This window comes from Pseudokineococcus sp. 5B2Z-1, assembly GCF_037482305.1.
Lineage (GTDB): Bacteria > Actinomycetota > Actinomycetes > Actinomycetales > Quadrisphaeraceae > Pseudokineococcus.
Genome location: NZ_JBBHZG010000008.1, coordinates 25,814 through 71,842 on the forward strand (window position 1 = coordinate 25,814; position 46,029 = coordinate 71,842).

At 76.3% G+C, this 46,029-nt stretch carries 36 protein-coding genes, 1 tRNA gene and 2 pseudogenes; 5 read left to right on the top strand and 34 right to left on the bottom strand.

All coding sequences use genetic code 11. From position 1 onward, the window contains the following. Positions 1–63 precede the first annotated feature (63 nt). From WDV85_RS15840 to WDV85_RS15880, 9 genes are all read right to left on the bottom strand, one after another. Positions 64–136 (bottom strand) — tRNA-Ala (locus WDV85_RS15840). A gap of 94 nt (positions 137–230) precedes the next feature. Continuing rightward, positions 231–884: a histidine phosphatase family protein gene (locus WDV85_RS15845; RefSeq protein ID WP_339571548.1), complete on the bottom strand. Its 654-nt coding sequence runs from the start codon at positions 882–884 to the stop codon at positions 231–233. Next, entirely contained in the window at positions 881–1,261 is a 381-nt protein-coding gene (rsfS, locus tag WDV85_RS15850) for a ribosome silencing factor (protein WP_339571549.1), read from the bottom strand. Before rsfS ends, WDV85_RS15845 begins: the two co-directional genes overlap by 4 nt. A 129-nt stretch (positions 1,262–1,390) precedes the next feature. Beyond that, complete coding sequence (locus WDV85_RS15855) at positions 1,391–1,606, bottom strand: hypothetical protein (RefSeq protein WP_339571550.1); 216 nt, start codon at positions 1,604–1,606, stop codon at positions 1,391–1,393. Continuing rightward, on the bottom strand, positions 1,603–2,214 hold the full coding sequence (gene nadD / locus WDV85_RS15860) for a nicotinate-nucleotide adenylyltransferase (RefSeq protein WP_445263364.1): 612 nt from the start codon (positions 2,212–2,214) through the stop codon (positions 1,603–1,605). Before nadD ends, WDV85_RS15855 begins: the two co-directional genes overlap by 4 nt. A gap of 185 nt (positions 2,215–2,399) precedes the next feature. Then, positions 2,400–2,648, bottom strand: a complete 249-nt coding sequence (locus tag WDV85_RS15865) for a hypothetical protein (protein WP_339571552.1) — start codon at positions 2,646–2,648, stop codon at positions 2,400–2,402. A gap of 100 nt (positions 2,649–2,748) precedes the next feature. Beyond that, complete coding sequence (locus WDV85_RS15870; protein ID WP_339571553.1) at positions 2,749–4,089, bottom strand: glutamate-5-semialdehyde dehydrogenase; 1,341 nt, start codon at positions 4,087–4,089, stop codon at positions 2,749–2,751. A 104-nt stretch (positions 4,090–4,193) separates the two neighbouring features. Continuing rightward, positions 4,194–5,435, bottom strand: a complete 1,242-nt coding sequence (locus WDV85_RS15875; RefSeq protein WP_339571554.1) for an SPFH domain-containing protein — start codon at positions 5,433–5,435, stop codon at positions 4,194–4,196. Continuing rightward, positions 5,432–5,956 (bottom strand): NfeD family protein, encoded by a 525-nt coding sequence (locus tag WDV85_RS15880; protein ID WP_212770948.1) that lies wholly within the window; start codon positions 5,954–5,956, stop codon positions 5,432–5,434. The genes WDV85_RS15875 and WDV85_RS15880 overlap by 4 nt, the downstream gene beginning before the upstream one ends. Positions 5,957–6,144: 188 nt before the next feature. Here WDV85_RS15880 and WDV85_RS15885 point away from each other — a divergent pair, with 188 nt between their 5' ends. Beyond that, a complete protein-coding gene (locus WDV85_RS15885; protein WP_339571555.1) occupies positions 6,145–6,558 on the top strand; it encodes a pilus assembly protein CpaE in 414 nt (137 codons plus the stop codon). 86 nt (positions 6,559–6,644) lie between these two features. Here WDV85_RS15885 and proB read toward each other — a convergent pair whose 3' ends face one another. Together proB and obgE are read right to left on the bottom strand one after the other, a co-directional pair. Further along, positions 6,645–7,775: a glutamate 5-kinase gene (gene proB, locus WDV85_RS15890; RefSeq protein WP_445263365.1), complete on the bottom strand. Its 1,131-nt coding sequence runs from the start codon at positions 7,773–7,775 to the stop codon at positions 6,645–6,647. Positions 7,776–7,846: 71 nt separating this feature from the next. Further along, positions 7,847–9,400: a GTPase ObgE gene (gene obgE, locus WDV85_RS15895; RefSeq protein ID WP_445263363.1), complete on the bottom strand. Its 1,554-nt coding sequence runs from the start codon at positions 9,398–9,400 to the stop codon at positions 7,847–7,849. A 206-nt stretch (positions 9,401–9,606) separates the two neighbouring features. Here obgE and WDV85_RS17195 point away from each other — a divergent pair. Continuing rightward, positions 9,607–9,741, top strand: a pseudogene (locus tag WDV85_RS17195) (hypothetical protein); the annotation flags it as partial. On the opposite strand, the pseudogene rpmA reads toward WDV85_RS17195, so the two are convergent. The 10 genes and pseudogenes from rpmA to ileS form a co-directional block, all read right to left on the bottom strand. Continuing rightward, positions 9,724–9,972: pseudogene (gene rpmA / locus WDV85_RS15905) on the bottom strand (50S ribosomal protein L27); the annotation flags it as partial. The pseudogenes WDV85_RS17195 and rpmA overlap by 18 nt on opposite strands. A gap of 114 nt (positions 9,973–10,086) precedes the next feature. Beyond that, on the bottom strand, positions 10,087–10,404 hold the full coding sequence (gene rplU / locus WDV85_RS15910) for a 50S ribosomal protein L21 (RefSeq protein WP_298804662.1): 318 nt from the start codon (positions 10,402–10,404) through the stop codon (positions 10,087–10,089). Between the two features lie 276 nt (positions 10,405–10,680). After that, entirely contained in the window at positions 10,681–14,748 is a 4,068-nt protein-coding gene (locus tag WDV85_RS15915) for an Rne/Rng family ribonuclease (protein WP_339571557.1), read from the bottom strand. 136 nt (positions 14,749–14,884) lie between these two features. Further along, a complete protein-coding gene (locus tag WDV85_RS15920; RefSeq protein ID WP_339571558.1) occupies positions 14,885–15,694 on the bottom strand; it encodes a TIGR03936 family radical SAM-associated protein in 810 nt (269 codons plus the stop codon). A 93-nt stretch (positions 15,695–15,787) separates the two neighbouring features. Then, entirely contained in the window at positions 15,788–16,351 is a 564-nt protein-coding gene (locus WDV85_RS15925; protein WP_339571559.1) for a GNAT family N-acetyltransferase, read from the bottom strand. Positions 16,352–16,356: 5 nt separating this feature from the next. Continuing rightward, complete coding sequence (locus tag WDV85_RS15930) at positions 16,357–18,447, bottom strand: TIGR03960 family B12-binding radical SAM protein (protein ID WP_339571560.1); 2,091 nt, start codon at positions 18,445–18,447, stop codon at positions 16,357–16,359. Between the two features lie 113 nt (positions 18,448–18,560). After that, a complete protein-coding gene (gene ndk / locus WDV85_RS15935; RefSeq protein ID WP_298804612.1) occupies positions 18,561–19,010 on the bottom strand; it encodes a nucleoside-diphosphate kinase in 450 nt (149 codons plus the stop codon). A gap of 463 nt (positions 19,011–19,473) precedes the next feature. Next, positions 19,474–19,866, bottom strand: a complete 393-nt coding sequence (locus tag WDV85_RS15940; protein WP_339571561.1) for a DUF4233 domain-containing protein — start codon at positions 19,864–19,866, stop codon at positions 19,474–19,476. Continuing rightward, a complete protein-coding gene (locus WDV85_RS15945) occupies positions 19,863–21,434 on the bottom strand; it encodes a bifunctional folylpolyglutamate synthase/dihydrofolate synthase (protein WP_339571562.1) in 1,572 nt (523 codons plus the stop codon). Before WDV85_RS15945 ends, WDV85_RS15940 begins: the two co-directional genes overlap by 4 nt. Next, positions 21,431–24,805, bottom strand: coding sequence for an isoleucine--tRNA ligase (gene ileS, locus WDV85_RS15950; RefSeq protein WP_339571563.1), 3,375 nt, complete (start codon positions 24,803–24,805; stop codon positions 21,431–21,433). The genes WDV85_RS15945 and ileS overlap by 4 nt, the downstream gene beginning before the upstream one ends. A 487-nt stretch (positions 24,806–25,292) precedes the next feature. Here ileS and WDV85_RS15955 point away from each other — a divergent pair, with 487 nt between their 5' ends. Continuing rightward, entirely contained in the window at positions 25,293–26,519 is a 1,227-nt protein-coding gene (locus WDV85_RS15955; RefSeq protein WP_339571564.1) for a S1 family peptidase, read from the top strand. A gap of 93 nt (positions 26,520–26,612) precedes the next feature. Here the strand turns inward: WDV85_RS15955 and WDV85_RS15960 are convergent, their stop codons facing one another. The 9 genes from WDV85_RS15960 to WDV85_RS16000 all read right to left on the bottom strand — a co-directional run bounded on the left by WDV85_RS15960 (position 26,613) and on the right by WDV85_RS16000 (position 37,670). Next, complete coding sequence (locus tag WDV85_RS15960) at positions 26,613–27,125, bottom strand: ribose-5-phosphate isomerase (RefSeq protein ID WP_339571565.1); 513 nt, start codon at positions 27,123–27,125, stop codon at positions 26,613–26,615. 150 nt (positions 27,126–27,275) lie between these two features. Continuing rightward, positions 27,276–29,012 (bottom strand): dihydroxyacetone kinase family protein, encoded by a 1,737-nt coding sequence (locus tag WDV85_RS15965; protein ID WP_339571566.1) that lies wholly within the window; start codon positions 29,010–29,012, stop codon positions 27,276–27,278. Between the two features lie 109 nt (positions 29,013–29,121). After that, positions 29,122–30,669 carry an FGGY-family carbohydrate kinase gene (locus tag WDV85_RS15970; protein WP_339571567.1) on the bottom strand — a complete coding sequence of 516 codons (1,548 nt, stop codon included), beginning with the start codon at positions 30,667–30,669 and terminating at the stop codon, positions 29,122–29,124. A gap of 97 nt (positions 30,670–30,766) precedes the next feature. After that, complete coding sequence (locus WDV85_RS15975; RefSeq protein ID WP_339571568.1) at positions 30,767–31,933, bottom strand: ABC transporter ATP-binding protein; 1,167 nt, start codon at positions 31,931–31,933, stop codon at positions 30,767–30,769. After that, on the bottom strand, positions 31,930–33,159 hold the full coding sequence (locus WDV85_RS15980; protein WP_339571569.1) for an ABC transporter ATP-binding protein: 1,230 nt from the start codon (positions 33,157–33,159) through the stop codon (positions 31,930–31,932). Before WDV85_RS15980 ends, WDV85_RS15975 begins: the two co-directional genes overlap by 4 nt. After that, positions 33,159–34,028: a carbohydrate ABC transporter permease gene (locus tag WDV85_RS15985; RefSeq protein ID WP_298804598.1), complete on the bottom strand. Its 870-nt coding sequence runs from the start codon at positions 34,026–34,028 to the stop codon at positions 33,159–33,161. Before WDV85_RS15985 ends, WDV85_RS15980 begins: the two co-directional genes overlap by 1 nt. Further along, complete coding sequence (locus WDV85_RS15990; RefSeq protein WP_339571570.1) at positions 34,028–34,978, bottom strand: carbohydrate ABC transporter permease; 951 nt, start codon at positions 34,976–34,978, stop codon at positions 34,028–34,030. Before WDV85_RS15990 ends, WDV85_RS15985 begins: the two co-directional genes overlap by 1 nt. Positions 34,979–34,982: 4 nt before the next feature. Beyond that, positions 34,983–36,425, bottom strand: coding sequence for an ABC transporter substrate-binding protein (locus WDV85_RS15995; RefSeq protein WP_339571571.1), 1,443 nt, complete (start codon positions 36,423–36,425; stop codon positions 34,983–34,985). A 165-nt stretch (positions 36,426–36,590) separates the two neighbouring features. Next, the gene (locus WDV85_RS16000) at positions 36,591–37,670 is read right to left on the bottom strand and encodes an alcohol dehydrogenase catalytic domain-containing protein (RefSeq protein WP_339571612.1); all 1,080 of its coding nucleotides are present in this window, start codon (positions 37,668–37,670) and stop codon (positions 36,591–36,593) included. Between the two features lie 295 nt (positions 37,671–37,965). Between WDV85_RS16000 and WDV85_RS16005 the strand changes: the two genes are divergently transcribed. Beyond that, positions 37,966–38,982 (top strand): sugar-binding transcriptional regulator, encoded by a 1,017-nt coding sequence (locus WDV85_RS16005; protein ID WP_339571572.1) that lies wholly within the window; start codon positions 37,966–37,968, stop codon positions 38,980–38,982. A gap of 69 nt (positions 38,983–39,051) precedes the next feature. Next, entirely contained in the window at positions 39,052–41,661 is a 2,610-nt protein-coding gene (gene valS / locus WDV85_RS16010) for a valine--tRNA ligase (RefSeq protein WP_339571573.1), read from the top strand. Between the two features lie 67 nt (positions 41,662–41,728). Here the strand turns inward: valS and WDV85_RS16015 are convergent, their stop codons facing one another. The 4 genes from WDV85_RS16015 to WDV85_RS16030 all read right to left on the bottom strand — a co-directional run bounded on the left by WDV85_RS16015 (position 41,729) and on the right by WDV85_RS16030 (position 45,636). Further along, positions 41,729–42,652: a DUF559 domain-containing protein gene (locus WDV85_RS16015; RefSeq protein ID WP_339571574.1), complete on the bottom strand. Its 924-nt coding sequence runs from the start codon at positions 42,650–42,652 to the stop codon at positions 41,729–41,731. Positions 42,653–42,879: 227 nt separating this feature from the next. Further along, the gene (clpX, locus tag WDV85_RS16020; protein WP_339571575.1) at positions 42,880–44,169 is read right to left on the bottom strand and encodes an ATP-dependent Clp protease ATP-binding subunit ClpX; all 1,290 of its coding nucleotides are present in this window, start codon (positions 44,167–44,169) and stop codon (positions 42,880–42,882) included. Between the two features lie 148 nt (positions 44,170–44,317). Beyond that, positions 44,318–44,992, bottom strand: a complete 675-nt coding sequence (locus tag WDV85_RS16025) for an ATP-dependent Clp protease proteolytic subunit (RefSeq protein WP_339571576.1) — start codon at positions 44,990–44,992, stop codon at positions 44,318–44,320. Positions 44,993–45,003: 11 nt separating this feature from the next. Next, positions 45,004–45,636 (bottom strand): ATP-dependent Clp protease proteolytic subunit, encoded by a 633-nt coding sequence (locus tag WDV85_RS16030; RefSeq protein ID WP_339571577.1) that lies wholly within the window; start codon positions 45,634–45,636, stop codon positions 45,004–45,006. Between the last annotated feature and the right edge of the window lie 393 nt (positions 45,637–46,029).

A 46,029-nucleotide genomic window follows, 5' to 3' on the forward strand; every position in this document is an offset into this window, starting at 1 on the left:
TCCCGCCCCGGGACGACGTCGGGCCCGCCCCCCCACGAGGGGGACGGGCCCGACGGTGTCCGGTGGAGCTGAGGGGATTCGAACCCCTGACCCCCTCCATGCCATGGAGGTGCGCTACCAGCTGCGCCACAGCCCCGGACCGACCTGCGGGACCCGGAGGGCCCTGCGAGGACGGAGGAGAGACTAGCCCGGCCGCTCGACGGCGTCCAAATCGCCCCGCGGCGCCGGCCTCAGGCGTGCGACCAGGCCCCGGCGTTGTGCTCGAGCAGCCGCCACGGCGCCGCTCCCGGCGCCCCGCGCAGCAGCGTGCTCCAGCGCGCGTTGCGCAGGCCCGTGAGGACCGGGGCGGCGGTGCGGGGCAGGCCCAGCAGCTGGAGGAGGGCCGCCCCCAGGGCGCCGCCGTGGCCGACGACGACGAGGACCTCGCCGTCGCCCAGCGGCGCGGCGTGCTCCTCGACGGCGGCGAGGACGCGGGCACCGGCCTCGGTGCGCCGCTCCCCGCCCCCCAGCGGGACGTCGTCGCCCGCGAGCCAGGCGGCGTGGAGCTCCGGCCAGCCGGCGGCGATCTCCGCCCGCCGCAGCCCCTGCCAGTCGCCGCCGAAGACCTCGCGGAGCCGCGGGTCGAGGGCCACGGGCAGGTCGGCGGCCAGCGCGAGGGCGCCCGCCGTCGCGCTGGCACGTGACAGGTCCGAGCTGACGACCCGCACCGGCCCCCGGGCCGCGAGGACGGCGGCGGCCGCGGCCACCTGCTCGGAGCCCCGCTCGTCGAGGGGGACGTCGGTGTGGCCCTGCCAGCGCCCGTCGGCGTTCCAGGCGGTGCGGCCGTGGCGCCACAGCACCACCTGCGCCGGCCCGGCGCCCCCGCCCCCGGAGGCGTCGCTCACGCGGAGCGGCCGGCGCGCACCGACTCGGGCAGCTCGACGACGGGGCAGTCCTTCCAGAGCCGCTCGAGGGCGTAGAAGCGGCGGTCCTCCGTCTGCTGCACGTGGACGACGATGTCGGCGTAGTCGAGCAGGACCCACCGCGCCTCGGTGAGGCCCTCCCGGCGCACCGGGCGGGCGCCGAGCTCGCGCATGCGCTCCTCGACGGCGTCGACGATGGCGCGCACCTGCCGGTCGGAGTCGCCGGAGGCGAGGACGAAGACGTCGGTGATGACGAGCTGCTCGCTGACGTCGAGGGCCAGCACCTCGTCCGCCAGCTTGTCGGCGGCGGCCTCGGCGGCGGCGCGGGCGAGCTCCAGGGAGCGGTCGGTGGCGGTCACGGGTCCTCCAGACGCGCCGCGGCGGGTCGCCGCGGCCGAGGTCCCAGGGTCTCACGCGGGCGCGCTCCCCCGAGGCCGTCGCCCCGGGCGGCGATCCGGCCCGGGCGGCCCCCGGGCGCCCGGGCGGTCTCAGCGCTCCGAGGGCCTCTCGGGGTCGGGGCCCGGCGAGACGTCGTCGGGGTCCACGCCCGCGGCGTCGGGGCCGTCGGGGCCCTCGTCGGCGCCCGCGCGGCGACCGGGGCCCCCGGTCGGGCGCTCGACGTCGGCCTGCCCCTGCGCGGAGGTGGCCGCGAGCTCGTCGGCGGCCCGTCGCAGCAGGTCCTCGCCGTCCTCGCGCGCGCTCACCGCAGCAGCCCGTCGGCCGCGGGGCGCACGCCGCCGGCCCCGCCGTCCGCCGCGTAGAGGCGGTGCTTGCCGATGTACTGCACGACGCCGTCGGGCACGAGGTACCAGACCGGCTCGCCCCGCGAGACCCGCTCGCGGCAGTCCGTCGAGGAGATCGCCAGCGCGGGGATCTCCAGGAGGCTCACGCGGTCGGCCGGCAGGCCCGTGGCGGCCAGCTCGTGGCCGGGGCGGGTGACGCCGACGAAGTGCGCCAGCTCCCACACCTCGTCGGCGTCCTTCCAGCCGAGGATCTGCTGGAGGGCGTCGGCGCCCGTGATGAAGAAGAGCTGGGCGTCCCCCGTCGTCGCGCGCAGGTCGCGGAGGGTGTCGACGGTGTACGTCGGGCCGGGGCGGTCGACGTCGACGCGGCTGACCGTGAAGGAGGGGTTGGAGGCGGTGGCGACGACCGTCATGAGGTAGCGGTGCTCGGCGTCGGTGACCTCGCGGTGGTCCTTCTGCCACGGCCGCCCGGTCGGCACGAAGACGACCTCCTCGAGGTCGAAGACGCTCGCGACCTCGCTGGCCGCCACGAGGTGCCCGTGGTGGACGGGGTCGAAGGTGCCGCCCATGACCCCGATGCGTCGGCGCCCCGGCGAGGGCACGGGCGGCTCGGGGCGGCGGGCCGCCCGTGGCTCGACGGGGCCGGCGGGCTCGCCCGCGGCGCGGACGTCCGCCCGCGTCCCCCGGTCCCCCCGCATCCCCGGGTCGACCGCGACGTCGGGGTCGCCGTCCGCCACCGGGGCCGGCTCGGGGCTCAGTGGCCGGAGCCGGCGCGGGCGTCGTGGGGCGCGTCGTGCGGCCCCTCGTGCATCCCGTCGCGGTCGGGGTGGCGCGTGCTGACGCTCTTGAAGGCGTAGGTCAGCAGGAGCAGCGCGATGAGCGCGCCGAAGGCGATGAGCCCGAAGTAGAACGAGGGGAAGGGCAGCTCGTTGACGATCTCGTGGTGCTCGCCCTCGGCCTCGGAGGCGAGGACGAGAGCGGCCCCCACGACGGAGCTCAGCATGGTCGGGTCTCCTCCCGGGGGGCGGGCGACGGTCCGGGCGGGCCGCCGCACGCGCATCCTGCCACGGCGGCCGCGGCCGGCCGCCCGGCGCCCGGGCGCCTCACGCGCGCACGTGCCCGTCCCCGGTGACGACCCAGCGCGTCGTCGTCAGCTCGGCGAGGCCCATGGGACCGCGCGCGTGGAGCTTCTGCGTCGAGATGCCGACCTCGGCGCCGAGGCCGAGCTGGGCGCCGTCGGTGAAGCGCGTCGAGGCGTTGACCATGACGGCGGCCGAGTCGACCTCCGCGGCGAAGCGCTCCGCGACGGCGAGGTCGCGCGTGACCACGGCCTCGGTGTGCTGGGTCGACCACCGGTCGATGTGCGCGAGCGCCGCGTCGAGGTCGGGGACCACCGCGACGGCCAGCTCCAGCGCCAGGTACTCGGTGGCCCAGTCCTCGTCGGTGGCGGGCTCCACCTCGACGCCGTCGAGGCCCTCCGCAGCCGCGCGCACGGCGTCGTCGCCGTGGAGGCGGACGCCCTCGGCGCTCATGGCGGTGAGCAGGGCCGGGAGGAAGGCGCCCGCGACGGCGGCGTGGACGAGCACCGTCTCGGCGGTGTTGCAGGTGCTCGTGCGCTGCGTCTTGCTGTTGAGGGCCACCGCGAGGGCGACGTCGAGGTCGGCGGCGGCGTCGACGTAGACGTGGCAGTTGCCCGTGCCGGTCTCGATGACGGGGACCGTGGAGGAGCGCACCACCTCGGCGATGAGGCCCGCTCCCCCGCGCGGCACAAGGACGTCGACGAGCCCCCGGGCGCGCATCAGGTGGCGCACGCCCTCGCGGCCGTGCTCGTCGACGGTGCTCACGAGGTCGGCGGGCAGGCCGGACGCGACCAGCGTCTCGCGGACGACCTCGACGACGACGGCGTTGGTCTCGCGGGCCGCCGAGCCGCCCCGCAGCACCACGGCGTTCCCGCTCTTGAGCGCCAGCGAGGCGGCGTCGACCGTGACGTTGGGGCGGGCCTCGTAGACGACGGCGACGACGCCCATCGGCACGCGCAGCTGCCGCAGGCGCAGCCCGTTCGGCAGGGTCTGCCCGCGCACGACCTCGCCCACCGGGTCCGGCAGCGCGGCGACGTCGCGGACGGCGCCGGCGATGGCGGCGAGTCGGTCTGCGTCCAGGCGCAGGCGGTCCAGGAGGTTGGCGGGCAGCCCCTCCGCGGCGCCGCGCTCCAGGTCGCGGGCGTTGGCCGCCTCGACCCGGGGGGCCTGGGCGACGAGCGCGTCGGCGACGGCCAGCAGGGCGGCGTCCTTGGTGGCCCGCGTCGCCGTGGCGAGCGCCTTGCTGGCGACCCGGGCGGCGCGGCACACGTCGAGGACGGCCTCCCGGACGGCGTCCTGCCCGGCGGGCGGCTCCTCGACCTCGCCGGCGCGGGCGGAGGTCGGAGCGTCCACGGTCGCGGTCATGCGCCGAGGGTAGGCGCCCGCGGGCCGGGGCTCACGGGGCTCTCGCAGGGCGGGCGGTCCCGGCGGTCCTGCCTGCGCGCGGCCCCGGCCGCCGCGGCGGGTGCTCAGCCGGTCGGCCCCCGGTCCGTGCCCGCCCCGCCGTCGTCCGGGCCCTGCACCGGCGGTGCGCCCGCCTCCCGCTGCGCCCGCTCGGCCGCCCGGGTGGCCTCGCCGGCCTGCTGGGCCGGGTCCGGCGCGGCGCCCGGGTCGGGCGCGCCCGCCGCCGGCGGCACGTCGCCGCCGCTGTCGGGGGCGCGCCGCCCCCGGCGCGTGGCCGACTCGCTGTCCGCCGCCTCGCGGGTGGCCCCCTGCGCCTCCTCCCGGGCGCGGCGCAGCGCCTCGCCCGGGTCCTCCAGCGTCGGCGCGTCGAGGTCGCCGCCCACGCCCTCGACGTCGACCTCGTGCGGCTCGTCGTCGTGGCCGCCGCCGTCGCGCCGTCCCAGGACGTCGCCGACGCCCTTGAGCGCGTCGTTGAGCTCGCTCGGCACGATCCAGACCTTGTTGGCGTCGCCCTGGGCGATCTGCGGCAGCGTCTGCAGGTACTGGTAGGCCAGCAGGCTCGGCGTCGGGTTGCCCCGGTGGATGGCCGCGAACACCTCGACGATGGCGCGGGAGCGGCCCTGGGCCTCGAGGATGGCGGCCTGCGCCTGCCCCTCCGCCCGCAGGACGGACGACTGCTTGTCGCCCTCGGCCGTGAGGATCTGGCTCTGCTTGACGCCCTCGGCGTTGAGGATGGCGGCGCGGCGGTCGCGCTCGGCGCGCATCTGCTTCTCCATCGAGTCCTGCACGCTGGCGGGCGGGTCGATGGCCTTGAGCTCGACGCGGTTCACGCGCACGCCCCAGCGCCCGGTCGCCTCGTCGAGGACGCCGCGGAGCTGGCCGTTGATCTGGTCGCGGCTCGTCAGCGTCTGCTCGAGGTCGAGCGAGCCGACGACGTTGCGCAGGGTCGTGACGGTGAGCTGCTCGATGCCCTGGATGTAGTTGGCGATCTCGTAGGTCGCCGCCTTCGGGTCCGTGGGCTGGAAGTAGATGACCGAGTCGATGCTGACGACGAGGTTGTCCGAGGTGATGACCGGCTGCGGCGGGAAGGACACGACCTGCTCGCGCAGGTCGACCGTCGCCCGCGGCTTGTCGATGAAGGGGACGAGGAAGTGCAGCCCCGCGTCCAGCGTCCGCGAGTAGCGGCCGAGCCGCTCGATGATGACGGCGCTCGCCTGCGGCACGATCCGCACCGACTTGACCACCGTCGCGACGACGAAGACGACGAGGAGGAGCAGGACGACGTACAGGGCGACGGTGCCGATCACGAGGGGCTCCAGGGGCTCGGTGCGCTCGGGCTGGTCGGGCCGCTCGGGCCCGCGGCGGCGGGCCCGGGGTCGGTGGTGGGCAGGGCGCGCACGACGGCGGTGGCGCCCTCGATGCGGACGACCTCGACGTCGACGCCCACGGGCAGCGGGGCGCCGCCGTCGGTGCGGGCGGACCACACCTCGCCGCGGAGCTTCACGCGGCCGTCGCGCGCCGTGACCTGCTCGAGGACCTCCGCGCGGCGTCCCACGTTGGCGTCCGTCCCCGTCGAGGTGGCGGGCAGCCGCGGCCGGACCCAGCGGACGACCGCGGGGCGGGCGACGGCGAGCAGCAGCGCGGCGGCGACGGCGAAGCTGATGACCTGGAGGGGCAGGTCTGCCCCGAGGGCGGCCACCAGGGCGGCCACGAGCGCCGCGGCGGCGATCATGCCGAAGACGAAGTCCAGCGAGGAGACCTCGATGGCGCCCAGCAGCAGCGCCAGGCCCACCCAGAGCAGCCACTGCAGGTCGCCCCAGCCGTCCACCGCGCACCCCCGTCGCCGCTCCGTCGTGGCCCTCCGCGCGCCGGCGCCCGCCGCGGCGGCACCGGCTCGCGTCCGACCCTAGCCGGGGGCGCCCCGACGGGAGGGCCCCGGGCCCCGACCCGCCGCGCGGTGGCGCCCCGGGGGCGCCGGGGCGCAGCATCGGAGGACACCGACCTCGGGAGGCACCCGTGATCTCCGTCCCCACCGCCCGCGCGCTGGCGACGTCCGGCGTGGCGTGGGAGCCCGCGTCCGGCGACCGCTTCGTCATCACCGACCGCGGCATGGACGACGACGTCTTCGTCCTGTCCGAGATGGTCGTGGAGGCGCAGGACCACGCGACCGGCCGGGTGCTCGGCTTCAACGGCACGACCGAGTGGGCCCTGGACTCCGTCGCGGCCGAGCAGGCCGTCTGGCTGCCGCGCGAGGGCCAGCTGCGGGAGATGCTCGGCGAGGCCTTCGCGGGCCTGGCGCCGGAGGACGGCGCCTTCGTCGTGCGCACCCGCGACGCGGACGGGGAGCGCTCCTCCTGCGCGGACGACGTGGAGGAGGCCTACGCCCTCGCCGTCCTCGCCGTCCGGGCCCGCGCCGCCCGCGGCGCCTGACCCCGGGGTCGCCCGGCGCCTCCCGGGGCGCAGGTGACGCCTCCTTCACGGTCCAGAGGGCGCCCCGGGCGGAGGTGGAGCCTCCGTCACCCGGGTGCCGGCGGGACGAGCACGAGGTCGTCGCGGTGCACGAGCACGCGGTCCCAGCCCGGCCCGAGGTCGCGGGCCAGGTCGCTGGTCGAGCGGCCGAGCAGGGCGGGCACCTCCGCCGCGGCGTAGCCGACGAGGCCCCGCGCGAGCACGGCGCCGGTCCCGTCGAGGAGGTCGACGGCGTCGCCGGCCTCGAACTCGCCGCGCACCTCCCGCACGCCCGCGGGCAGCAGGGAGGCGCCGCGGTCGCGCACGGCCCGCACCGCGCCGTCGTCGAGGACGAGCGCGCCGCGCGACCGGGCGGCGTGGGCCAGCCACAGCAGCCGGGTGCGGCGACGGCGCCCCGTGGCCGCGAACCACGTGCCGACGTCCGCGCCGGCGAGGCCCTCGCCCGCGAGCGCCGCGCTCGTCAGGAGCACGGGCACCCCGGAGGAGGTGGCGATGCCCGCGGCGGCGAGCTTGGTCGCCATCCCGCCGGTGCCGACGCCCGCGCCACCGGTGCCGCCGACGACGACGTCGGCCAGGTCGGCGGCGGACGCGACGAGCGGCACCCGCCGGCTGCCGGGGCGCCCGGGCGGGCCGTCGTGGAGCGCGTCGACGTCGGAGAGCAGCACGAGCGCCTCGGCGCGCACGAGGTGCGCGACGAGGGCGGCGAGCCGGTCGTTGTCGCCGAAGCGGATCTCGTCGGTCGCCACGGTGTCGTTCTCGTTGACGACGGGCAGCACGCCGAGCCCGAGCAGCCGCTCGAGGGTGCGCTGCGCGTTGCGGTAGTGGCCGCGCCGCACGACGTCCTCCGCGGTGAGCAGGACCTGCCCGACGGGCGTGCCGGAGGCCCCGAGCGCGCGGTCGTAGGCGGCGACGAGCAGCCCCTGCCCGACGCTCGCCGCGGCCTGCTGGGTGGCGAGGTCCCGCGGCCGACGGGCCAGGCCGAGCGGGGCGAGCCCGGCGGCGATCGCCCCCGAGGACACGAGCACCACCTCCGCGCCGCGCCCGCGCAGGTCCTGGACCGCGGTGACGAGCGCGCCCAGCCGGCCCTCGTCGAGCCCGCCCGCGGCCGTCGTGAGGGACGACGAGCCGACCTTGACGACGACGCGGCGCGCCGACGCGAGGTCGGCGCGCGACCGCACGGGCGAGGCGCCCTCCGGCGCCGTCGCGCCGGCCGGCCCGCCGGAGGGCGACGGCGCGCTCGCGGCCACGCTCAGCCGTCGCCGCGCTCGGCGCGCTCGGCCCGGCGGTCGGCGAGCCGCTCGGCCTCGAGCTCGGCCTGCGTGGCGGCGCGGGCCGCCTTGCGCTCCTCCTGCAGGCGTCGCCGCTCCCCGCGGGTGGGGCGGTCGTCGTCCTGCAGGCGCGGGTCCTCGCCCCGGCGCCCGCCGAGCAGCTCCGCGCCGCCGACGAGGGTCGGGTCCCAGTCGAAGACGACGGCACCGCGCGCCGAGCGGTCGTCACCGATGACCACCTCGGAGCCGGCGACCGCCCCCTTCGCGAAGAGCTCCTCCTCCACCCCGAGCTTCGCGAGGCGGTCGGCGAGGTAGCCGACGGCCTCGTCGTTGCTGAAGTCGGTCTGGCGGACCCACCGCTCCGGCTTGGACCCGAGCACGCGGAAGCGGACGCCGCCGGTGGCGTCCTCGGCCTCCTCGCGGGTGACCGTGAAGCCGGTCTCGTCGACGGCCCGCGGGCGCAGGACGACGCGGGGCGCCTCCGGCTCGGGGACGGCGGCCCGCGCCCGGCGCACGAGGGCGGCCATGGCGAAGGACAGCTCGCGCAGCCCCTCGCGGGAGGCCGCCGAGACCTCGAGCACCTCGTGGCCGCGCGCCTCGAGCTCGGGGCGCACGAAGTCGGCGAGCTCGCGCGCCTCGGGGACGTCGACCTTGTTGAGCACGACGAGCACCGGCCGCTCCTCGAGCGGGAGCCCCGGCTCGCCCGTGGCCGTGAGGTCCACGGCGTAGCGGGCCAGCTCGGCCTCGATGGTCTCGAGGTCGCTCAGGGGGTCGCGGCCCGGCTCGAGCGTGGCGCAGTCGAGGACGTGGACGATCGCGGCCGTGCGCTCGACGTGCCGCAGGAACTGCAGGCCGAGGCCCTTGCCCTCGCTGGCGCCCTCGACGAGGCCGGGCACGTCGGCGACGACGAAGCGCTCGTCCCCGGCCACGACGACGCCGAGGTTGGGCACCAGGGTCGTGAAGGGGTAGTCGGCGATCTTCGGCTTGGCCGCGGACAGGGCTCCGACGAGGCTGGACTTGCCCGCGCTGGGGAAGCCCACGAGGGCGACGTCGGCGAGGGACTTGAGCTCGAGGACCACGTCGCCCGACCAGCCGGGCTCGCCGAGCAGGGCGAAGCCGGGCGCCTTGCGGCGGGTGGTCGCCAGGGCGGCGTTGCCGAGGCCGCCGGCGCCGCCGGGGGCCAGCTCGACGTCGGTGCCGACGTGCACGAGGTCGGCCAGCAGGGAGCCGTCGGCCGCGTCCTTGACGACCGTGCCGGGCGGCACGCGCAGGACGAGGTCCTCCCCCGCCGCGCCGTGGCGGTGGGACCCCATGCCGGGGCGGCCGTTCGCGGCGACGCGGTGCGGGGCGTGGTGGTACTCGAGCAGCGTCGTCGTCGACGCGTCCACGACGAGGCGGACGCTGCCCCCGCGGCCGCCGTTGCCACCGTCGGGCCCGCCGAGGGGCTTGAACTTCTCCCGGTGGACGGACGTGCAGCCGTGCCCCCCGCTGCCGCCCGCCACGTGCAGGACGACGCGGTCCACGAACATCGGCACGGGGGCCTCCTGGCTCCGGCGGGCCCCGCGGTCGGGGGCGCGCTCTGGGTGCTGCGGTGCGGGGCGTCCGGCGGGGGCCGGACGCGCGAGAGGGGTGAGCCGGCCGGCTCACCCCTCTCGCGCGTCCGGCCCCCGCCGGACGCCCCGCACCGCAGCACCCAGAGCGCGCCCCCGACCGCGGGGCCCGCCGGAGCCAGGAGGCCCCCGTGCCGATGTTCGTGGACCGCGTCGTCCTGCACGTGGCGGGCGGCAGCGGGGGGCACGGCTGCACGTCCGTCCACCGGGAGAAGTTCAAGCCCCTCGGCGGGCCCGACGGTGGCAACGGCGGCCGCGGGGGCAGCGTNGCGACGGCCGCGGCGGGTGCCGAAGAGGACCGCGCCCGGCGTGAGGGCGAAGAGGGTGTCGTCCTTGCCGCGGCCGACGTTGTCGCCCGGGTGGAAGTGGGTGCCGCGCTGGCGCACGATGATCGAGCCGGCCGTGACCTGCTCGCCGCCGAAGCGCTTGACGCCGAGTCGCTGCGCGTTCGAGTCGCGGCCGTTGCGGCTGGAGCTCGCGCCCTTCTTGTGTGCCATGGCTGTGCCTCCGTCGGCGAGGGGCCCCGGTGGTGGGCTCCGGTGGTGGGTCGGGGGGTGGCGCGCGGGGGCGCCGGTGCTGCTGCGGGAGCGGCGGCGGAGCCGCCGCGACCGTCAGCTGTCGATCGCGGTGATGCGCACCCGGGTGTGCTTCTGGCGGTGGCCCTGGCGCTTGCGGTAACCCGTCTTGTTCTTGTACCGCAGGATCGTGATCTTGGGGCCCTTGACCTCGTCGACGACCTCGGCGGTCACCGTGACGCCCGACAGGGCGGAGGCCTCGCTCGTGACGGTCGCGCCGTCGACGAGCAGGAGGGGCGCCAGCTGGAGCGTGGTGCCCGCCGCGGGGGTGCCGCCGCCGACCCGGTCGATGAGCAGCTCGCTGCCCACCGACACCTTCTCCTGCCGGCCACCGGCGCGGACGATCGCGTACACCACGGGACTCTCCTGACGTCGACCGGTCGGTGACCGGCGGAACGGCTGCATCTGCTGCTCGGGCGCGGTCGGCGCGGCCACCCGGTCGCGAGGACCTGGCGGACCGGGACCGCTCCCCCGCGGCTGCGGGGGCTCGGGGCGCGCACGGCGCTGGGCGCACCGGTGGTGCGCCGGGGGCAAGAGTACGGACGGCGCGGCGAGGGGGTCAAACCCGGGGCCCGCGGCGCGCCGCGCCGGGGCACGGGGCACGCCGTGCGGCGGGCCCCGTGCCGTGCGTCAGCGGTCGCCCGGCTCCGGCTCGTCGGACACCGGCTCGTCGGGCACCGGCTCGTCGGACGCGGCCTCCTGCGACGCGCCGTCCTCCGCCGGGGCCTCCCCCCGCGCCCCCGACGGGGACGGCGCCGCGTCGGACGTCGGCGCCGCCTCCTCGACGGCCGCCCCGGCCCGGTCGAGGTCCGGCTCCTGGGTGCCGACCTCCTGGGCGCCGACCGCCGGGTCGGCCACCTCCCGGGTGCCCACCACCGGCTCGTCCGCCCCCGCGGAGGCCGCCGCGGCACCGCCCACCGGGCCCGCGGCGCGGCGCGCTCCCCGGCGCGTCCGCTTCCGCGGGGCCGCGACCGGCTCGTCCTGCACGGACGGCGTCTCCGGCGCGGGCGTCGCGTCGTCCGCCGCGGCGGCGGCGTCGGGAGCGCCGTCCGCGGGCCCGGAGGTCGGCGCCTCCGCGGAGGCCGAGGTCGCCGGCTCGGGCGCCTCCTCGGCGGACCGCTCGCGCACCGCCCCGACGGCCGCCTCGACGACGGCCGCGGCCTGCGCGGCGTCGGCGGCGCCGCCCTCCTGCTCGGCCACGGCCACGGCGGCCTCGTGCTCGTGCCGGGACGCGCGGGCCACGCGGGCGATCGCCTCGGCCACCTCGCGGGCCGACGCCGCGCGCCGGCCCGCCTCGTCGGGCGCCTCGGCCGGCTCCGGGGCGGCGTCGGCCGCAGCCGGCGCCTCGCCCTCGCCCGCGCCGCTGCGGCCCCGGCGCGAGCGGCGCGAGCGGCCGCCGCCGTCCCCGCCGTCCCGCTCGCTCTCCCCGTCCTGCTGGCCGCCACCGCGGCGACCGCCGCGAGCGCCGGCGTCGTCGCCGCCCTTCCCGGTGAGCGGCTCCTCGTGGAGGAGGACGCCGCGGCCGCCGCAGTGCTCGCACGGCTCGCTGAAGACGTCGATGAGGCCCTGGCCCACCCGCTTGCGGGTCATCTGCACGAGACCCAGCGAGGTGACCTCGGCGACCTGGTGCTTGGTGCGGTCGCGCCCGAGGCACTCGACGAGGCGCCGCAGGACGAGGTCGCGGTTGCTCTCGAGGACCATGTCGATGAAGTCCACGACGATGATCCCGCCGATGTCGCGCAGCCGGAGCTGGCGCACGACCTCCTCGGCGGCCTCGAGGTTGTTCCGGGTGACGGTCTCCTCGAGGTTGCCGCCGGCGCCCGTGAACTTGCCGGTGTTGACGTCGACGACCGTCATCGCCTCGGTGCGGTCGATGACGAGCGACCCGCCGCTCGGCAGCCACACCTTGCGGTCGAGCGCCTTCGCGATCTGCTCGTCGACCCGGTAGGTGGCGAACACGTCGGCGTCCTCGGAGCGCACGACCCGGTCGGCGAGGTCGGGGGCCACGCCGCCGACGTACTCGCTGACGACCGCGTACGCGTCGTCGCCCTCGACCACGAGGCGGGTGAAGTCCTCGTTGAAGACGTCGCGGACGACCTTCACGGCGAGGTCGGGCTCCGTCGACAGGGCGTTCGGCGCGGCGACCGACGTCGAGCGGCGCTCGATCGAGGCCCACTGCTCCTGCAGGCGCTCGACGTCGCGGCGCAGCTCCTCCTCGCTCGCGCCCTCGGCCGCCGTGCGGACGATGACGCCGGCGCCCTCGGGCACCACGGCCTTGAGGATCTTCTTGAGGCGCGCCCGCTCGACGTCGGGGAGCTTGCGGCTGATGCCCGTCATCGAGCCGTGGGGCACGTAGACGAGGTAGCGGCCGGGCAGCGAGACCTGGCTCGTCAGGCGGGCGCCCTTGTGGCCCACCGGGTCCTTCGTCACCTGGACGAGCACCGGGTCGCCGGCCTTGAGCGCCAGCTCGATGCGGCGCGGCTGGCCCTGCAGGCCCGCGGCGTCCCAGTCGACCTCGCCGGCGTAGAGGACGGCGTTGCGCCCGCGGCCCACGTCGACGAAGGCGGCCTCCATGCTCGGGAGGACGTTCTGCACCTTGCCCAGGTAGACGTTGCCCACCATGGACGTCTGCGTGCGCCGGGCGACGTAGTGCTCGACGAGGACGCCGTCCTCGAGCACGGCGATCTGCGTCCGGTCGCCGCGCTCGCGCACGACCATGACCCGCTCGACGCTCTCGCGGCGCGCGAGGAACTCCGCCTCGGTGACGATCGGCCGGCGGCGCCCGCCGTCGCGCCCGTCCCGGCGGCGCTGGCGCTTGGCCTCGAGGCGGGTGGACCCCTTGAGGCCCGTCACCTCCTCCTCGGCGCGGCGGCGCTGGCGGTCGTCCTCGGAGCCGGCGCCGCCGTCCGCGTCCCCGCCCGAGCCGCTGCGGCGGCGGCGACGACGGCGACGGCTCGAGCCGCCCTGCTCCTCGGCCTGGTCCCCGCCCTGGTCCGCGTCGTCGTCACGGCCCTCGTCGTCCTGCCCGCCGGACGCGTCGTCGGACCCGTCGCGGCCCCGGCCGGGACGCCGCTCGCCCTGGTCGGCGTCACCGGCGTCCTGCTCGGAGGAGCGCTCGGCGCCGGCCTCGTCGCCGGCGCCCTGCTCGTCGTCGCCGCCGGAGCGGCGCTTGCGGCCGCGACCGCCGCGACGGCGGCGGCGACGGCCCCCGTCGTCGCCCTGCTCGTCGTCGGCCCCGGCGCCGCCACGGCCCTCGGCCTGCTCGTCGGACCCCTCGTCGTCGCCCTCGTCGCGCTGCTGCGCCGTCGCGCCGTCGTCGACGGGCTCGGACGCGGCGTCGTCACCCCCGCGGCGGCGGCGCGAGCGCCCGCGGCGCGACCCCTGGCCCAGCTCGTCGAGGGCGGCGGCGAGGGCGGCGCCGGCGTCCTGGCCGGAGGCCGCGGTGGCCCCCTCCTGCTCCCCGTCCTCGACCGTGGCCCCGGTCGTCGTCGACGCGTCGGCAGCGGCCCCCGAGCCTGTGGAGCGGTCGTCGGTGGAACGGTCGGCGCCGGGCCCGTCGTCGACGACGTCGCCGTCGGCCGGGGGGTCGGCCGTCGCCGCACCGGCGTCGGGGGCCGGCGGGGTCTCCAGGTGGACGGGCGGGCCCGCGGGCCGCGACGCGGCCCGGCGACGGCGCACCGGGGCGACCGCCACGACCGGCGCCTGGAAGAGGGCCGCGGGCACCGACGGCGCCGCCTCCTCCTCCTCCGGGGTCTGCTCGTCCACGGCCCCCTCGGCCGCGGGGGGCGCCTCGACCGGCGCGGCCGTGGCGTCCCCGTCGTCGGACGACGACGCAGCGGCAGCGCCCGTGCTGCCGTCCCCCGTCGTGCCGGCGTCCGTCGCGTCGGCGTCGCCCGTCCCGGGCCCGGGCTCGGGCGCCACGGCCGAGGTCTCCTCGGCCTCGGTCTCCGCCCGCTCCGCGGTCTCGACCGAGGGCTCGCCGGGGGTCTCCTCCGCCTCGCCCGGCGCGACGGCGAGCTCGGCCGCCAGGGCCGCCTGCGCGGCGCTGCGGCTCCCGCCCCGCGCCCGGGAGGCGCGACGACGCCGCGGCGCGGCGGCACCCGCCGCGTCCGCGTCGGTCGGGGCGGCGTCGGTCGAGGTCGTCCCGGCCGTCGCGGCGTCACCGGTCCCGGCCGACGCCCCGGTCGTGCTCGGCTCCTCGGTCGCACCCGCAGCGTCCGGCTCCGGAGCGGCCGCGGCCCGGCGCGGTGCCCGACGACGGCGGGTTCTCGGCGCCGGCGCCTCCTCCTCGGCCGGCGGCTGCGGCCCGGAGGACGGCTCGGCCTCGGTCGCCGGCTCGGGCGCCGGGGTCTGCGGGGACGCGTCGGCCGGGGCGGCGGCCGCCTCGGCGCCGCCGTCCGCCACGGGCTGCGGCGCCGAGGCGGCTCGGGTGGCCCGGCGCCGCGGCGCACGGCGGGCGGGCGCCGGCGCCTCCTCGGCCGCCGGCGGCTCGGCGGTCGCCCGGTCGTCCGCCGACGCCCCGCTCGGCGCGGCGTCGTCCGTCGGGGCCGGCACGGGCGGGCCCGAGGCGGGAGCCGCCGGGCCCGCGGAGGGCGGACCGGCGGGCCGTGAGGCGGCGCGGCGGCGGCGCGGCGGCGCGGCGGGCGACGTGCCGCCGTCGGTGTCCGTCGGCAGGTCGGGGGTGTCGGTCGGTGCCACGGGGGCGCTCCCGTTCTGGGCCGCGCGTCGCGCCGCACCAGCTCGCGCGGGCCTTTCGTCGTCGCCCGGGGGCGACGGAAGTCGTGGGGTGCGTCCGGGCCGCGCAGCGGGCTCCGGTGAGCGCGCGCGGTGGGGCTCAGACGCCGACGGCACCTCGTCCGGCGGCCAGTGGATCCGCCACGGCCGCCGCGCCCTCCAGGAGCGGCCCCTGCGCCAGCCGGGTCGCGCGGGGCGCTTCCGGCGGCGCGAGGTCGGACACCCCGCGGAGCGCGGTGAGGACGTCGTCGGGTCGCACGGCAGGTGCGGCGTGCCGGACGACCAGGTGGAGTATCGCACAGGGCCCCCCGCCCGCCGCCGAGGACGCGGCGAGGGCGCGGCCCGTCGTCGAGACGGCGGACGCGGGGTCGACGACGTCGAGGCGCAGCACCGCGGGGCGCACGTCGAGGACCCGCCGCCCCTTGGTCGTCACCCGCTCGACCTCGGCCGACCCGGTGGCGAGGAGGGCGTCGACGGCGCGCCGGGCGTCGTCGTCACCCACGCCGGGCAGCGCCACCTCCCACACGCCGGCCTCGAGCAGGTCCGCGAGCGGCGTGGCGCCGTGCAGCGGCACCTCGACGACCTCGAGGACGTCGAGGCCGGGGGGCAGCGCCGCGTCGAGGGCGGCGCGCAGGCGCCCGGGGTCGCAGCGCGCCGTCACGGCGATCTCGACGTACTCGGCCTCGCTGGCCGAGCCGGTGGGCGCCGCGCCCGCGTAGGAGACCTTGGGGTGCGGGGAGAAGCCCGCCGAGTAGGCCATGGGCACCTCGGCGCGGCGCAGGGCCCGCTCCAGCGCGCGCTGGAAGTCGCGGTGGCTGGAGAAGCGCAAGCGCTCCCGACGGGCGTAGCGCAGGCGCAGCCGCTGGACGGCGGGGGGCGGAGGCGGTCCCTCGGGGGTGCGGCTGGCCATGGCGGAGCTCCAGGGGTCCTTCGGGGGGTGGCGGCGGGGAGGCGCCCGGGAGGCCCCGGCCGGACGGGGACGCGTCCAGCGGGCCGGGCGCCGTCAGTCGAGCGGGTGCAGGTCCAGCGGGTGGACGAGGTCGTCGAGGCCCGCGGGCTCGTCCTCGTCGGGGGCGTCGTGCTCGAGCGGGTGCACCAGCAGCTCGCTGGCCGCCCGGAAGCCGAGCCGGCGGTAGAGGGGCGCCGCGCGCGACCCGCCCGGGGACAGCACGACGCGGACGAGCCCGGCCTCCCGGGCGTGCCCCACGGCGGCCTCGACGAGCGCGCCGCCGGTGCCGCCGCCGCGGTGGTCCGGGAGGACGAAGAGCCCGCCGAGGTAGCCCCAGGCCGTCGTGACCGGCTCGCCCGGGCGCGGCGGTCGCTCGTAGCGCGTGAGGCCCACCATGCCCACCGGCAGCCGCATCCCGGCGGGCCGCTCCCCGCCGCCCCGCGACTCCGCGAGCCAGAAGGTGCGCTGGTGCGCCTGCGCGCGGACCCACGCGGTGAAGCGGCGGCCGAAGTCGTCGTCGGCGGGCACGGGCCCGGCCTCGGAGGCGGCCGCGCGGCGCAGCAGCGCCAGCGCCGCCACGTCCCCGGCCGCCTCCAGGACGGCCGGGCGGATGCGCACCGCGCTCAGGGGGTGCCCCCCGCGCTGGTGCCGGCGCCCTCGAGGACCCCGGAGGCCCGCACGACGCTCAGCGGCAGCATCGGCCGGCCGGAGGGGCCGACCTGGATGCTCGTGTCCGTCGTCGGGCAGACGCCGCAGTCGAAGCACGGGGTCCAGCGGCAGTCGTCGACCTCGACCCCCGACAGGGCCTCCTGCCAGTCCTCCCAGAGCCAGTCCTTGTCCAGGCCGGAGTCCAGGTGGTCCCACGGCAGGACCTCGTCGAGGTCGCGCTCGCGGGTCGTGTACCAGTCGACGTCGAGGCCGTGGGCGGCGAGGACGCGCTGCGCGACCTGCTCCCAGCGCTCGTAGGAGAAGTGCTCGCTCCAGCCGTCGAAGCGGCCGCCGTCGCGCCACACCGCCTCGACGACGTCGGCCAGCCGCCGGTCGCCCCGGGACAGGAGGCCCTCGACGACGCCGGGCTTGCCGTCGTGGTACCGGAAGCCGATGGCCCGGCCGTAGCGGCGGTCGGAGCGGATCGCGTCGCGCAGCTTGGCCAGCCGGGCGTCGGTCTCCTCGTGCGAGAGCTGCGGCGCCCACTGGAACGGCGTGTGCGGCTTCGGCACGAACCCGCCGATCGACACGGTGCAGCGGATGTCGCTGCGCCCGGACACCTGGCGGCCCGTCGCGATGACCCGCTTGGCCATCTCGGCGATCTGGAGCACGTCCTCGTCGGTCTCCGTGGGGAGACCGCACATGAAGTAGAGCTTGACCTGCCGCCAGCCGTTCGCGAAGGCCGTGGCGACGGTGGCGATGAGGTCCTCCTCGCTCACCATCTTGTTGATGACGCGGCGCAGGCGCTCGCTGCCGCCCTCGGGCGCGAAGGTCAGCCCGGAGCGGCGCCCGTTCCGCGAGAGCTCGTTGGCGAGCTCGATGTTGAACGCGTCGACCCGCGTGCTCGGCAGGGACAGGCCCGTCTCGGTGCCCTCGTACCGGTCGGCGAGGCCCTTGGTGACCTCGGCGATCTCGCTGTGGTCGGCCGAGGACAGGGACAGCAGCCCGACCTCCTCGAAGCCGGTGGCCTCGAGGCCCTTCTGCACCATGGCGCCGATGCCCTCGGCGGAGCGCTCGCGCACCGGCCGCGTGATCATCCCGGCCTGGCAGAAGCGGCAGCCGCGCGTGCACCCGCGGAAGATCTCCACGCTCATGCGCTCGTGGACGCTCTCGGCCAGCGGCACGAGCGGCTGCTTGGGGTACGGCCAGGCGTCGAGGTCCATGACCGTGTGCTTGACGACGCGCCACGGCACGCCGTCGCGGTTCGGCGCGACGGACGCGAGCGCCCCGTCCTCGCCGTAGGCGACGTCGTAGAAGCGCGGCACGTAGACGACGCCGGAGCGCGCGAGGCGCAGCAGCAGCTCCTCCCGGCCGCCCGGCGAGCCCTCCTCCTTGAAGGCGCGCACGAGGTCGGTGACGGCGAGCACGGCCTGCTCGCCGTCACCGAGCACGACGGCGTCGAGGAAGTCGGCGACCGGCTCGGGGTTGAAGGCGGCGTGGCCGCCCGCGACGACGAGCGGGTGCTCCTCGGTGCGCTCGGCGCTGCGCAGGGGCACGCCGGCGAGGTCGAGCGCCGTGAGCAGGTTGGTGTACCCGAGCTCGGTGGCGAAGGAGACGCCCAGGAGGTCGAAGTCGCCCACCGGGCGGTGCCCGTCCACGGTGAACTGCGGGACGTCGTGCTCGCGCATGAGCGCCTCGAGGTCCGGCCACACCGCGTAGGTGCGCTCGGCCAGGGCGTCGGCCCGCTCGTTGAGCACCTCGTAGAGGATCATCACGCCCTGGTTGGGCACGCCGACCTCGTAGGCGTCGGGGTACATGAGGGCCCAGCGCACCGTGGCGGGGCCGGCGCAGTCCCACTCCTTCGTGGTGGCGTTGAGCTCGCCGCCGACGTACTGGACGGGCTTGCTGACGCGCGGCAGCAGCGCCTCGAGGCGGTGCAGCACCGAGCGGCCGTCGCGGGCCGTGCGCGCCGCCGCCGCGTCGAGCGCCTCGGGCAGCGCCGGGGCGCCGGAGGCCGTGCTGTCGACGGCCGTGGTGTCGTCGGCCGTGGTGTCGGCGGGGGGCATGCGGACTCCCGACGGACGGGGGCGGTGGACGCGGGAAGGCTACCCCGCGACGGGGCGGCCGCCCGGCCCGTCGGGCCCGCGGCCGCCCGTCACCGGGCCGTCACGCCCGGCCCTCAGGAGCCCGGGAACCAAAGGGCGATCTCGCGGGCGGCCGACTCCGGGGAGTCCGAGCCGTGCACGAGGTTCTGCTGGACGGCGAGGCCCCAGTCGCGGCCCAGGTCGCCGCGGATGGTGCCGGGCGCGGCCGCGGTCGGCTCGGTCGCGCCGGCGAGGCTGCGGAAGCCCTCGACGCACCGCTGCCCCTCGACGACGACCGCCGCCACCGGCCCGGAGGACATGAAGGCGACCAGCGGCTCGTAGAAGGGCTTGCCCTCGTGCTCGGCGTAGTGCTGGGCGAGGACCTCGCGCGCGGGCGTGCGCAGGTCGAGCGCCACGAGGCGGTAGCCCTTGGCCTCCACCCGGCGCAGCACCTCCCCGACGAGACCGCGGGCGACGCCGTCGGGCTTGACGAGCACGAGCGTGCGCTCCGGCTGGTCCTCGGGGGTCTGCTGCTGGTCGGCCATGGGGAGTCCTCCGGTCGTCGGCCGGTCGCCCGGCGCGGCGGCGGCCGCGGCGGACGCCGGGCCGCCGCGGAGCCTAGCGACCGCCCCCGGCCCGGCCCTCGTCGTCGCCGTCGGGCGCGGGACGTCGACGACGGCGGACGGCCGTCGCCAGGTCGGACGGGCCTGCGGCGACGCCCGAGGTGATGGGAGCGGCGGGGGGCCGGGTGCGACCCGGGCACGTCAGGCGAGCAGCGTGGCCGGGGCGTGAGCCCCGACCACGCGCGTAGCCAGTGCCCGTGGAGGCACCCGGGTCGCGCCCTCCCGACCACGCGACGACCGCGGACCACCCCGACACCTGACCCAGCAGCTCGCGCGCGCGACCACCGCCCCCGGCGAGGAGCCGCGCGGACGGTCCGGAGGTCGGGCTCAGCCCAGCAGCGAGATGGGCCGGACGATGTCGNGCCCCTGGACCCGCGGGCGCCGCTCAGCCCCGCGTGGGGGCCCCGGCCGGCGGCTGCCCGTCGTCCCACGTGTCGGGGTGCCCCCAGCGCTCGACGAAGGCGGCGCGGTCGCGCTCCACCTTCCGGCCGAGGCGGATCATGGCGAACCACAGGACGGCGAAGAGGGCGCCGAGGGCGAACATCGCCGGCAGCACGAGGCCGCCGAGCACGACGACCGCCTGCAGCACCCACCCGAGCGCGATGCCCCACGGCCGCCGCACGAGCCCGGACGCCAGCAGCAGCACGACGGCCAGCCCGAGGCCGCCGCCCCAGACGAGGCCGGCCGGGGCGTCCGAGAGCTGCGAGGCGGCGAGGACGGCGAAGAAGACGAGGAACGCCTCGAGGACGAGCACCGAGGCGGCGAGGCGGGCGGTCACCGCGCCCCGCCGAGCGGTCCGTCGCCCGGGTCGTCCTCGGGGTCGGGGTCGACGCCGAGCCGCCCCGCGTCCTCGTCGCCGTCGAGGTCCAGCGGGTAGCCGAGGATGTCGAGCGGCTCGCGCTCGTCCCCGGGCCCGCCGTCGCCCTCGTCCTCGCCGCCCGCCGCGGGCCCGGCGCCGCGCGAGCGCCCGGGCGCGTCGACGGCGGCCGCCCCCAGGAGCTGTCGCGCCTCGGCGGCCACCGTGACCGAGCCCGTGACGAGGACCCCGCCGGACCCGCCGCCGCCGACGTCGGCGAGGTCGACGGCGGTCGCGATGGCCTCGTCGAGCCGCTCGGCGACGTGCACGCGGTCCTCGCCGAAGACGTCGCGGGCGATGCCGGCGAGGACCTCGACGTCCACGGCGCGCGGCGAGGAGGAGCGCGTGACGACGACCTCCTCGAGCGCCGGCTCCAGCAGCGCGAGGATCCCCTCGGCGTCCTTGCCCTCGAGCACCCCGACGACGCCGACGCCGTGGCGGACGGCGAAGGCCTCCTCGAGCGCGTCGACGAGCGTCGCGACGCCGGCGGCGTTGTGGGCGGCGTCCGCCAGCACGAGCGGCGAGGGGCGGAGCACCTCCAGGCGGCCGGGCGAGGCGACGTCGCCGAGGGCGGCCTCGAGCAGGCCGCCGTCGAGGGCGCGCTCGCCGCCGCCGAGCAGCGCCTCCACGGCGACGACGGCGAGCGCCGCGTTGTGCGCCTGGTGGGCGCCGTGCAGCGGCAGGAAGACGTCCTCGTAGCGCGCGGCCAGCCCCTGGACGGCGACGAGCTGGCCGCCGACGGCGACCGAGCGGCCGGCCAGGGCGAAGTGCTCGCCCTCGCGGACGACGCGCGTGCGCAGCTCGGCCGCCCGCTCGCCGAGCACCTCGCCCGCGCCGTCGGGCTGCAGGCCGACGACCGCGATGGCGTCCCGCCGCAGGATGCCCGCCTTCTCGCGGGCGATGTCCTCGACCGTGTCGCCGAGCAGCTCCGTGTGGTCCAGCGAGATCGGCGTGATCACCTGCACCGCCGACTCGACGACGTTCGTCGCGTCCCAGGTCCCGCCCAGCCCGACCTCGACGACGGCGACGTCGACCGGCGCCTCGGCGAAGGCGGCGAAGGCCATGACGGCGAGCGCCTCGAAGTACGTGAGCGGCACCTCGCCCGCCGTCCGCAGCTCGCCGTCGACGAGGGCGAGGTAGGGGGCGACGTCCTCGTGGAGGTCGGCGAAGGCGTCGTCGGCCAGGGGCAGGCCGTCGACGCTGATGCGCTCGGTGACGCTGTGCAGGTGCGGGCTGGTGAAGCGCCCGGTGCGCAGGTCGTGCTCCCGCAGCAGCCGCTCGGCGATGCGCGCGGTCGAGGTCTTGCCGTTCGTGCCGCCGACGTGCACCACCGGGTAGGCCCGGTGCGGGTCGCCGAGGAGCTCCAGCGCCCGGCGCACCGGGTCGAGCCGCGGCTGCACCGCGTTCTCGGGCGTGCGGGAGAGCAGCTCGGCGTGCGCGGCGCGCAGCCGCTCCGCGGGCGTGCGGCCGGGGCCGCTCCCGGCGCTCACCGGGCCTCCACCCGGACGCGCACGCGGGCGCCGTCGCCGGCGGTCCCGTCGCTCACGCCCCCCGTCGGGTCCGCGGCCGCGTCCGCGAGGTCGCCGGCGGCGCCCCCGAGCTCGCGCGCCGCGGCGAAGGTGACGGCGCCGACGCTGTCGGCGAGCACCTCCCCCATGACCAGCCCCTGGTGGGCCATGACCGCCTCCCAGACCGGCTCGTCCCCGACCACCGTGAGCCGGATCCGCGTGCCGACGGCGAGGCCGGCGTCGCGCCGCGCCTGCTGCACGAGCCGGACGACGTCGCGCGCCACGCCCTCGGCGGCGAGCTCGGGCGTCACCTCCGTCGCCAGCACGACCCAGCCCGCCCGGCCGGGCAGCACCTGCGCCGCCGTGCCGGCGGCCTGCTCCCCCACGACCCGCTGCACCTCGTACTCCCCCTCCTGCAGGGCGATCCCGCCGGCGACGACGGACCCGTCGTCGCCGACCTCGACGTCGCCGGCCTTGGCGGCGCGCAGCGCCACCTGCACCTGCTTCCCGAGCCGCGGGCCGGCGGCCCGGGCGCTGACGACGACGCGCTCGACGACGCCGCCCCCCGCGTCGGCGGTGCTGCGCAGCACGACCTCCCGCACGTTGACCTCGTCGCGCACGACGTCGGCGAAGGGCTCGAGCGACGCCGGGTCGTCGACGACGACCTCGAGGCGCGCGAGCGGCAGGCGCGTGCGCAGCCCGTGCGCCTTGCGCAGCGACGACGCCGCGGAGCAGACCGCGCGCACCCGGTCCATCGCCGCCACGAGGTCGGGGTCGTGCGCCAGGCCGTGGCCCCCCTCCTCGCGCGGGCCCGGGACGGGCCAGTCCTCCAGGTGCACGCTGCGCCCACCGGTGAGGCCCCGCCAGACCTCCTCCGTCGTCAGCGGCAGCAGCGGCGCGGCCACCCGGCAGACGACCTCGAGCACCCGCGCCAGGGTGTCCATGGCCGCCGGGTCCTCGCCCCAGAAGCGCGCCCGCGAGCGGCGCACGTACCAGTTGGTGAGGACGTCGACGTACTCGCGCACCGCCTCGCAGGCGCCCGCGACGTCGACGACGTCGAGCGCCGCGGTGACGTCGTCGACGAGCGCCGCCGTCCGGGCGACGACGTACCGGTCGAGGAGGTCCTCCGAGGCCGGGGCGTCCAGGCGCGCCACGCGCCCGGCCCCGCCGTCGGCCGAGCCGGCGTAGAGCGCGAGGAAGGACCACGCGTTCCACAGCGGCAGGAGCACGGCGCGCACGCCCTCGCGGATCCCCGCCTCGGTGACGACGAGGTTGCCCCCGCGCAGCACCGGCGAGGCCATGAGGAACCAGCGCATGGCGTCGGAGCCGTCGCGGGCGAAGACCTCGCCGACGTCGGGGTAGTTGCGCAGGCTCTTCGACATCTTCTGGCCGTCGTCGCCGAGGACGATCCCGTGGCTCACCACGCGCCGGAACGCCGGGCGGTCGAACAGCGCCGTCGCCAGCACGTGCATCGTGTAGAACCAGCCGCGCGTCTGACCGATGTACTCGACGACGAAGTCGCCCGGGAAGTGGGAGTCGAACCACTCCCCGTCCTCGAACGGCGCGTGCACCTGGGCGAAGGGCATCGACCCGGAGTCGAACCAGACGTCGAGGACGTCGGGCACCCGGCGCATCGTCGACCGGCCCGTGGGGTCGTCGGGGTTCGGCCGGGTCAGCTCGTCGACGAACGGGCGGTGCAGGTCGGTCGGGCGGACGCCGAAGTCGCGCTCCAGCTCGTCGAGCGAGCCGTAGACGTCGGTGCGCGGGTGCGCCGGGTCGTCCGAGACCCACACGGGGAGGGGGCTGCCCCAGAAGCGGTTGCGGCTGATCGACCAGTCGCGGGCGCCCTGGAGCCACTTGCCGAACTGGCCGTCCTTGACGTGGCCGGGCACCCACTCGACCTGCTGGTTGAGCTCGACCATCCGGTCCCGGACCTTCGTCACCTCGACGAACCACGACGAGACGGCGCGGTAGATCAGCGGGTTCCGGCAGCGCCAGCAGTGCGGGTAGGAGTGCACGTAGGAGTCGGCGCGCAGCACGCGGCCGCGCTCGCGCAGCGCGCGGGTGATGGGCGTGTTGGCCTCGAAGACGTGCTGGCCCTCGAAGTCGGGCACCACGGAGGTGAAGCGCGCGCGGTCGTCGACCGTGAGGACGACCGGGATGCCGTGCTCGGCGCAGACCCGCTGGTCGTCCTCGCCGTACGCGGGCGCCATGTGCACCACGCCGGTGCCGTCCTCGGTCGTCACGTGGTCGCTGGGGACGACGACGAACGCGCGCTCCGTGCCGAAGACGTCCGCGTCGGACAGGTAGTCGAACAGCGGCGCGTAGCGGCGGCCGACCAGGTCGGCGCCGCGCAGCCTCTGGACGACGCGTGCGGCCGGGTCGTCCCCGAGGTCGAGGGCCTCGGCGTAGGAGGCCAGCCGCGCCTCCGCGAGCACGTACCGCTCCCCCGCGCCGCCGTCCGCCGCCCCGGGGCCGGCCTCGACGACGACGTAGTCGACGTCGGGCCCCACGGCGACGGCGAGGTTGCTCGGCAGCGTCCACGGCGTCGTGGTCCAGGCGAGCAGGCGCTCACCGGTCTCGAGGCCGAACCAGACCGTCACCGCCGGGTCCTGCCGCTGCTGGTAGACGTCGTCGTCCATCCGCAGCTCGTGGTTCGACAGCGGCGTCTCGTCGCGCCAGCAGTACGGCAGCACGCGCTGCCCCTCGTAGACGAGGCCCTTGTCGTGGAGCGTCTTGAAGGCCCACATGACGCTCTCCATGTACGAGAGGTCCAGGGTCTTGTAGTCGTGGTCGAAGTCGACCCAGCGGGCCTGGCGGGTGACGTACTCCTGCCACTCGTCGGTGTAGCGCAGGACGCTCGAGCGGCACGCCTCGTTGAAGACCTCGATGCCCATCTCGAGCACGTCGCGCTTGCCGCCGATGCCGAGCTGCCGCTCCGCCTCGAGCTCGGCGGGCAGCCCGTGGCAGTCCCAGCCGAAGCGGCGCTCGACCCGGCGCCCGCGCATCGTCTGGTAGCGGGGGACGACGTCCTTCACGTACCCCGTGAGCAGGTGGCCGTAGTGCGGCAGGCCGTTGGCGAAGGGGGGCCCGTCGTAGAAGACGTACTCGTTGGCGCCGTCCTCGCCCGCCGGCCGCTGCTCGACGCTGGCGCGGAAGGTGCCGTCCTCGGCCCAGTGGTCCAGCACGCGCCGCTCGAGGTCGGGCAGCGACGGCGACGCCGGCACCCCGCCCCCCGCTCCGGTGCGCCCGGCGGACGCGAGCGGGTAGACGCCCCGCGCAGACGCGGGGGTGCCGGTGCTCTCCCCCGGGCCGGTGCTCTCGTCCGGCCCGGTGGCCTCGGCCGTGGTCATCGCGGGACCTCCTCGCCCCGGGCGCACGCGCGTGCGCTCCGGACCGCGAGGACGAGCGTCCGGCGTCCGGCCGGGCACCCGCGGTACCACCTCGCTTGCGCCCCGCCCCGGTGGGGCGGAGCGCCGCTCCTTCTCCAGCGATGACGGGCTGGTCCCGCCCGGTTCTACTGGGGCGCCCGCGGGGCGCCTGTTCTTCCGGGGGCTCGCCGGTGATGGCCGGGTCGACGCCGTGGGGACGAGGTTACGCGCCCCCGCGCCGGAGGCGCCACGGGCGCCGGACCGGAGGTGCCGCACGGCGCCGCGCCGGGGGCACCGCCGGGTCCGCGCACGGGGGGGAGGGCGGCCCCTCGGCACGGGCGCCGTCGACCCCAGGGCCGTGACCCGTCCGGGTGCGGCCGTCCGAGGCACGCCCCCGTCCACCCCTCGCCGGACCGCGAACGGTAGGTGACGCTTCAACCACTGCCCCTCGCCGACGAAGGACACCCTCATGGCCCGCTCCCGCACCTGCCGCTCGACCGCCGCCCTCGTCGCGTCCTTCGCCGTGGGCCTCGTCCTCACGGGCTGCGCCGCCGCGGCGCCGGGCCCGGTGGCCGCGGTCGACGCGCCGGTCGTGGTGCAGGCCGCCCCGCGCATCGCCCCGGTGGCGGCGACCGCCCGGCCGGAGGCCCCCCGCGCGCTCGCCCTGCACGCCGACGGGGACGCCGTCGTGGCCACGTGGGAGGCCCCCGAGGGACCGGGAGCCGTGGTGACGGGCTACGAGCTCTTCGTCGACGACGCCCCGGCGGTCGTCCTCGACGCGGCCGCACGGTCCTCCCGCCTCGCGGGCGTGGTGCCGGGCGACGGCGTGCTGGTGCAGCTCCGGGCGGTCGCGGGCGACCTGCCCGGCCGCACCGCCGAGGCCTCGCTCGAGCGCGTCTACCGCGCCCCCGCCCCCCGCTGGGCGCTCGAGGAGGAGCGGACGGCCACGGCGGCGACCGTGGCCGCGGTGGCCGCGGCGCCCGTGGCCCCGGCCCGCGCCGCGTCCTCCTCGCCTGCGGCCGTCCCCGCGTCCGCGCGGGTGGCGGCGGAGCGGTCCGTCGCGCCGGCGCCCGCCCCGGCGAGCAGCCCCGCGGCCCCGGACTGGGCGGCCCTGTACCGCGCGGTGGAGGGCTCGGTCGTGCAGGTCTCCCGGGAGGGCTGCGCGCCCGGCGACGCCTCCACCGGCACGGCCTTCTTCGTCGGCGCCGACCTGCTCGCGACGGCCGCGCACGTCGTCGAGGACGCGGCCTCCCTCGGCGTGGTCGTGGGCGGCCGGTACGAGACGGCGGAGGTCGTCGGGCTCGACGTCGCGCAGGACGTGGCGCTCCTGCGCCTGCCCACCGAGCACCCCGGGCTGGCGCTCCCCCTCGCCACGGAGCTCCCGCCCGTCGGCACGCCCCACGCGCTCGTCGGCTTCGCCTCCGGCCTGGGCCAGAGCCTGCAGCTGGGCACGGTGTCCTCCGTGCTGCCGGCCTTCGCCGGCGTCGGCGGCGCCGCCCTCACCGACGCGGTGCAGAGCGACGTGCAGACCTCGCCGGGGGCCAGCGGCGGCCCGTGGCTCCTCGCCGACGGCACCGTCGTCGCCCTCACGAGCACGGGCGTCGACACCAACGTCACCGTCGGCGCGGGCGCCCCGACCGCCGCGGCGCTCGTCGCCGCCTGGAGCCGGGCGCCGCAGGCCCTCACCGCCTGCTGACGCGGCGGTCGCGCCGCGTCCGGACGCGAGGACGGGGCCGCCCCGCCGAGCACCTGCTCGGCGGGGCGGCCCCGTCCTGGTCCAGCGGGCCGGTCAGTCGCAGCGGGCCAGGTCGACGTCGCGCTCGGTGGCCAGGGACGCGGTCTCCCGCTCGTAGCCGCGGATGGCCTCGACCTTCTCGGCCGAGGCCGACGACGGGTCGAAGCGGTAGCCCAGCCACTCCTTGGCGAGCCGGCGCGCCAGCTCCAGGCCGACGACCCGCTGGCCGAGGCACAGCACCTGGGCGTCGTTCGACATCACGGCGCGCTCGACGGAGAAGCCGTCGTGCGCCGTCACCGCCCGGACGCCGGGCACCTTGTTGGCGCTGATGGCGACCCCCAGCCCGGTCCCGCAGACGAGCAGCGCGCGGTCGGCGCGCCCGTCCGCCACCCGACGCGCGGCCTCGACCGCCACGTGCGGGTAGGCCGTGCTGTCGTCGCCGTTGACACCGACGTCGACCACCTCGGCGACGCGCTCGTCCGCCTCCAGGTCCGCCTTGAGCGCGTCCTTGTACTGCACGCCCGCGTCGTCGGCCCCGACGACGACCCTCCAGCCCTGCTCCGCCACAGCTCCTCCTCCGCTCGTCGTGTCCGGACCGGGTCCGGTCCGGCGTCCGTGTCCTGCTGGGCCAACGCGGCACCCCGACCACGCATGCCCCTGACCACGCCTGCCCCCGACGACGGACGCCCCCGGTCGCCGGCGCGGGCCCGCCCCGGCTCAGCCGCGCAGCACCCCGGCGAGGGTGCGGGCGACCATGCCGAAGGAGGTCGCCCCGGCGTCCGGGGTGCCGAGGCTCCGCTCGGCCAGCGGCCGCGCGCGCCCCACCCTCGGGCGGAGGTCGGCCGTCGCCGTCGCGGCCTCCTCCGCCGACGTCGCCGCGGCGTCCCACGCGGTGGCGAGGTCGTCGCCGGCCTCCACGCGCTGGCGCAGCGCGGTGCGGAAGGGCTCGATGGCGTCGAGCATCGTCTTGTCGCCCACCGACGCGCCGCCGAGCCGCAGCAGGACGTCCATGCCGGCGTCGACGGCGTCGACGACGTCCGCCGCGCCCGGGCGGGCCTCGTCGCCCAGCCGGGCGCCGACGGCGGTCAGGGCCGCCCCCCACAGCACGCCGCTCGTGCCGCCGGCGCGGTCGGCCCAGGCGGCGCCCGCCGCACGGACGGCGCCGCCGGTCCCGCGGCCCTGCTCCTGCGCCTCCCGGGCGGCGTCGAGGGCGGCGCGGCTGCCACGCACCATCCCGCGGCCGTGGTCGCCGTCGCCGGCGACGGCGTCGATGCGGCCCAGCTCGTCCTCGGCGCCGGCCATCTCCGCCACCACCGCCTCGGCGCCGCGGACGACGTCGGGCACGAGGGCGCGGGACTCCTCAGAGCCGCGCGAGGCCTCCTCCGGCGGCGGCGCGGACGCCGCGGCGGCCTCCTCGGCCGAGCGCTCCGGACCCTGCTCGAGGTCGTCGGTGGAGCCCTTGCGATAGGCCGGGGAGTCCGCCGGCGCGCGCCACCAGCGCTCGAGGTCCTCGTCGAGCCACATGAGCGTGAGGGAGACGCCGCCCATGTCGAGGCTCGTGACGAGCTCGCCGACCTCGGGCTCGACGACCTCGAGGCCCGCCTCCCGCAGCAGGCGCGCCACCGTCCTCCAGAGGACGAAGAGCTCCTCGTACTTCACGGTGCCGAGCCCGTTGAGGACGGCGGCGACGCGGCGCGGCCCCTCCCCGAGGTCCTCGGGCGCCTCGGCCAGCACGCCGTCGACGAGGCGGGCCGCCAGCTCGGCGGCGGTCGGCATGTCCTCGTCGGAGACGCCCGGCTCGCCGTGGATGCCGAGCCCGACGCTCATGACGCCCTCGGGCACGGTGAACAGCGGCGCGTCCGCCCCGGGCAGCGTGCAGCCCGTGAAGGCCACCCCGAGGCTGCGCGTGCGGTCGTTGGCCCGCCGCGCCGCCTCCTCCACGCCGTCGAGGTCGAGGCCCTCCTCGGCCGCGGCGCAGGCGCACTTGAAGACGGTGACGTCGCCCGCGATGCCGCGGCGCTTGGCCACCTCGTCCCCGCCGGCGCTCGCGACGTCGTCCGTGACGGCCACGTACCGCGCGTCCACGCCCTCGGCGCGCAGGTGCTCGACGGCGAGGCCGAAGTTGAGGACGTCGCCCGCGTAGTTGCCCGTGGTGAGGAGCACGCCGCCCCCGCCGTGCGCCGCGCGGCTCACGGCGGCGGCCTCGGTGGCCGACGGCGACGTGAAGACGTTGCCGACGACGGCGCCGTCGGCGTACCCGGGCCCGACGACGCCGCAGAACGCCGGGTAGTGGCCGGACCCGCCGCCGACGACGACGGCGACCTTGCCCTCGCGCGTCGCCCGGGCGCGGACCACGCCCCCGGGCACCCCGACGACGCGCCCGACGTGCGCGTCGAGGAAGCCGGCGAGGGCGTCCTCGCTGAAGGTGGCGGGGTCGTCGTGCAGGCGCGTCATCGCGTCTCCGCTCGCTCGCGGCCGGTCGTGACCGGCTCTGGTGGCTGGCCTGGGGTGCTGCGCGCCGGTGACAGGTCCCGACGCGAGCACGATGGTGCTGGGCGTCCCTTCACGCAAGGCGCCCCAGCTCGCGGGCGCCGGCGGGGACGCCGGCGCCAGGCTGCGTGCTCCCGCTCTCGTCGACGTCCGCCAGGACTCCCACGGCCTCCCGGGTGGCCGGGTACAGGGACGCGAAGGCGCCCGCCAGGTCGTCGTAGAGGCCGCGCAGAGCCGGGTCGGGCTCGACCAGCCGACCGGGGCGCGACCAGTCGGTCCCGCGAGGGACGAGCCCGACGCCCTCGGCCGCCAGGAGCGCCGCGCCGTAGGACGCCCCGATGGCCTCCTCCGGCACGACCTGGGCCCGGCCGGTGACGTCGCTCGTGATCTGGGTCCACAGCCCTCCGCGGGTTCCCCCGCCCACGGCGACGACCGGCCGGCTGGCCCCGGCGGCGTCGTCGAAGAGGTCGAGGACCTGGGCGACGCCGAGGGCGATCCCCTCGAGGGCGGCCCGGTAGAGGTGCCCCCGCCCGTGGCGGAGAGTGAGCCCGGCGACGACCCCGCGGGCCCTGGGGTCGAAGACGGGGGTCCGCTCGCCCGCCAGGTAGGGCAGGACGAGGAGCCCGTCGGCGCCGGGCGCGATCCCCGCGGCCTCACGCACCAGCTCCTCGAAGGACGCCCCGCCGGTCAGGTCCTGGACCCACGCCGTGAGGCTGCCCGCCGTCGCGGTGCCGCCCGACAGCGTGTAGGTGCCCTCGTCGAGGCCGCAGGTGGCCCAGAGGGGCGGCCGGCGGCGCAGGCCGGGTGAGACCTGGACGGCGAAGCTCGTCGAGCCGTACATGAGCATGAGGTCACCGGGTCGGCGCACGCCGGCGCCGAGGGCCTCCACCCAGGCGTCGACCGCCCCTGCGACGACGGGCAGGTCCTCCGGCAGGCCCGTCAGGGCCGACGCCGAGGCCGTCACGGCGCCGACGACGTCGTCCGGGGCGACGAGCCGCGGCAGCGGGAGGTCGCCCACCACGTCGACCGCCCAGTCCTCGCTCCACCCTCGGGAACGGAGGTCGTAGAGGGGGGCGCACTGGCTGGCCGTGTGGTGGTCGAGCGCGTCGACCCCCGTCAGCCGCTGCACGACGAAGGAGCTGCAGCCGTGCCACGTCCTGGCCCGCGCCCACGCCTCGGGGCGCCTCCGCCGGGCCCACAGCAGCTTCGGCCCGAGCGCTTGGCTCGACAGGCCCGAGCCGCAGCGCTCCTCGAGGGCGGCGGGGCCGAGCATCTCGCCGAGCTCGTCCACCTCCGCGCTGGCCCGCGAGTCGACTCCGTAGAGCACCGCGGGGCCGAGGGCGCGCCCGTCGTCACCGACGAGCACGAGGCACGGACCGATGCCGCTCGGGCAGACGGCGGACAACCTGTCCCCCGGCGGGACGAGGGGCACGAGCTCCCGGCAGAGGGCGACGACGTCGCCCCACCAGTCCACCTCGGCGTCCATCTCCGCCCAGCCGGGACGGGGGAGGCTCATGCGGTGAGCGCGTGACGACGAAGCCACGACCTCCCCGTCCGGCCGCACGAGCACCGCCTTGCTGCTGCTCGTGCCGATGTCGACGCCGAGGACGACGTCGCCCATCAGGACCACCCTGGCCGGGGACCGACCGCTGCGCCGCGCCGTCGTGACACCTGTCGAGCGTAGGTGACGGCCCCCGGACACCGCGGCGGGCGCCCCCTCAGCGCAGACGCCGGCCCCCGTCGGGGTCGAAGAGGTGCACCCGTGCGGCCGGCGCCCGCAGGACGACCCGCTCACCGGGGGCGTAGCGCTGGTCGGGGTCCGTCTGGACCACCACGCCGCTGTCCACCCCCGGGACGTCGAGCGTCGCGAGCCCGAACTCGAGCAGGTGCTCGAAGACGCGCACCACCGCTGGCACCCCGTCGTCCGGAGCGAGCGCCTGCCCGCCCTCCACGCGCGACAGCCGGGCGTCCTGGGGACGCAGCCCGACGGTGACCCGGTCCCCCTCCGCCACTCCGGTGGCGGCCGTCGCCAGCCCCGCGCCGCGGGCGGAGCCGGGCTCGCCGAGCAGCACACGGGCGCCGGCGCCGCCACGCGCCACCAGACCCTCGACGAGGTTGATCTTCGGCTCGCCCACGAAGTCGGCGACGAAGAGGTTCGCCGGGTCGTCGAAGACCTCGTCCGGCGTCCCCAGCTGCTGGATGACGCCGCCGTCCATGACGGCCATGCGGTCGGCCAGGCTGAGGGCCTCGAGCTGGTCGTGGGTGACGACGACGGTCGTGTAGCCGGACTCGCGCTGGAGGACCTTGAGCTCGCGGCGCACGCGCTGGCGCTGCGCGGCGTCGAGGTGGGAGAGCGGCTCGTCGAGCAGGAGCACCGGAGGGTTGCGGACGAGCGCGCGGGCCAGCGCGACCCGCTGCTTCTGGCCGCTCGAGAGCCCGGCCGGGCGCAGGTCGAGCAGGTCGGTCATCTCCAGGCGCTCGGCGATGGCCTCGACGCGCGCGACGGCGTCACGGGACCTCCGGGCCTTGAGCCCGTACGCGAGGTTCTCGCGCACGTCCAGCGGCGGGTAGAGGGCGTAGCTCTCGAAGCCCACGCCGACGTCCCGCTTGCCCGGCGGCAGGTCGCCGACGGAGCGGTCGCCGATCCAGATCTCCCCCGACGTCACGGTCTCGAGGCCGGCCACCATGCGCAGGGTGGTCGTCTTCCCGCAGCCGGAGGGACCGAGGAGGGCGACGAGCTCGCCCGGGTGGACCTCCATGTCCAGGCCCTTGACGGCCTCGAAGGGCTCGCGGCCGCGGGTGGCGTAGACCTTGCGCAGCGACCGCAGGCTCAACCCCTGCGGCTCGGTCGTCCCAGGGCGGGGCCTGGCGTCCGTCTGGGTCATCGGGAGTCCTCCGTGGTGGTCCTCGGACCGGCGGCGACCGCAGCCGGACGGCCGCCCGCGAGTGGCGCGGCGGTGCGGACGGCGGCGGTGTCCTCCCCGGGGGCGCCGTGCGCGAAGACGTGCACGCGCGCGGCGGGGACGGCGAGGCGGACGGCGTCCCCCTCCGCCAGCGGCGCCTCCGACTCGTCCACGGCGATGAGGTGGTGCCGACCTCCCCCGAGGTCGACCTCGAGCTCGACGGCGCGGCCGAGCCGCTCGGCCAGCCGGACCCTGCCCTCGACGCGCACGCCCCGCGCGCCCTCACCGGCGAGGACGGCCTGCCCCCGGTCCGGAGCACCGCCGACGACGTCGTCGCCGGGGACGAGCGTCAGGTCGCGCGGGCGGATGCCGACCCGCGCCCGGTCGCCCGCCCGGAGGTCGGCCCCCCGCGGGACGGGGACGCGCACGGCTCCCTCCGCGGCGACGAGCTCACCCCCGTCCACGACCGCGTCGAGCAGGTTGATCTCGGGCTGCCCCAGGGCCTTGGCGACGAAGGAGTCGACCGGCCTCTCCCAGACGTCCTCGGGCGTGCCGACCTGCACGAGCCGCCCCTCGCGGAGGACGGCGACCCGGTCGCCCAGGGCGAGCGCCTCCTGGTAGTCGTGCGTGACGTACAGCGACGTGGTGCTCGACATCGAGCCGAGCTGCTTCAGCTCGGCCCGCATGGCCGCCCGGAGCTTGGCGTCGAGGTGGGACAGCGGCTCGTCGAGGAGGTAGGCGTCGGCGGGTCGCACGAGGACGCGACCCAGGGCGACGCGCTGGCGCTGGCCGTTGGAGAGCTCGCGGGGGAAGCGCTCGAGCAGGTGGTCGATGCCGAGGGTCGTCGTCACGGCCTCGATGCGCGTCCGCTGCTCGCTCTCGGAGTAGCTGCCCGTCCGACCGGAGCGCAGCGGCGAGGCGAGGTTCTGCGAGACCGTCTTCTGCGGGTAGAGCGCGTAGCTCTCGAAGGCCATGGCCACCCGCCGGTGGTAGGGCTGCACGCCCTCCATGTCCCGGCCGCCGATGGCCACCCGGCCGCCGTCGAGCTCGACGAGGCCGGCGACCGCCTTGAGGGTCGTCGTCTTGCCCGCCCCGGAGGGCCCGAGCACGACGAAGAACTCCCCGTCGCCCACCTCGAGGCTGAGGTCGGCCACCCCACGCTTCTTCCCGTAGGTCTTGGTGACGCCCTCCAGCACGACGCCGGCCATCAGCTCTTCACCGCCCCGAACGAGAGTCCGCGCACGAGGTACCGCTGGATGGTCAGCGCCAGCACGAGCGGTGGCAGGGCGCCGATGAGGGCCGCCGCCGCGGTGAGGTTGTAGTAGGCCTGGCCGCCGCCCCCCAGGTAGCGGGCCACCGCCACCGTGATCGTGCCGTTGGTCCCACCCGTGAGGATCAGCGGGAAGATGTAGCTGTTCCAGGCGAAGATGAAGGCGAGCAGGGCAGCCGCCGCGATGCCCGGCCGCACCAGGGGCAGAGCCACCATGACGAAGGCCCGTCGCCGGGTGTACCCGTCCAGCAGCGCCGCCTGCTCGAGGTCCTCGGGCAGGTCCTCGAAGTAGGACCGGAGGATCCAGATGACGAGCGGCATCGTCACCAGCTGGAGCACCCAGACGAGGCCGAGCTTGGTGTCGAAGAGACCGATCTGGTTGTAGATGACGAACAGCGGGACGATGACCATGAGCTCGGGCGCGAAGCGGAAGGAGAGGATGGTGAACATCAGGTCGTCCGAGCCGCGGAAGCGCCACCGACCCGCCGCGTAGGCCGCGGGGATGCCGATGACGAGCGAGACGAGCACGGCGCCGCCGCACGAGAGGACGCTCGAGACGAGGGCTGACAGGAAGTTGACGCTGGTGAGCCGCGTGCCCTGGTCGGAGAGCACCGTGGAGAAGTTCTCCAGGGTCGGCGAGAAGGCGAAGTAGGTGCTGGTCTGCTCGGCGCTCGTCTTCAGCGAGAGCAGCACCAGCCACAGCAGGGGGAAGAGCGAGAAGACGAACCAGACCAGCAGCAGCAGGTCCGCGCCCACCGCTGCGGGTGTGAAGCGCCGCTGCCCGGGCATCAGCTCGGCGGCCGCCATCAGTCCTCCGCTCCCGCAGCTCGCCGCTGCGCCTTGCCGAGCACGCTCACGAGGTAGCGCGCGGTGATGAACACGAGGGCCCAGAGCAGGAACATGTACGTCGCGCCCAGGGAGTAGTTGGAGAACACGATCGAGTTCTGGAACGCGGCGATCTGCAAGGTCGTCGTCGTGGTGCCCGGACCACCTGCGGTCAGCACGTACACGTGGTCGAAGATCTTCAAGCAGTCCATGAAGCGGAAGATGACCGCCACGAGGATGTAGGGCCACATCATCGGCAGCATGAGCCTGCGGAACATGTAGAACCAGCTCGCACCGTCGACCGCCGAGGCCTCGAAAGGTTCTCTGGGCAGCGAACGCACCCCCGCGAGGACGAGGATGGCCACGAACGGTGTGAAGATCCAGACGTCGACGAGGATGACCGAGAAGAGCGCCGTCGAGCTGCCCAGCCAGTCGAAGGACCCCAGCCCGAGCACGTGGTTGAGCACGCCGAACTGCGAGTTGAACATCAGCCGCCACAGGACGCCGGCGATCGCCGGGGCGATCATCAGCGGAAGGATGAGCACCTTCTCGAACACCGAGCCGATCCGGCTCGCCCGGTACAGGAGCAGCGCGATGCCGACGCCCAGGACCGTCTCCACGGCGGTCGTCACGACGGCGTAGACGAGGGTCGTCCGGACCGCGGCCCAGAAGGTCGCGCTCGTGAGGACCTGCTGGAAGTTGCTGAGGCCTACGACGCTGACGGAGCCGGTGTTGCGTGCGGCGTAGTCCAGCAGCGTGTACCAGGCGGAGAGCGCGAAGGGGTAGAGGATGAAGATCGTGACGGCGAGCGCCGGCACCGCCAGGAAGTAGGGCCAGAGTCGACGGCGCCACGCCGGCACGGCCCGCAGCCGGGACGGTTCCGGCGGTGGCGGCTCCTGCCGCGCCCGGCGCTCCGAGGTGGTGGTCGTCATCGCCTCACCCCTGGTTGACGGCGGTCGTGCTGCGGTCGGCCAGGGAGTCGAGCTCGCTCTGCGCGTCCGCGCCGTTGTAGATGTTCTGCAGGGAGGTCGCCCAGTCCTCCGTCGTCTGGAAGAACGCCTGCTGGGGGGTGAACTGGATCGTCGTCGAGTCGATGACCTTCTCGAAGGTCTCCTGGTACCCGGGGAAGGCGCCCAGCGTCTGGACGAAGGAGTCGTTGAAGACAGACTCGCGGACCGGGTCGGCGAAGGCGCCCTGCTGCACGGCCTCGTTCATGGCGTCCTTGCCCGTGGCCCACTGCATGAAGAGCCAGGCGGCGAGCTTGTTCTTCGACGCGGAGTTCATGCCCCAGGACCAGGTCCACAGGTTGGTGGCGTAGCTGCCGTCAGGACCGGCGGGGCCCGGGTGCCATGCCAGGTTGCCCGCCTCGGCGCTCGCGCCGGGCTGGTTCTGCGGGTAGGTGGCGGAGTCCGCGTCGAAGACCATCGCGGCACTGCCGTTGCCCAGGTCGCGCGTGCAGTCGGGGTACTCGTACGAGGTCCAGTTCGCCGGGCCGGCGTTCCGAGCGAGGTCCGCCCACTTCTGCGTGAAGGCGACGGCCTCGGGACTGTTCATCGCCGCGGTCAGCTCGCCGTCCGCCGACGTGTAGTCGACGGCTCCCTCGCGCGTGTACTGGGTCATGTAGCCGGGGTGGATGGTCGCCCAGCTCTTGGAGCCGCGGAAGGCGATGCCGTACCGGCCGGCCGAGCGGTCCGTGAGGTCGGTGGCCAGCTCGACGAGCTCGTCGAAGGTCTCCGCGGGTCGCACGCCCCGCTCGTCGAAGAGGCGCTTGTTGTAGGCGATGACGTTGGTCTCGAAGCCCCAGGGGATGGCCCACTGGCCGCCGGTGCCGATGGGGCTGCCCGTCTGGAAGTCCCACTGGGTCGCCTTGCGCAGGCCCTCGTAGATGTCCTCGAAGTCGTAGTCGGCGTTGGTGGCCGACTCGTTGGCGATCCAGGGGCCGAGGTCCTCCATCCACCCAGGGGGGCCGTAGGTCCAGATGAAGTAGGCGCCGGTCATGAAGACGTCGTAGTTGCCGCCCTGTCCCTGGAGCTCGGTGTTGAGGCGCGTGAAGTAGTCGGCCTCCGGGACGAGCTCGGGGACGACCTCGATGCCGGTGAGCTCGGTGAACTCGCCGAGCAGGGGCTGGAAGCTCTGCTGGTACGGGTGCGGGGTCTGCAGCACGTTGAGCGTCGTCCCCGACGCCTTCTTCCAGTCGAAGGCGCCGGTGACCTCGTCGGCGGCGCTGCCCGCGGAGGCTCCTCCGGAAGAGCCCGTGCCGGTACCTACCCCGCACGCGTTGAGCAGGGGGATGCTGCCGAGCCCGGCGCCCGCGAGACCCAGGGACTTGAGGACGCTGCGACGGCTGTGGTCGTGACCGCGGTGGGCCGAGGTGCTCATGGAGGCTCCCTGGGGGCGCGTGGTGGCGTGGGGGACGACCCGTCGGACCGACGGGTGGCGAGACGAGGTGCCGTCCGGTGACGGGCGTGGACGACCGGCGGCCGGAGCACGGTCGGGCCGCGGGGCGCGGGGCGCGGGCCGAACGAGCCCACGCCCCGTCGGCGGTCAGGCCGGCGAGCGGCCGTCGGGGATGAGCGACACCTTCACCGAGCGCGAGGAGTCGGAGACCAGGTCCAGGCCCTCCTGGAAGCGGGACACCGGCAGCTGGTGCGAGCAGATGTCGTCCAGCGGCAGGACGCCGGACTCGATCATCGCGATGGCAGCCGGCCACGTGTAGGCGCCGAGGTGGGCGCCGAGGACGTCGAGCTCCTTGTCGTCGCTGATGATCGACCAGTCGACCGAGACGGCCTCCTTGAAGACCGAGTACTCGACGTAGGTGCCGCGCTTGCGCAGGAGGTTGAGCCCCTGCCCGACCGCCGACGGATGACCCGTGCCCTCGATGTAGACGTCGGCGCCCTCGCCGTCGGTGAGGCCTCGGACGACCTCGAGGACGTCCTCCTCGGCGATGTTGACCACCACGTCGGCGCCACACCGCTTCGCGAGCTCGAGCTTGGCCGGCACGGCGTCCAGCGCCACCACGTGGGCGGGCGACTTGGCGCGGGCTCCCGCGACCATGCCGAGGCCGATGGGCCCGCACCCCGCGACCACGACGGTGTCGCCGAACCGGATGCCGGCTCGCTCGACCGCGTGCAGGGAGCACGCCAGCGGCTCGGCGAAGGCGGCGTGCTGCGGCGGGATCGAGGGGTCCACCCGGTGCACCCGAGCGTTGGCGGGGAAGACCATGTACTCGGCCATGGCCCCGGGCGTCGCCCGCTTGAAGCCGAAGAGGACGTGAGGACCGCACATGTGGTAGTCGCCGCGCAGGCAGTACCGGCACTGCCCGCACGGGACGATCTGCTCCGCCACGACGCGATCTCCGACCTGCACGCCCCAGCGACGGGCGGCCTCGTCGTCGAGCTCGACGACCTCACCGACGAACTCGTGCCCGGGGACCACCTCGGTCTCCGCCCACGCCGGGCGGTCGTCGTCGCCCCAGAACTTGGCGGCACCGTGGTAGCACTTCAGGTCGCTCGCGCAGATCCCCACCGCCTGGACCCGGACGAGCGCCTCGCCCGGCCCGGCGGTCGGCACCGGCAGCTCCTCCAGCCGGTAGTCCCGCGGACCGTGGCAGACGACCGCCTGCATCGTCCTCGGAGTCGCGTCCTGCTCGGCATCGCTCACATCAGGCTCCTCACCGCGTTCGCCGCGTCTCTGCGTGCTGGCCCGGGGCAGGCCCGCCGGCTCCGGTGCCGACGGCGAGGACGCTAGGACACCGCAGCACGGTTGTCCAGCACATCTGTGCAGCGGGGATGACGTGTGCAGACGCGCGAGCTCGGGGCGTGCGGCGGGACGGCCCCCTAGGCTGGGCGGAGCACGGGCCCGCGGGCGCACGCGCGCGGAGATGACGCGGGCGAGCCCGGGACTGCGGCAGGAGGTGGCCATGGCGAGCGCGACACCGGCTCCTCCGTCGGCTGCGCCGGGGGCCCGCGAGGACGGCGCCGGCGCACGCTTCTCCCCCGAGCTCATGTACGCCGCCGCCCGCATGTACTACCTCGAGGAGGCGACCCAGGCCCAGGTCTCCGCCCGCCTGGGCACCAGCCGCGCCACCGTGAGCAGGCTGCTGTCCGAGGCCCGGCGCCAGGGCATCGTCCGGATCGAGGTGGTCGCTCCTCCCCTCGCGGACGACGGCGACCTCGCCGACCGGCTCGCGAGCGTCCTGGGGCTCCGCGCCGTCCACCTCGGCGCCGCGGCGCCGACCGGCCGGTCCGCGGACCTCGGCATCACCCTGGGGCCCGCTGTGGCACGGGTCCTCGCGGAGGTCGGCCTCGAGCCGGGTGACGTCCTCCTCGTCTCGTCCGGACGCAGCACCTACGAGGTCGCGGGGACCGACCTGCCGCACCTCCCCGGGGTCCGCGTCGCTCCGACCGTGGGGGGGACCGACCAGGCGGACGCGTGGTACCAGACGAACGAGGCCACGCGGCGGGTCGCCGAGCGTCTCGGAGGGACACCGCTCTTCCTCTTCGCGCCGGCCCTGCCCGGGCCGGGGCTCTACGAGGAGCTGCTCGCCGACCCGGGCACGCGACGCGTCCTCGACGCCTGGGACGAAGCCAAGGTGGCGTTGGTGGGCATCGGCGCCCCGCCGCGCACGCGCACCTCGCTCGCGTCCTTCGTCGACCGGGGCGATCCCGTGATCATGGGCGCGACGGGTGACGTCTGCAACCGCTTCTTCGACGAGCAGGGGCGTCCGGTGGCCTTCCGCGGAGCCGAACGGCTCGTGGCGACGACGCTGGACCACCTGCGCGCGCTCGAGCGCTGCGTCGCCGTGGCGGTCGGGACCGAGAAGGTCCCGAGCATCACGGCCGCCGCCCGGGCCCGCTGCATCACCGACCTCGTCACCGACCCCGTCACCGCCCGCGCCCTCCTGGCGGCTAACCGGCCCGACGCCGACGCCGACTGAGCGGCACCTCCGTCCGGCGTGCGCCGTCGGGGGGCGGGTCGGCGTCCGGGCGTCTGGGAAGATCGGCCCATGCCCGACGCGCGCACCCCGCAGGTCCCCGACAAGCCCTCCCTCGACGGCCTCGAGGACCGCTGGGCACCCGTCTGGGAGGACGCCGGCACCTACCGCTTCGACCGCGGCGCCGAGCGGGCGGACGTCTTCTCCATCGACACGCCCCCGCCGACGGCGTCCGGCTCGCTCCACGTCGGCCACGTCTTCTCCTACACGCACACCGACCTCGTGGCGCGCTTCCAGCGCATGCGCGGGAAGCACGTCTTCTACCCGATCGGCTGGGACGACAACGGCCTGCCGACCGAGCGGCGGGTGCAGAACTACTTCGGCGTCCGCTGCGACCCCTCGCTCCCCCACGACCCGGGCTTCGAGCCGCCCCAGCGCGGCGGCGAGGGCAAGAGCGTCAAGGCGGCCGACCAGGTGCCCGTCGACCGCCGCACCTTCACGCGCCTGTGCGTGGAGCTGACGCACGAGGACGAGAAGGCCTTCGAGGCGCTGTTCCGCCGCCTCGGGCTGTCGGTGGACTGGACGCAGCAGTACACGACCATCGACGACCGCTCCCGCGCCGTCTCCCAGCAGGCCTTCCTCGCGAACCTCGAGCGCGGGCAGGCCTACCAGGCCCAGGCGCCGGGGCTGTGGGACGTCACGTTCCAGACCGCCGTGGCGCAGGCCGAGCTCGAGGCCCGCGACTACCCGGGCGCCTTCCACCGGGTCGCCTTCTCCCGCAGCGGCTCCGGCGAGCCGCTGCACATCGAGACGACCCGGCCCGAGCTCATCCCCGCCGTCGTGGCGCTCGTCGCCCACCCCGACGACGAGCGCTACCAGCCGCTGTTCGGCACGACGGTGCGCTCGCCGCTCTTCGACGTCGAGGTGCCCGTGCTGGCCCACCCGGCCGCCGAGCCCGACAAGGGTGCGGGCATCGCCATGTGCTGCACCTTCGGCGACCTCACCGACGTCCAGTGGTGGCGCGACCTGCAGCTGCCGACCCGCCCCGTCGTGGGGCGCGCGGGCCGCCTCGACCGCGAGACCCCGGAGTGGATCACCAGCGAGCGCGGCCGCGAGGTCTACGCCGACCTCGCGGGCAAGACGGCGTTCTCCGCGCGCGAGGCCGTCGTCGCCGCCCTGCGCGAGAGCGGCGACCTCGACGGCGAGCCCGTGCCGACCCAGCGCAAGGCCAACTTCTTCGAGAAGGGCGACAAGCCGCTCGAGATCGTCACGAGCCGGCAGTGGTACCTGCGCAACGGCGGCCGCGACGGCGACCTGCGCCAGCAGCTGCTCGACCGCGGCGCCGAGCTCGACTTCCACCCCGCCTTCATGCGCGTGCGCTACGAGAACTGGGTCGGCGGGCTCACCGGGGACTGGCTCGTCAGCCGCCAGCGCTCCTACGGCGTCCCGATCCCCGTCTGGTACCCGCTCGACGAGGACGGCGAGCCCCGCCACGACGCGCCGATCACCCCGGCCGTCGCCGACCTGCCCGTCGACCCCTCGAGCGACGCGCCCGCGGGCTACGAGGAGTCGCAGCGGGGCGTCCCGGGCGGCTTCGTCGGCGAGACCGACGTCATGGACACCTGGGCGACGTCGTCGCTGAGCCCGCAGATCGCCGGCGGGTGGGGCGAGCACGGCGGCGACGCCGACCTGTGGTCGCGCGTGGCGCCCTTCGACCTGCGCCCGCAGGGCCAGGACATCATCCGCACCTGGCTGTTCTCGACGGTCGTGCGCGCCCACCTCGAGGACGACGCCCTGCCGTGGCGGAACGCGGCGATCAGCGGCTGGATCCTCGACCCCGACCGCAAGAAGATGAGCAAGTCCAAGGGCAACGTCGTCACGCCGCTGGACCTCCTCGAGAAGCACGGCACCGACGCCGTCCGCTACTGGGCCGCCTCGGCCCGCCTCGGCACGGACGCCACCTTCGACGAGGCGCAGATGAAGGTCGGGCGGCGCCTGGCCATCAAGGTGCTCAACGCCAGCAAGTTCGTCCTCGGGTTCGGGTCGGCGCCCGTCGAGGACGTCACCGAGCCGGTCGACCGCGCGGTGCTCGCCGGTCTGGCCGACGTCGTCGAGGAGGCCACCGCCGCCCTCGAGGCCTACGACCACCAGCGCGCCCTGTCGGTCACCGAGACGTTCTTCTGGCGCTTCTGCGACGACTACCTCGAGCTGGTGAAGGACCGCGCGTACGCGGGAGGCGCCGCCGACGCCGGGGCGGGCGCCCGTTCGGCCCGGGCCGCGCTCTCGGCCGCCCTCGACGTGCTGCTGCGCCTCCTCGCGCCGTTCATCCCCTTCGCGACGGAGGAGGTGTGGTCGTGGAGCCACGACGGCGCCTCCGTGCACCGCGCGGCGTGGCCCGTCGCCGCGCCCCTGCGCGAGGCGGCCGGCGACGCCGAGCCGCGGCTGCTGGGCGTCGTCGGCAGCGCGCTGGCCGGCGTCCGCAAGGCCAAGTCGCAGGCGAAGGTCTCGCAGCGCACCGAGGCCTCGCACGCCGTCGTCTCGGCCCCCGCCGACGACGTCGCGCTGCTGCGCTCCGCGGCGGACGACCTGCGGGGCGCCGGGCGCGTGCGCGAGCTCGACCTGCGCGAGGGCGGCGACGAGGTCGTCGTCAGCGACGTGGAGCTCGTCACCGAGGAGGCCTGAGCGACGACCGGGGACGCGCAGCCGTGCGGTCGAGAGCTGTCCGCACGGCTGTGCGTCCCCGGTCGGCTCACCGCTCTCCGCGCAGCTGACGGCGACGGACGACGCTGACCCGCCACGCCTGCTCCCGGCACCCCTCCGGGTCGATGCTCAGACGCCGGTGCGGGAAGCGCAGCGTCACGACGCCGGCCTCGGCGACCAGGGCGTCGCGGGCGAGGTCGCGCTCCCGCTGCTGCGGACCGTCGTGGTACGCGCGTCCGTCGAGCTCGACCGCGAGGAGCGCCTCGTCGTCGAAGAGGTCGAGGACGACCGAGCGACCGCGCACGCTGAGCGGCGCCTGCCAGCGCCAGGTCGAGAAGCGCGCCCCGGTGAAGACCACCTGGTGCCCCCAGAGCTCCAGCTCGCTGGTGCAGCCGGCCTCGAGGAGGCCCACGAGGTGGCAGAGCGCCGCACGCCCCGGGAGCCGCGGGTGGCGGGCGAGCTCGGCGGCCAGCCGGCCCGGGGTCGTGAGCCGTCGCTGGACGGCGACCAGGGCCAGCGCCCGCTGGGCGTCCTGCTGCAGCAGCGGCCAGGAGGCGACGACGGCCTCCTCGAGCGGGACGACCGGCAGTCCCTCGCGCTGCCACGTCCGTCGCGGCCGTCGGGTGCGGTGCACGCGGACGGGAACGGGGGCGGTCGCGCCCGCACGCGGTCGTCGCGCGTGGTCGACGACGACGTCGACGGCGCCGGTCTCCGGCACCGGGAGCCCCCACAGGCGCAGCGCGCTGAGGTGGCTGACCGCGGCGCCCGGCCCGGCGTACTCCGTGGCCGCCCGGCACCGCGACGGCCACGACTCGAGCTCGTCCGGCAGGAGGTAGGTCCGCGGCAGAGCGCGCACCAGGCGACCCGCGCGGGCGGCCCAGTCCAGGGCCTCGGCCGAGGTGGCGCCGACCACCGCCGCGCGACCGGCGACGCCGCCCCGCCGCCGCGCCTCGTCCACCGCGCGCGATGCCATCCCCGTACTCCACCGCGGAGCTGCGCCCGCACGGCGGCACCTCCACGCAGCTGTGGACGGTGGACGCCGGCGGGGCACCTGTGGATCCCTGGAAGGCCCGACCGGGGACGCGCAGCCGTGCCCTCGGGGACGCGCCGCACGGCTGCGCGTCCCCGGTCGTCGGGCACCGGCGGCCTACCCCGCCGGCGGCCCCGGCAGCAGTCTGGCGGCGCCGGTGCGGGCCCTGCTCAGGCCGACTTCTCCCGGCGCTCGCGCTTGCGGGGAGCGGCCGTGCCCGCGTCGCGCGGCACGAGGGTCGGCAGCACGTTCTCGAGCACGACCTCGCGGGTGATGACGACGCGGGCGACGTCCTCGCGGGAGGGGATGTCGAACATCACCGGCATCAGCACCTCCTCCATGATCGCGCGCAGGCCGCGGGCGCCGGTGCCGCGCAGGATCGCCTGCTCGGCGATGGCGCGGACAGCGTCGGGCGTGAACTCGAGCTCGACGCCGTCGATGTCGAACATGCGCTGGTACTGGCGCACGAGCGCGTTGCGCGGCTCGGTGAGGATCTTGACGAGCGCGTCGGCGTCGAGCTTGCTCACCGTCGTGATGACGGGCAGGCGCCCGATGAACTCGGGGATGAGCCCGAACTTCGTGAGGTCCTCGGGCATGACCTGCCCGAAGACGTCGACGTCCTCGTTCTTCGTGTGGAGCTGGGCGCCGAAGCCGACCCCGCCCTTGCCGACGCGGGAGGCGATGATCTCCTCGAGGCCGGCGAAGGCGCCGCCCACGACGAAGAGCACGTTGGCCGTGTCGATCTGGATGAACTCCTGGTGCGGGTGCTTGCGCCCGCCCTGCGGCGGCACCGACGCCGTCGTCCCCTCGAGGATCTTCAGCAGCGCCTGCTGCACGCCCTCGCCGGAGACGTCGCGCGTGATCGACGGGTTCTCGCTCTTGCGGGCGATCTTGTCGACCTCGTCGATGTAGATGATCCCCTGCTCGGCCTTCTTGACGTCGTAGTCGGCGGCCTGGATGAGCTTGAGGAGGATGTTCTCGACGTCCTCGCCGACGTAGCCCGCCTCGGTGAGGGCCGTGGCGTCGGCGATGGCGAACGGCACGTTGAGCATCCGGGCGAGGGTCTGCGCCAGGTACGTCTTGCCGGTGCCCGTCGGGCCGATGAGGAGGATGTTCGACTTGGCGAGCTCGACCGCGTCCTCGCGGGAAGCGCCCGCGGCCGGGGCGGCCTGGACCCGCTTGTAGTGGTTGTAGACCGCGACGGCCAGCGCCCGCTTGGCGGCGTCCTGGCCGACGATGAACTCCTCGAGGAAGTCGAAGATCTCGCGGGGCTTGGGGAGGTCGACGAGGCCGAGCTCGCTGGCCTCCGCCAGCTCCTCCTCGATGATCTCGTTGCAGAGGTCGATGCACTCGTCGCAGATGTACACGCCGGGTCCGGCGATGAGCTTCTTGACCTGCTTCTGGCTCTTCCCGCAGAACGAGCACTTCAGCAGGTCGCCACCGTCACCGATGCGCGCCACGGCCCTGCTCCTCCCTGCTGCTGCTCACCCGGCGTCCGCCGGGCCGTCCATCACACCACGCGACCCGCCTCGGCGGGGCCGCCGCGCCGGGCGGGCGGGAAGTCCACCCGCCCGGCGCGCTGCGCTCGTCGACGCGAGCCGCCCGGCCTCAGGCCGGGACCTGCACCCGGCCCTTGCGGCTCGGCAGGATCTGGTCCACCAGGCCGTAGTCCAGCGCCTGCGAGGCCGTGAGGATCTTGTCGCGCTCGATGTCCAGGCGCACCTGCTCGACGTCGCGGTTGCTGTGCAGCGCCGTCGTCTCCTCGAGCCACGTGCGCATGCGCAGCGCCTCGGCCGCGTGGATCTCGATGTCCGAGGCCTGCGCGTAGTCGCCGCTGGAGAGCGCCGGCTGGTGGATGAGCACGCGGGCGTTCGGCAGCGCCAGGCGCTTGCCGGGAGCCCCGGCCGCGAGGATCACGGCCGCCGCGGACGCCGCCTGCCCGAGGCAGACGGTCTGGATGTCCGGCTTGACGTACTGCATCGTGTCGTAGATCGCCGTCAGCGCCGTGAAGGAGCCGCCGGGCGAGTTGATGTACATGACGATGTCGCGGTCCGGGTCCATGGACTCCAGGACGAGGATCTGCGCCATGACGTCGTCGGCGGACGCGTCGTCCACCTGCACCCCGAGGAAGATGACGCGGTCCTCGAAGAGCTTGTTGTACGGGTCCTGCCGCTTGAAGCCGTAGGCCGTCCGCTCCTCGAACTGCGGGAGGATGTAACGGCTGCTGGGCGACTGCGGCGCCACCCCGCCCGCGGCGCGGGCGATCGCGCTGTGGTCTGCCATCGGTGCCCTCCTCAGCTCGTGCCGCCACCACCGCGGACGTCCGCGGCGTGGGCCTCGACGTGGTCGATGAAGCCGTACTCGAGCGCCTCGGCGGCCGTGAACCAGCGGTCGCGGTCGTTGTCGAGGTTGATCTGCTCGACCGACTTGCCGGTCTGCTGCGCCGTCAGCTCGCTGAGCGTGCGCTTCATGTTGTTGATGAGCTCCGCCTGGATCCGGATGTCGCTCACCGTGCCGCCGAAGCCGCCGGAGGGCTGGTGCATCATGATCCGCGCGTGCGGGGTGGCGTAGCGCTTGCCCTTCGCGCCCGAGGAGAGCAGGAACTGCCCCATCGACGCCGCGAGGCCCATGCCGTACGTCGCCACGTCGGGCTTGACGAACTGCATCGTGTCGTAGATCGCCATGCCGGCCGTCACCGAGCCGCCGGGCGAGTTGATGTAGAGGTGGATGTCCTTCTCCGGGTCCTCCGCCGCCAGCAGCAGCATCTGCGCGCAGATGGCGTTGGCGTTCTCGTCGCGGACCTCGGAGCCCAGCCAGATGATCCGCTCGCGGAGCAGCCGCTGGTAGATGTGCTCGTCGAGCCCCACGCTCCCGCCGGGCCCGCGGGCGGTCACGCCGTCCGCGCCTGGTGCGTTCACCACGCTCATCGCTCCGTCCTCGACGGGGCTGCCCGCTGGCGCGGGCTCCGCCCCTGCTCGTCCGTCCTGCACTGCACCGGTCCCCGCTCGTCCGGCGCTCTCGCGCCGGGCCCGCCGGGGCCCCGGAGGTCATCCCTCAAGGTCTGGCAGCGACCCTAACCCCCTGCCCCCGGCCGCCGTTCCGGCGCACCGCGGGTGTTCGCCGTGGGCGCACCGCGCTCCCGCGGCCGGGCGCCGTCGCGCTGTGGCGCCGGCCCCGCCGACGTCTCGGAGGCTCCGCTCGCAGGCCCGCCGTGCCGCCCGCGGACAGCGGACCGGGCCGGGCTGGGAGCGGGGGGGGGGGGGGGGGGGGGGGGGGGGGGGGGGGGGGGGGGGGGGGGGGGGGGGGGGGGGGGGGGGGGG

What these genes read in the sequence shown, in the direction of transcription:
- WDV85_RS15990 (WP_339571570.1), bottom strand. Translation starts at nt 34,978, where the DNA reads ATGACGACCACCACCTCGGAGCGCCGGGCGCGGCAGGAGCCGCCACCG.
- WDV85_RS15970 (WP_339571567.1), bottom strand. Translation starts at nt 30,669, where the DNA reads ATGGGCGACGTCGTCCTCGGCGTCGACATCGGCACGAGCAGCAGCAAG.
- WDV85_RS16000 (WP_339571612.1), bottom strand. Translation starts at nt 37,670, where the DNA reads ATGCAGGCGGTCGTCTGCCACGGTCCGCGGGACTACCGGCTGGAGGAG.
- WDV85_RS15995 (WP_339571571.1), bottom strand. Translation starts at nt 36,425, where the DNA reads ATGAGCACCTCGGCCCACCGCGGTCACGACCACAGCCGTCGCAGCGTC.
- WDV85_RS15930 (WP_339571560.1), bottom strand. Translation starts at nt 18,447, where the DNA reads ATGCCCCCCGCCGACACCACGGCCGACGACACCACGGCCGTCGACAGC.
- WDV85_RS15975 (WP_339571568.1), bottom strand. Translation starts at nt 31,933, where the DNA reads ATGACCCAGACGGACGCCAGGCCCCGCCCTGGGACGACCGAGCCGCAG.
- WDV85_RS16025 (WP_339571576.1), bottom strand. Translation starts at nt 44,992, where the DNA reads ATGGCAGACCACAGCGCGATCGCCCGCGCCGCGGGCGGGGTGGCGCCG.
- WDV85_RS16005 (WP_339571572.1), top strand. Translation starts at nt 37,966, where the DNA reads ATGGCGAGCGCGACACCGGCTCCTCCGTCGGCTGCGCCGGGGGCCCGC.
- WDV85_RS15955 (WP_339571564.1), top strand. Translation starts at nt 25,293, where the DNA reads ATGGCCCGCTCCCGCACCTGCCGCTCGACCGCCGCCCTCGTCGCGTCC.
- WDV85_RS15870 (WP_339571553.1), bottom strand. Translation starts at nt 4,089, where the DNA reads ATGACCGCGACCGTGGACGCTCCGACCTCCGCCCGCGCCGGCGAGGTC.
- valS (WP_339571573.1), top strand. Translation starts at nt 39,052, where the DNA reads ATGCCCGACGCGCGCACCCCGCAGGTCCCCGACAAGCCCTCCCTCGAC.
- WDV85_RS15980 (WP_339571569.1), bottom strand. Translation starts at nt 33,159, where the DNA reads ATGGCCGGCGTCGTGCTGGAGGGCGTCACCAAGACCTACGGGAAGAAG.
- WDV85_RS15920 (WP_339571558.1), bottom strand. Translation starts at nt 15,694, where the DNA reads ATGGCCAGCCGCACCCCCGAGGGACCGCCTCCGCCCCCCGCCGTCCAG.
- WDV85_RS16030 (WP_339571577.1), bottom strand. Translation starts at nt 45,636, where the DNA reads ATGAGCGTGGTGAACGCACCAGGCGCGGACGGCGTGACCGCCCGCGGG.
- nadD (WP_445263364.1), bottom strand. Translation starts at nt 2,214, where the DNA reads ATGGGCGGCACCTTCGACCCCGTCCACCACGGGCACCTCGTGGCGGCC.
- WDV85_RS15985 (WP_298804598.1), bottom strand. Translation starts at nt 34,028, where the DNA reads ATGGCGGCCGCCGAGCTGATGCCCGGGCAGCGGCGCTTCACACCCGCA.
- WDV85_RS15965 (WP_339571566.1), bottom strand. Translation starts at nt 29,012, where the DNA reads ATGACGCGCCTGCACGACGACCCCGCCACCTTCAGCGAGGACGCCCTC.
- WDV85_RS15865 (WP_339571552.1), bottom strand. Translation starts at nt 2,648, where the DNA reads ATGCTGAGCTCCGTCGTGGGGGCCGCTCTCGTCCTCGCCTCCGAGGCC.
- WDV85_RS16015 (WP_339571574.1), bottom strand. Translation starts at nt 42,652, where the DNA reads ATGGCATCGCGCGCGGTGGACGAGGCGCGGCGGCGGGGCGGCGTCGCC.
- ndk (WP_298804612.1), bottom strand. Translation starts at nt 19,010, where the DNA reads ATGGCCGACCAGCAGCAGACCCCCGAGGACCAGCCGGAGCGCACGCTC.
- ileS (WP_339571563.1), bottom strand. Translation starts at nt 24,805, where the DNA reads ATGACCACGGCCGAGGCCACCGGGCCGGACGAGAGCACCGGCCCGGGG.